Source organism: Protaetiibacter sp. SSC-01 (assembly GCF_014483895.1).
Taxonomy (GTDB): Bacteria; Actinomycetota; Actinomycetes; order Actinomycetales; family Microbacteriaceae; genus Homoserinibacter.
On sequence record NZ_CP059987.1, the window covers coordinates 452307 to 509977 of the forward strand.

The 57671-nt window shown below is 72.2% G+C and carries 48 protein-coding genes (1 of these 48 only partly in view); 34 read left to right on the forward strand and 14 right to left on the reverse strand.

Going from position 1 to position 57671, the window contains the following annotated elements; translation table 11 throughout:
• The first annotated feature begins 15 nt into the window (after nucleotides 1–15).
• The 7 genes from H4J02_RS02145 to H4J02_RS02175 all read left to right on the forward strand — a co-directional run bounded on the left by H4J02_RS02145 (nucleotide 16) and on the right by H4J02_RS02175 (nucleotide 9281).
• Nucleotides 16–2163, forward strand: a complete 2148-nt coding sequence (locus H4J02_RS02145; RefSeq protein ID WP_187675489.1) for a hypothetical protein — start codon at nucleotides 16–18, stop codon at nucleotides 2161–2163.
• 161 nt (nucleotides 2164–2324) lie between these two features.
• A complete protein-coding gene (locus H4J02_RS02150) occupies nucleotides 2325–3857 on the forward strand; it encodes a S1C family serine protease (RefSeq protein ID WP_187675490.1) in 1533 nt (510 codons plus the stop codon).
• Between the two features lie 112 nt (nucleotides 3858–3969).
• Nucleotides 3970–4731: a hypothetical protein gene (locus tag H4J02_RS02155; protein ID WP_187675491.1), complete on the forward strand. Its 762-nt coding sequence runs from the start codon at nucleotides 3970–3972 to the stop codon at nucleotides 4729–4731.
• Complete coding sequence (locus tag H4J02_RS02160) at nucleotides 4728–5231, forward strand: hypothetical protein (RefSeq protein WP_187675492.1); 504 nt, start codon at nucleotides 4728–4730, stop codon at nucleotides 5229–5231. Before H4J02_RS02155 ends, H4J02_RS02160 begins: the two co-directional genes overlap by 4 nt.
• A gap of 22 nt (nucleotides 5232–5253) precedes the next feature.
• The gene (locus H4J02_RS02165; protein ID WP_187675493.1) at nucleotides 5254–5784 is read left to right on the forward strand and encodes a hypothetical protein; all 531 of its coding nucleotides are present in this window, start codon (nucleotides 5254–5256) and stop codon (nucleotides 5782–5784) included.
• Nucleotides 5785–5893: 109 nt separating this feature from the next.
• Nucleotides 5894–8284 (forward strand): ATP-dependent helicase, encoded by a 2391-nt coding sequence (locus H4J02_RS02170; protein ID WP_187675494.1) that lies wholly within the window; start codon nucleotides 5894–5896, stop codon nucleotides 8282–8284.
• Between the two features lie 40 nt (nucleotides 8285–8324).
• Complete coding sequence (locus tag H4J02_RS02175) at nucleotides 8325–9281, forward strand: hypothetical protein (protein ID WP_187675495.1); 957 nt, start codon at nucleotides 8325–8327, stop codon at nucleotides 9279–9281.
• Here H4J02_RS02175 and H4J02_RS02180 read toward each other — a convergent pair.
• Nucleotides 9268–10536, reverse strand: coding sequence for an MFS transporter (locus tag H4J02_RS02180; protein WP_187675496.1), 1269 nt, complete (start codon nucleotides 10534–10536; stop codon nucleotides 9268–9270). The two genes, H4J02_RS02175 and H4J02_RS02180, sit on opposite strands and share 14 nt — an antisense overlap.
• A 141-nt stretch (nucleotides 10537–10677) precedes the next feature.
• Between H4J02_RS02180 and H4J02_RS02185 the strand changes: the two genes are divergently transcribed.
• Complete coding sequence (locus H4J02_RS02185) at nucleotides 10678–11919, forward strand: MFS transporter (protein ID WP_187675497.1); 1242 nt, start codon at nucleotides 10678–10680, stop codon at nucleotides 11917–11919.
• 29 nt (nucleotides 11920–11948) lie between these two features.
• A complete protein-coding gene (locus H4J02_RS02190; RefSeq protein WP_187675498.1) occupies nucleotides 11949–13328 on the forward strand; it encodes a GH1 family beta-glucosidase in 1380 nt (459 codons plus the stop codon).
• 51 nt (nucleotides 13329–13379) lie between these two features.
• Here H4J02_RS02190 and H4J02_RS02195 read toward each other — a convergent pair whose 3' ends face one another.
• Nucleotides 13380–14111: an oxygenase MpaB family protein gene (locus tag H4J02_RS02195; RefSeq protein WP_187675499.1), complete on the reverse strand. Its 732-nt coding sequence runs from the start codon at nucleotides 14109–14111 to the stop codon at nucleotides 13380–13382.
• A 128-nt stretch (nucleotides 14112–14239) separates the two neighbouring features.
• Between H4J02_RS02195 and sucC the strand changes: the two genes are divergently transcribed.
• The 4 genes from sucC to H4J02_RS02215 all read left to right on the forward strand — a co-directional run bounded on the left by sucC (nucleotide 14240) and on the right by H4J02_RS02215 (nucleotide 19483).
• Nucleotides 14240–15406 (forward strand): ADP-forming succinate--CoA ligase subunit beta, encoded by a 1167-nt coding sequence (gene sucC / locus H4J02_RS02200; protein ID WP_187675500.1) that lies wholly within the window; start codon nucleotides 14240–14242, stop codon nucleotides 15404–15406.
• Nucleotides 15407–15418: 12 nt separating this feature from the next.
• The gene (gene sucD / locus H4J02_RS02205; protein WP_187675501.1) at nucleotides 15419–16321 is read left to right on the forward strand and encodes a succinate--CoA ligase subunit alpha; all 903 of its coding nucleotides are present in this window, start codon (nucleotides 15419–15421) and stop codon (nucleotides 16319–16321) included.
• 183 nt (nucleotides 16322–16504) lie between these two features.
• Nucleotides 16505–17902, forward strand: coding sequence for a serine hydrolase (locus H4J02_RS02210; protein ID WP_187675502.1), 1398 nt, complete (start codon nucleotides 16505–16507; stop codon nucleotides 17900–17902).
• 21 nt (nucleotides 17903–17923) lie between these two features.
• Nucleotides 17924–19483, forward strand: a complete 1560-nt coding sequence (locus H4J02_RS02215) for an alpha/beta hydrolase (protein ID WP_187675503.1) — start codon at nucleotides 17924–17926, stop codon at nucleotides 19481–19483.
• Nucleotides 19484–19486: 3 nt separating this feature from the next.
• Here H4J02_RS02215 and H4J02_RS02220 read toward each other — a convergent pair whose 3' ends face one another.
• Nucleotides 19487–20257, reverse strand: coding sequence for an IclR family transcriptional regulator (locus tag H4J02_RS02220; protein WP_187675504.1), 771 nt, complete (start codon nucleotides 20255–20257; stop codon nucleotides 19487–19489).
• 162 nt (nucleotides 20258–20419) lie between these two features.
• Here H4J02_RS02220 and H4J02_RS02225 point away from each other — a divergent pair, with 162 nt between their 5' ends.
• The 7 genes from H4J02_RS02225 to purH are packed head-to-tail and all read left to right on the forward strand — an operon-like array spanning nucleotide 20420 to nucleotide 28839.
• Nucleotides 20420–21175 carry an MIP/aquaporin family protein gene (locus H4J02_RS02225; protein ID WP_187675505.1) on the forward strand — a complete coding sequence of 252 codons (756 nt, stop codon included), beginning with the start codon at nucleotides 20420–20422 and terminating at the stop codon, nucleotides 21173–21175.
• On the forward strand, nucleotides 21172–22167 hold the full coding sequence (gene dhaK / locus H4J02_RS02230) for a dihydroxyacetone kinase subunit DhaK (protein ID WP_187675506.1): 996 nt from the start codon (nucleotides 21172–21174) through the stop codon (nucleotides 22165–22167). Before H4J02_RS02225 ends, dhaK begins: the two co-directional genes overlap by 4 nt.
• 33 nt (nucleotides 22168–22200) lie before the next feature.
• The gene (gene dhaL, locus H4J02_RS02235) at nucleotides 22201–22842 is read left to right on the forward strand and encodes a dihydroxyacetone kinase subunit DhaL (protein ID WP_187675507.1); all 642 of its coding nucleotides are present in this window, start codon (nucleotides 22201–22203) and stop codon (nucleotides 22840–22842) included.
• A 2-nt stretch (nucleotides 22843–22844) separates the two neighbouring features.
• Complete coding sequence (gene ptsP / locus H4J02_RS02240; protein ID WP_187675508.1) at nucleotides 22845–25373, forward strand: phosphoenolpyruvate--protein phosphotransferase; 2529 nt, start codon at nucleotides 22845–22847, stop codon at nucleotides 25371–25373.
• A gap of 50 nt (nucleotides 25374–25423) precedes the next feature.
• On the forward strand, nucleotides 25424–26653 hold the full coding sequence (locus H4J02_RS02245; protein WP_187675509.1) for a DUF6350 family protein: 1230 nt from the start codon (nucleotides 25424–25426) through the stop codon (nucleotides 26651–26653).
• Nucleotides 26654–26662: 9 nt separating this feature from the next.
• Nucleotides 26663–27256, forward strand: a complete 594-nt coding sequence (gene purN / locus H4J02_RS02250; RefSeq protein ID WP_187675510.1) for a phosphoribosylglycinamide formyltransferase — start codon at nucleotides 26663–26665, stop codon at nucleotides 27254–27256.
• The gene (gene purH / locus H4J02_RS02255) at nucleotides 27253–28839 is read left to right on the forward strand and encodes a bifunctional phosphoribosylaminoimidazolecarboxamide formyltransferase/IMP cyclohydrolase (RefSeq protein ID WP_187675511.1); all 1587 of its coding nucleotides are present in this window, start codon (nucleotides 27253–27255) and stop codon (nucleotides 28837–28839) included. The genes purN and purH overlap by 4 nt, the downstream gene beginning before the upstream one ends.
• 292 nt (nucleotides 28840–29131) lie before the next feature.
• On the opposite strand, the gene H4J02_RS02260 is transcribed toward purH, so the two are convergent.
• Nucleotides 29132–30529, reverse strand: coding sequence for an NCS2 family permease (locus tag H4J02_RS02260; protein ID WP_187675512.1), 1398 nt, complete (start codon nucleotides 30527–30529; stop codon nucleotides 29132–29134).
• 368 nt (nucleotides 30530–30897) lie between these two features.
• Here H4J02_RS02260 and H4J02_RS02265 point away from each other — a divergent pair, with 368 nt between their 5' ends.
• The 4 genes from H4J02_RS02265 to H4J02_RS02280 all read left to right on the forward strand — a co-directional run bounded on the left by H4J02_RS02265 (nucleotide 30898) and on the right by H4J02_RS02280 (nucleotide 39579).
• Nucleotides 30898–32736 carry an ABC transporter ATP-binding protein gene (locus H4J02_RS02265; RefSeq protein ID WP_187675513.1) on the forward strand — a complete coding sequence of 613 codons (1839 nt, stop codon included), beginning with the start codon at nucleotides 30898–30900 and terminating at the stop codon, nucleotides 32734–32736.
• Nucleotides 32733–34541, forward strand: a complete 1809-nt coding sequence (locus H4J02_RS02270; protein WP_187675514.1) for an ABC transporter ATP-binding protein — start codon at nucleotides 32733–32735, stop codon at nucleotides 34539–34541. Before H4J02_RS02265 ends, H4J02_RS02270 begins: the two co-directional genes overlap by 4 nt.
• 67 nt (nucleotides 34542–34608) lie before the next feature.
• Nucleotides 34609–37413, forward strand: coding sequence for a BTAD domain-containing putative transcriptional regulator (locus H4J02_RS02275; protein WP_187675515.1), 2805 nt, complete (start codon nucleotides 34609–34611; stop codon nucleotides 37411–37413).
• Nucleotides 37414–37482: 69 nt separating this feature from the next.
• A complete protein-coding gene (locus H4J02_RS02280; RefSeq protein ID WP_187675516.1) occupies nucleotides 37483–39579 on the forward strand; it encodes a hypothetical protein in 2097 nt (698 codons plus the stop codon).
• Between the two features lie 78 nt (nucleotides 39580–39657).
• On the opposite strand, the gene H4J02_RS02285 is transcribed toward H4J02_RS02280, so the two are convergent.
• The 3 genes from H4J02_RS02285 to H4J02_RS02295 all read right to left on the reverse strand — a co-directional run bounded on the left by H4J02_RS02285 (nucleotide 39658) and on the right by H4J02_RS02295 (nucleotide 40991).
• Nucleotides 39658–40134 (reverse strand): hypothetical protein, encoded by a 477-nt coding sequence (locus tag H4J02_RS02285; protein ID WP_187675517.1) that lies wholly within the window; start codon nucleotides 40132–40134, stop codon nucleotides 39658–39660.
• Between the two features lie 61 nt (nucleotides 40135–40195).
• Nucleotides 40196–40525, reverse strand: a complete 330-nt coding sequence (locus H4J02_RS02290) for an MGMT family protein (RefSeq protein WP_187675518.1) — start codon at nucleotides 40523–40525, stop codon at nucleotides 40196–40198.
• Nucleotides 40526–40538: 13 nt separating this feature from the next.
• Nucleotides 40539–40991: a GNAT family N-acetyltransferase gene (locus tag H4J02_RS02295; protein ID WP_187675519.1), complete on the reverse strand. Its 453-nt coding sequence runs from the start codon at nucleotides 40989–40991 to the stop codon at nucleotides 40539–40541.
• 160 nt (nucleotides 40992–41151) lie between these two features.
• Between H4J02_RS02295 and H4J02_RS02300 the strand changes: the two genes are divergently transcribed.
• Nucleotides 41152–42315, forward strand: coding sequence for an NADP-dependent isocitrate dehydrogenase (locus H4J02_RS02300; protein ID WP_262406292.1), 1164 nt, complete (start codon nucleotides 41152–41154; stop codon nucleotides 42313–42315).
• Nucleotides 42316–42406: 91 nt separating this feature from the next.
• The gene (locus H4J02_RS02305; RefSeq protein ID WP_187675521.1) at nucleotides 42407–43387 is read left to right on the forward strand and encodes a malate dehydrogenase; all 981 of its coding nucleotides are present in this window, start codon (nucleotides 42407–42409) and stop codon (nucleotides 43385–43387) included.
• Between the two features lie 59 nt (nucleotides 43388–43446).
• Here the strand turns inward: H4J02_RS02305 and H4J02_RS02310 are convergent, their stop codons facing one another.
• From H4J02_RS02310 to H4J02_RS02330, 5 genes are all read right to left on the reverse strand, one after another.
• On the reverse strand, nucleotides 43447–44019 hold the full coding sequence (locus H4J02_RS02310; RefSeq protein WP_187675522.1) for a YdeI family protein: 573 nt from the start codon (nucleotides 44017–44019) through the stop codon (nucleotides 43447–43449).
• Nucleotides 44020–44130: 111 nt separating this feature from the next.
• Nucleotides 44131–44568, reverse strand: coding sequence for an Hsp20/alpha crystallin family protein (locus H4J02_RS02315; protein WP_187675523.1), 438 nt, complete (start codon nucleotides 44566–44568; stop codon nucleotides 44131–44133).
• 233 nt (nucleotides 44569–44801) lie between these two features.
• Complete coding sequence (locus tag H4J02_RS02320) at nucleotides 44802–46316, reverse strand: ferredoxin--NADP reductase (RefSeq protein WP_187675524.1); 1515 nt, start codon at nucleotides 46314–46316, stop codon at nucleotides 44802–44804.
• Complete coding sequence (locus H4J02_RS02325) at nucleotides 46313–47173, reverse strand: FAD:protein FMN transferase (protein ID WP_187675525.1); 861 nt, start codon at nucleotides 47171–47173, stop codon at nucleotides 46313–46315. Before H4J02_RS02325 ends, H4J02_RS02320 begins: the two co-directional genes overlap by 4 nt.
• Before the next feature lie 6 nt (nucleotides 47174–47179).
• Nucleotides 47180–47632, reverse strand: a complete 453-nt coding sequence (locus H4J02_RS02330) for a hypothetical protein (protein ID WP_187675526.1) — start codon at nucleotides 47630–47632, stop codon at nucleotides 47180–47182.
• A 148-nt stretch (nucleotides 47633–47780) separates the two neighbouring features.
• Between H4J02_RS02330 and H4J02_RS02335 the strand changes: the two genes are divergently transcribed.
• From H4J02_RS02335 to H4J02_RS02365, 7 genes are all read left to right on the forward strand, one after another.
• The gene (locus H4J02_RS02335) at nucleotides 47781–48932 is read left to right on the forward strand and encodes an ROK family transcriptional regulator (RefSeq protein ID WP_187675527.1); all 1152 of its coding nucleotides are present in this window, start codon (nucleotides 47781–47783) and stop codon (nucleotides 48930–48932) included.
• Between the two features lie 82 nt (nucleotides 48933–49014).
• Complete coding sequence (locus H4J02_RS02340; RefSeq protein WP_187675528.1) at nucleotides 49015–50307, forward strand: extracellular solute-binding protein; 1293 nt, start codon at nucleotides 49015–49017, stop codon at nucleotides 50305–50307.
• 156 nt (nucleotides 50308–50463) lie between these two features.
• Nucleotides 50464–51390 carry a carbohydrate ABC transporter permease gene (locus H4J02_RS02345; protein WP_187675529.1) on the forward strand — a complete coding sequence of 309 codons (927 nt, stop codon included), beginning with the start codon at nucleotides 50464–50466 and terminating at the stop codon, nucleotides 51388–51390.
• Nucleotides 51387–52229, forward strand: a complete 843-nt coding sequence (locus tag H4J02_RS02350; RefSeq protein ID WP_262406180.1) for a carbohydrate ABC transporter permease — start codon at nucleotides 51387–51389, stop codon at nucleotides 52227–52229. Before H4J02_RS02345 ends, H4J02_RS02350 begins: the two co-directional genes overlap by 4 nt.
• Nucleotides 52226–53641, forward strand: a complete 1416-nt coding sequence (nagZ, locus tag H4J02_RS02355; RefSeq protein ID WP_187675530.1) for a beta-N-acetylhexosaminidase — start codon at nucleotides 52226–52228, stop codon at nucleotides 53639–53641. The genes H4J02_RS02350 and nagZ overlap by 4 nt, the downstream gene beginning before the upstream one ends.
• On the forward strand, nucleotides 53638–54561 hold the full coding sequence (locus tag H4J02_RS02360; RefSeq protein WP_187675531.1) for an ROK family protein: 924 nt from the start codon (nucleotides 53638–53640) through the stop codon (nucleotides 54559–54561). Before nagZ ends, H4J02_RS02360 begins: the two co-directional genes overlap by 4 nt.
• Complete coding sequence (locus tag H4J02_RS02365) at nucleotides 54561–55346, forward strand: glucosamine-6-phosphate deaminase (protein WP_187675532.1); 786 nt, start codon at nucleotides 54561–54563, stop codon at nucleotides 55344–55346. Before H4J02_RS02360 ends, H4J02_RS02365 begins: the two co-directional genes overlap by 1 nt.
• A gap of 113 nt (nucleotides 55347–55459) precedes the next feature.
• On the opposite strand, the gene nagA is transcribed toward H4J02_RS02365, so the two are convergent.
• Together nagA and purU are read right to left on the reverse strand one after the other, a co-directional pair.
• Nucleotides 55460–56593, reverse strand: a complete 1134-nt coding sequence (nagA, locus tag H4J02_RS02370; protein ID WP_187675533.1) for an N-acetylglucosamine-6-phosphate deacetylase — start codon at nucleotides 56591–56593, stop codon at nucleotides 55460–55462.
• Between the two features lie 71 nt (nucleotides 56594–56664).
• Nucleotides 56665–57522, reverse strand: coding sequence for a formyltetrahydrofolate deformylase (gene purU / locus H4J02_RS02375; protein ID WP_187675534.1), 858 nt, complete (start codon nucleotides 57520–57522; stop codon nucleotides 56665–56667).
• Between the two features lie 45 nt (nucleotides 57523–57567).
• On the opposite strand from purU, the gene H4J02_RS02380 reads away from it, so the two are divergent.
• Nucleotides 57568–57671 carry the start of an MFS transporter gene (locus H4J02_RS02380; RefSeq protein WP_187675535.1) on the forward strand. 1084 nt of this gene lie beyond the right edge of the window, so the window shows 104 of its 1188 coding nt (coding positions 1–104); the start codon lies at nucleotides 57568–57570; the stop codon falls past the right edge of the window.

Here is a 57671-nt window from a genome sequence, read left to right on the forward strand (position 1 = left end):
AGGACCACCTCCACCATGACCACCACCCCCGTGCGCCGGCTCGCCGCCGGTGCGACCACCGCTCTGCTCGCGGCGGCACTCCTCGTGCCCGCCGCCGTCGCGGCCGCGGAGGAGGCGCCCCTCGAGGACCACACCACCACGGTCCTCGAGGAGGCGCCCGCCGCCGAGCCGACCCCCGCATCCGACCCCGCTCCCGTCGAGGAGCCCGCGCCCGTGGAGGAGGCCGCCCCCGTGGACGAGCCCGTCCCCGCCGAGGAGCCGGCCGTCGCGCCCGCCCCCGCCGCGGAGCCGGATGCCGCGCGCGCCCCCGAGACCGCCGCCGCATCCGCCGCCCTCGCCGCGCCGGCGCAGCTCTTCGCGCCCACGATCGGCGCAGGCGAGACCTGGACCACCACGGTCGACGTCGTGGACATGGTCTTCATGAACGTCTACGTGCTCTCGACCGAGGTCAGCGGCAGCCTGCGCACGCCCAACGGCAGCTCGATCGGGCTCTCCAGCTACCCCGCGGGATACTCGTTCACGTTCGGGAGCTCGACCGTGCCGCAGACGGGCACCGCGACCATCACGCTCCGCAACACCGCCAGCGCCGAGCGCACCATCCGCGTGGGCGTCTCGTACCGCAACTCGACGGTCGACAACAAGATGTTCACCTCGGGCAACGGCACGACGACCGTGCGCGGCTCGATCACCCCCACGAAGGACGGCACGGCGCGCACGGACGCGACGGCCCAGGCGCGCCTCGTGGCCGCCGACGGCTCCGAGCGCACGGCGACCATGACGCCCATCGTCTCGGGATCGCCCCAGCGCGTGGTCACTTTCGCGGACTCGGCGCCCGGCGCGTACCTGCTGTTCGCGACCGCGACGATCGACGGCGAGGAGTTCACGTCTGTCGCCGCGGTGCACGCTGCGGCGCCCGAGACCACGCCGCCGGCCGTTGAGTACACGACGACCCCCGCCGCCTCCAACGCGCGCGGCTGGTTCGCGCGTGCCGTGACAGTCGAGCTCCGCGCGAGCGACACGGGTGCCGGCGTGTGGCGCATGTTCACGAGCCTCGACGGCGCCGAGTTCGAGCCCACCTACGGCTCGTACTTCTCGACCACCCTCGGCGAGGGCGAGCACGAGCTGCGCTACTACGCGGAGGACCTGCAGAACAACCTCTCGGGCATCGTCACGCGCACCATCCGGATCGACACGACCGCTCCCGTGGTCGCGATCGACGGCGTCCCTGCAGAGGTCGAGGAGGACGAGGAGGTCGCGGTCTCGTGGCAGTGCACGGATGCGCTCTCCGGCATCCTCGAGTGCCGCGACCCCGAGAACGTCGTCGTCGACCCCGAGACCCCTGGCACGGGTGTGCTCGACACGTCGAGGCCCGGCGTCCACGAGGTGCGCGTCGTCGCCACCGACCGCGCCGGCAACATCTGGACCGAGACGCGCAGCTACCGCGTGCTCAGCTCCGACACGACGGCCCCCGAGCTCACCGTCACGGTGCCCGACGAGCCCGTGAGCGGATGGCACACGAGCCCCGTCGAGCTCGTCTTCGAGGCGTCCGACGGCGAGAGCGGCCTCTCCCAGATCCACTGGGAGTACGACACGGGATCCGGCGTCGTCATCGACTCGACGACCGAGGGCACCGGGCGGCTCCTGCTCGACCGCACGGGCACGTACTCCGTGCTCGTCTGGGCCGAGGACAACGCGGGCAACCGCGAGACCGCTCAGCGCGTCACCGTGCGCGTCGACGTGAGCGTGCCGACGATCGTCGTCACCTCGCCCGCCGACGAGCTCCCGGCGATCCTGCCGAACGGGCACTACGCCCAGAACGAGCGCGTGACCGTCGACTACGAGTGCGCAGACCGGGGCTCCGGCCTCGCGACCTGCAACGCGACGACCCCTGCGGGTGAGCTCCTGCCGACGGGCACCCCCGGCACGCACGAGCTGCGGATCGTCGCGACCGACGTGGCGGGCAACCGCACCGAGCGCGTCGTCACCTACACCGTCGACGCGGTGGCCGGATCCGGGAACCCCGGCTCCACGCCCGCCGCGTCCCGAGACCCCCGACTGGCACAGACCGGCGCCGAGACCGTGATCCCCGCGATCGCCCTCGTCGCAGTTCTCCTCGCGGCAGGAGCCACGCTCCTGACCACGCGGAGGCTCGGCGGCCGCTAGTCGGGTTGCGGCCGCCGCGCGTCCGGGCGGGATTCCGGGGGGTTCGCCGCCCGGACGCACCCGCGGCCACCAGCACCACCAGCACCACCACCGCAGTACCAGCACCACCCACCCCGGACCCCCGGACAAGAAAATCCGACACAGTAAGGAAGAACAGGACGATGTCCCGAACCACCACACGCGCCCTCGCGGGCGTCATCACGGCGGGCGGCCTCGCGGTCGCGCTCGCCGGCTGCAACCTCCTGCCCGGCCAGGGCGGCGACGCGAAGGGCGGCAAGGCCGTCGGCTTCGACCAGGTGCAGTCCGCGGTCATCCAGCTCGAGGCGCGCGGAACCTTCGTCGACCCCGAGTACGGCGGCTACGAGGCCGCGGGCCGCGGCTCCGGCTTCATCATCAACGAGGACGGCCTCGCGATCACCAACAACCACGTCGTCGTCGGCGCGGGCACGATCGACGTCTGGCGCGGAGGCGACAAGAGCGACACGCTCGACGCCCGCGTGCTCGGCGCATCCGAGTGCCTCGACATCGCCGTGGTGCAGCTCGAGAAGGACAGCTACCCCTTCCTCGACTGGCACAAGGGCGAGATCAAGACCGGCATCGACGTCTACGCCGCCGGCTTCCCCCTCGGCGACCCGACGTTCACCATGACCCGCGGCATCGTCTCGAAGGCCGACATCGAGGGCGACACCGCGTGGGCCTCGATCGACTCGATCATCGAGCACGACGCGCGCATCCGCCCCGGCAACTCGGGCGGCCCGCTCGTCGACTCCGACGGCAAGATCGTCGGCGTCAACTACGCCGGCGAGGACAAGTACGACTACAACTTCGCCATCCACCGCGACGAGGTGCAGGACGTCATCGAGCAGCTCGCCGCCGGCGAGTCGGTGCTGAGCCTCGGCATCAACGGCCAGGGCGTCTACGGCGAGGACGGCGGACTCGGCGTCTGGGTCGCGTCGGTCGCGGCCGGCTCGACCGCCGACAAGGCCGGCATCCTGCCCGGCGACCTCATCACCCGCCTCGGCGGCGTGAGCGTCGGCACCGACGGCACGATGCGCGAGTACTGCGACGTGCTGCGCACGCACGGGGAGAAGGCGACGCTCGACGTCGAGCTCTTCCGTCCGTCCGACTCGTCGTACTACCGCGGTCAGGTCAACTCGGAGCGCACCGTCTCCGCCGTCGCCAACGTCGGCGGCGGGGGCGGGGGCGGCGAGCCCTCGGGCGACTTCGTCGACGTGACCGACGACGCCGGCGCCGTCGCCGTCTCGGTGCCGGCCGAGTGGAGCGACGTCGACGGCTCGGGCTTCACCGACAACGCGGGCAACCAGTGGTACCGCGTGACGGCGAGCACGAGCGTGCAGCAGCTCAACAACAGCTGGAACGTCCCCGGCGTGAGCGTCGCGGCCACCCCGACCGCGGCCGATCCGGCCAACGTCGACGCGCTGCTCAACTCGACGCGCGAGAGCGTCGTCGGCGACGGCTGCGTCTCGCAGGGCGTCGAGAGCTACGCCGACGGCTACCACACCGGCAAGTACGAGTACTTCGTGAACTGCGGCTCGACGAAGGCCGACTATGTCGGCATCGCGGCGGTCGCGGACGACGGCAGCTACCTCATCTACGTGCTGATCCAGGCCCTCGACGACGACGACGCCGCGGCGATCGACCGCATCGTCAGCAGCTTCATCGCGGGTTTCTGAGTCTGCGGGCGGGCGCCCCGTCCCCCCTTTCGACGGCGCCCGCCCTCAGCCCCACCTACTCCCCCCGGATCTCCCACCTCCACCACCTCCACAACCGCAAGGGAGCACCACCATGACCGCATCATCCGCTCGCGACCGCCTCTGGCCGCTCTGGGGAGTCGCCGCCGGAGCCGCCGGCTTCGCCGCGACCGTGCTGTTCGACCACCGGCCCGAGAGCGAGCTCGAGGCCGCGGGGCGCGGCGAGGACTTCGTCGTCACCCCCGAGGTCATGACCGAGCTCACCCGCCTGCCCAACTACATCGGCTTCCTCGTCGGCTTCGCCGCGGTCGCCCTCCTCGTCGTCTTCGCTGCCGCGTGGCGCTCGCGCGTCGAGGCGCAGCATCCGCGCTCCATCGCCGCATCGGTCGTCTCGGGCGGGGTGCTCGTCACGGCGGCCGGCCTCGCCCTCGGCTACGGCTGGAAGGGCGCCCTCGCCAACTACGGCTTCGACGGCCCCGAGAAGGGGCTCTACGAGCACGACGGGCTCTTCGTGTACTTCATGCTCACCGACTTCGGCCCCTACATCCCGTGGCTCGGCGTGCTCGTCGCGTTCGCGGGGATGGCGTGGATGGCGTGGGTCGAGCGCCTGATCTCGCGCGTGCTCGGCGCCGTGCTCACGATCTACGTCGCCCTCATCGTCTACGCCTACGTCGCGATGGGCGTGCCCGGCATCGCGGGCCCCGCATCCGGCCTCGTGCTCATCGTCGCGGGCCTCTGGCTCTCGATCGGCCGCAGCCGCATCACCCTGCGGCCGCTCACCGTCGCCCCGCGCGCGGCGCGCGAAGCCGCGCCCGCCGAAGAGGAGCCGAGCTCCGCGCCGGCCGGCACGGCGTGAGGTCCGGACGCCTCGCGGCCGCCGCACTCTCCCTCGTCGCCGCGGCCGCGCTCACGGGCTGCGGCGACGAGGAGCCCATGCCCGTGCCGACCCCGACGCCGTCGGCCACCTCCGACACCGCGCAGCGCGAGGCGCCGCCCGAGGTCGACCCCCGCTGCGTCAAGGAGTACGGCGCCCGCGCCGGTTTCGTGTACGAGGGCGACATCCGCACCCGCCCCGACGGGTTCCCGACGGTCGCCGACTTCGCGGTGCTGTGCTTCATCGAGACCCTCTCGCCGTCCGAGCAGGCCGGTCACTACGCGACCACCTACTACACGCCCTACGACTGGGTGCTCGACTACTACGAGAAGTCGATCACGGGCGGCGCGCACGGCCGCGCGGACTCGACAGACGGCCTGCTGCTGACGGGCGTCGTCGGCGACGCCTCCTTCTACATCGTCGAGACCGGCACGAGCCGGTACGCCATCCACTGGGCGATCGACGGCGACTACCGAGAGTGACCACCCCGAGAGGAACCACCACATGACGAACCCCCAGACCCGGATGCGCGCCCGCATGACCCGCACGCTGCAGCTCGCCCTGCTCGGCGGCACGGTCGCGCTCGCCCTCGCCGCGTGCGCGCCCGCCACCACCGGCAACCCGCTCGTCGACGACCCGAACGGCCCCGCCGTCTCGGGCCCCGCCCAGGGCGGCGGTGGGAGCGGCAGCGCCGTGTGCCAGGCCGCATTCCCCGAGAGCGGGCTCGGCTACAGCAGCAATCCCTTCGAGGCCCCGACCGTGCCGGGCGACTGGAGCGCGCCCGCGGGCGTCGAGCTCTGCGTCGTCTACCAGTCGAGCGACACGACCGCGGTGCTGCAGTACACGACCGACCTCGAGCCGGATGCCGTGCTCGACGCCTGGGAGCCGCTCCTCGGCGGCTACGCGACCGAGCGCAGCGACGGGATCGCCGGCTGGCCGATCCTCAACGCCTACGCGGGAGACCTCGAGTTCGCCATTCAGACGGACGGCGAGTCGAACACGATCGTCGTCGCCTTCCAGGAGGGCGACGCCTGACCCGGAACGACGGGAAGCGTTCCGCGCGGGCGACCCGGTCCCTCCTGGCCGGGTTGCCCGCACCACTCCCAGGGCCGGGGTCGTCGGCGCCGCCTAGACTCGATGCGCCATGACCTTCCTCCTCGACGGATTCGACAGCGATCCGGGTGACTCGGGCCTGCCGTCCGCGGGTGCGCCCGCCGTCGACGAGGCCCTCCTCGCGGGCCTCAACCCCCAGCAGCGCGCGGCGGTGCTCTCGCGCAGCAAGGCCCTGCTCATCGTCGCGGGCGCCGGCTCGGGCAAGACGAGCGTGCTCACGCGCCGCATCGCGAGCCTGCTGCAGACGCGCGAGGCGTGGCCGAGCCAGATCCTCGCCATCACCTTCACCAACAAGGCGGCGGGCGAGATGCGCGAGCGCGTCGCGCAGCTCGTGGGCGGCGCCTCCGAGGGCATGTGGATCTCCACGTTCCACTCGGCGTGCGTGCGCATCCTTCGCCGCCAGGCAGAGGCGATGGGGCTCAAGTCGGCGTTCACGATCTACGACTCCGCCGACTCGCGCGCGATGCTCAAGCGCATCATCAAGGAGCTCGAGGTCGACACGCTCGGGCTCACGGTTCCGTCGGTCGCCGCCAAGATCTCGAAGCTCAAGAACGAGCTCGCCGACGTCGACAGCTACGCGCGCCAGGTCAACGCCTCCGACCCCGCGGACGCCGCGTTCCTCGAGGTGTTCCGCCGCTATACCGACGGCCTGCGCCGCGCGAACGCCCTCGACTTCGACGACCTCATCGCCGAGACCGTGCACCTCTTCCGCGCCTTCCCGGAGGTCGCCGCGCTCTACCAGCGCCGCTTCCGCCACATCCTCGTCGACGAGTACCAGGACACCAACCACGCGCAGTACGCCCTCATCCGCGAGCTCACGCGCCCCGTCGAACCGCAGCACGTGCCGCCGGACACCCGGATGCGGCTCGACGCCTCGGGCGGCATCCCCGGCGCCGCGCTCACGGTCGTGGGCGACTCCGATCAGTCGATCTACGCGTTCCGCGGCGCCGACATCCGCAACATCGTCGAGTTCGAGCGCGACTTCCCCGACGCCGAGGTCATCCTGCTCGAGCAGAACTACCGCTCGACGCAGAACATCCTCGACGCCGCCAACGCCGTCATCGCGGCCAACTTCGACCGCCAGGAGAAGAACCTCTTCACGACGGTCGGCGCGGGCGACAAGATCACGGGCTTCACGGGCTACACGGCCTACGACGAGGCGCAGTTCGTGGCAGACGAGATCCAGAAGCTGCACGAGGCCGGCGCCGCCTACAAGGACATGGCCGTGTTCTTCCGCGTCAACTCGCAGACGCGCGCGCTGGAGGACATCCTCATCCGGTCGGCCATCCCGTACCGCATCGCGGGCGGAACGAAGTTCTACGAGCGCGCCGAGATCAAGGATGCGATGGCCTACCTCGTGCAGGTCGCCAACCCCGCCGACGACCTGGCCCTCCGCCGCATCATGAACACCCCCAAGCGCGGCATCGGGCCGGCGACCGAGGCGGCGCTGCAGGCGCACGCCGACCGGCTCGGGGTGCCGTTGCGCGAGACGCTCCGCGACGCCGACCAGCTCGGCCTCGGGCCCAAGGTCACGAAGGCGATCATGGACCTCGGCGCGACCCTCGACGAGGTCGAGGCGATGGTGCCCACCTCGCCGCCCGCCGACATCCTCACCGAGCTGCTCGTGCGCACGGGCTACGTCGACGCCCTCCGTGCGACGCGCGACGCCCAGGACGAGGTGCGCGCCGAGAACGTCGAGGAGCTCCTGTCGTTCACGAAGGAGTTCGCGAAGCGCAACCCCGAGGGGCGCCTCATCGATTTCCTCACCGAGGTCGCGCTCGTCGCGGCGGCCGACGAGATCGACGACGCCTCCGGCACCGTCACCCTCATGACGCTGCACACGGCGAAGGGCCTCGAGTACGACACGGTGTTCCTCACGGGCATCGAGGAGGACCTGCTGCCGCACCGCATGTCGGCGGGCGAGCCCGGCGGCATCGCCGAGGAGCGGCGCCTCTTCTACGTGGGCATCACGCGCGCCCGCAAGCGGCTCTACCTCTCGCTCGCCATGACGCGCGCCCAGTTCGGCGACACGGCGGTCGCGATGCCGAGCCGCTTCCTGCAGGACATCCCCGGCCACCTCATCGACTGGCGGCAATCGCCCGGCATGGCTAACTCGCGCGGCGGCACCCGCTCGCGCGCGCTCAACGCCCCGCGGTCGCGCGAGCGCTTCAGCTACAGCACCTCGCTGCCGCCGGCCCCCAACCGCGAGAAGCGCGAGTGGACGAGCGCCGTCACCAACACGGTGCGCGACAACGGCGACCTGACGCTCGAGGCGGGCGACCGCATCCGGCACACCGACTTCGGCGAGGGCCGCGTCGTGGGCGTCACGGGCCAGGCCCCGAAGGCCGTCGCCGAGGTGCAGTTCGACACGGCCGGCCGCAAGCGGCTGCTCATCAAGATCGCGCCGATCGAGAAGCTGTAGGCCCTGCCGCACGTCGGCGCCCCGGCGTACCGTCGCCCGCATGGACGTCACCGACTGGCTGCTCGACTCCGACCCCGCCATCCGGCACCAGGTGCTGCGCGACCTCGTGGGGGCGCATCCGGATGCCGTGGCCGCCGAGCGTGCCCGCGTCGCGCACGAGGGCTGGGGCTCGTGGCTGCTCGAGCGGCAGGACGCCGACGGCTACTGGGACGGGGGCACCTACCGTCCGCGGTGGGCGCCCGAGGACCGGCCCTTCTTCTCCGCGTGGACGGCGACGCACTTCACGGTGACCCTCCTGCGCGACCTCGGCGTCGACCCCGCCGACCCCGTGGTGCGGGAGGCGATCGCGCGCGTCGCCCACGGCGTCGCGTGGGAGGAGGAGGACGGCGGCCTGCCCTACTTCGAGCTCTCCCTCGAGCCGTGCATCGTCGGCGTGCTGCTCTCCAACACGGTGTACTTCGGGTTCGACGCGTCGCGCACGCTCGACCGCGCCCTCGAGGCGCAGCTGGCCGACGGGGGATGGAACTGCGCGACCGACTCGCCCGTGTCGTCGTTCCACCCCACGATCTGCGTCGTCGAGGGTCTGCTCGCGTGGGAGGGCGCGGCGGCTGCCGACGACCCGCGGCGTCCCGTTGTGCTCGCGGCGCGCATCCGGGGCGAGGAGTACCTGCTCGAACGGCGGCTGCTGCGCCGCCGCTCGACGGGCGGCATCGCCGACCCGCGCTTCACGATGACCTCGTTCCCGACCCGCTGGCACTACGACGTGCTGCGGGCCCTCGAGCACTTCCGGCTCGCACGACCCGACGGCGACGAGCGGATGCGCGAGGCCGTCGAGCTCGTGCGCGGCAAGGCCGACGCCGACGGGCGATGGCCGCTCGAGAACGAGCACGACGGGTCCGTGTGGTTCGACATGGAACGGGAGGGCGAGCCGAGCCGCTGGATCACCCTGCGGGCGCTGCGCGTGCTGCGCTGGTGGGACGGCCTCACGCCTCGCTGATCGCGTCGCGCTCGCTCGGGGAGAGGTCGGATGCCGCGGCCCGCATCCGGCGCCTCGCGACCGTCACGACGGCGAGGAGCGCGAGCACGGCGACGAGCAGGATCGCGGCGTCGACCGCGAGCGCCCAGGTGACCCCGATCCAGGCCCCGAGCGCGCCGACGATGACGCCCGAGCCGACGCGCGAGCCCGCCGACGCCATCGAGTAGGCCCCGATGAAGCGGCCGCGGCGGGCGGCGGGTGCCGTGAGCTGCACGACCGCCTGCGAGGTCGAGCTCGACACGAGGCTCGCCATGCCGGCGAGCACGAGGGCCGCGAGGCTCAGCGGGAAGCTGCGCGACACCGAGAACACGAGCACCGCCGTCGCGAACACGGCCGAGGCGACGATCGCGAGCCGCGGTGTCACGCGCACGCGGCCGATCGCCTCGAGCCCGATGCCGCCGGCGACGGCGCCCGTCGCCATCGCGACGATGAGCAGGCCGTAGGCGACGCCCGACTCGTCGAGCCCCAGCACGGCGCCGAACTCCGGCAGCAGCGGCAGGATCGCCTGGCCGACGAGCAGACCGACGAGCACCTGCAGCACCGTGACGGCGAGGATCGACGGAAAGCGCGGCACGTCGCGCAGCACGCTCGCGACGTCCCGCAGCCGCAGCGGCTCGCGCACGCTGCCGTTGCGCGCATGCCCGTCGTAGGGCACGACCATGAGGTAGACGACGAACGGCACGTAGAGCAGCACGTTGATCGCCATCGCCCACGCCGGCCCGACCGTGAACAGCAGCGCGGCGCCGACGGCGGGGCCCCCGAGCATCCCGAGCTGCAGGCCCGTGGCCATGAGGCGTACGCCGCTCGGCAGGTCGTCCGGGCCGACGATGTCGTAGAGCATGAGCTGGTCGGCGGGTCCCCAGAAGGTGCCCGCAAGGCCGTGCAGCAGCAGGAGCACGACGCAGTGCCACTCTTCGAGGGTGCCCGTCGCGATGAGCACCGCCCAGCCGAGCGACGCGAGCATGAAGCACGCGGCGCCGAGCTGGATGAGGCGGCGGCAGTCGAAGCGGTCGGCGAGCGCGCCGAACGGGATCGCGAACAGCAGCTGGGGCAGCCAGTGGCTGATGACCGCGAAGCCCGCGAGTACGGGCGACTCGAAGAGCTGCCACATCACGAAGTAGGTGATGGCGTGCTCGACGTGGTCGGCGCCCATCATGAGCGAGCCACCTGCGAGGTAGCCCCTGTACCAGGGCGCGCGGAGGGCGGCGAATCTCACTCGCGGGAGCCTACGCCCGGTCGCCGACGCGGGTGCGACGCCCGTCCGGGGGTCTTGCCAAGCCGCCGCGGCATCCGCCACTCTGGGCTCGAACTTGGACGATCGTCCAAGTCGACCGAGCGACTCGACGACGAGGATGTCATGACCGCCACCATGCTCCGCCGCAGCTGGATCGTCGCGCTGCTGCTCGCGACCGGCGGCGTCTTCGCCGGCTGGTTCGGGCCCATCCAGATCCTGCTGCCGGCCCAGGCCGCGCGCCTCGCCGAAGGCGACGGCAAGGAGGCGCTGCTCGCGCTCGTGACGGCCGTCGGCGCCGTCGCGTCGATCCTCGCCAACCCGCTGTGGGGCCTCATCTCCGACCGGATGTCGCTCGAGCGTCCGCGACGCCGCCCCGTCGTGCTCATGGGCCTCGCGATCGGCGTCGTCGGCCTCGTCGTGCTGGCCCTCGCATCCGACCCCGTCGTGATGATCGTCGGCTGGGTGCTCGTGCAGGTCGGCCTCAACGGCCCCTTCGCGGCGCTGCTCGCCATGATCGCCGACCGCGTACCGGCCCAGCGGCGCGGCTTCGTGGGATCGATGTTCGGCGTCGCGCAAGTGCTGGGCGTCGTCACGGGCACCGCCGTCGCCGTCGCGCTCGACGAGTCCGCGATCGGCTACGTCGCGCTCGCCGTCGCCGTGCCGCTGCTGCTCGTCGCGATCCTGCTGCTGCCGGAGCCCGCGGCGCGGACCGAGGCCGACGCCCCGGATGCTGCGGGGGCGGACGCGGACGCCGTCGCCGCGGTGCGCCACGGCATCCGCGACGTGCTCGCCGCGCTGCGCCCGACCGCGGCGTTCGCGTGGGCGTGGGCCATCCGCCTGCTCGCGAACCTCGTCAACGCGCTCGTGCTCATCTACCTGTACTACTTCCTCGCCGACGCCGTCGGGGTCGACGACCCGGGCGCCTGGGTGCTCGTCGTGACGCTCATCAACGTCGTCGTGACCGTCACGGGCGCGAGCATCGGCGGCGCGTGGTCGGACCGCATCGGGCGGCGCAAGGTGTTCGTCGTCGCGGCGGCCGTGACGCTCGCCGCGGGCTGCGTCGTGTTCGCGCTGCTTCCCGTACTGTGGGCCGTGCTCGTCGCGGCGGTGCTCATCTCGGCGGGCTGGGCGCTCTTCGTGAGCGTCGACGTCGCGATCATCACCCAGGTGCTGCCGTCCGACCGCTCGACGGGCAGCATGCTCGGCGTCGCGAACGTCGCCAACGCGCTCCCGCAGGTGATCGCGCCCGCGATCGCCGCGCCGATCGTCACCGGCCTGGGCGGTTACCCCGTGATGTTCCTCATCACGGCGGTGATCTCGCTGCTCATGCTCGCGTGCCTGCCGCGGCTGCGCGGCGTCGCGTGACCCGCCATCCGCACCACCGAAGGAGACCGATGACCGCCCTCCCGATCCTCCCCGCCGGGTTCCGCTTCGGCGCCTCGACCGCCTCGTACCAGATCGAGGGCGCCGTCGACGAAGACGGCCGCGGGCCGTCGATCTGGGACACCTTCACGCGCGAGCCCGGGCGCATCCGGAACGGCGACACGGGCGACGTCGCGATCGACCACTACCACCGCGTCGAGGGCGACCTCGACCTGCTCGCCGAGCTCGGCATCCACGACTACCGCTTCTCGATCGCGTGGTCGCGCATCCTGCCGCAGGGCACAGGCGCGGTCGAGCCGCGCGGCCTCGCGTTCTACGACCGGCTCGTCGACGGGCTGCTCGCGCGCGGCATCCGTCCCGTGCCGACGCTCTACCACTGGGACCTGCCGCAGGCGCTCGAGGACCGCGGCGGATGGCTCTCCCGCGACACCGCGGAGGCCCTCGGCGACTACGTGGGCGTCGTCGTCGAGCGGCTCGGCGACCGCGTGCGCGACTGGATCACGCTCAACGAGATGAGCGTGCAGACGCTCTACGGCTACGCGCTCACCGACCACGCGCCCGGTCGCGGGCTCGGCTTCGGTGCGCTGCCCGCCGCGCACCACCAGCTGCTCGCGCACGGCCACGCAGTCGCGCGCCTGCGGGAGGCGGGCGCCGAGCGGGTCGGCGTCGCGCAGCAGCACTTCCCCGTCGTGCCGGCCTCGGAGTCGATGGACGACCTCGTCGCGGCGGGCACGTTCCAGGCCATCACGAACTGGCTCTTCGCGGACCCGATCCTCGCGGGGCGCTACCCCGAGGAGCTGCGGCCGCTCATCCCGCTCGACGACGCGCAGCTCGCCGCCGACCTCGAGCTCATCTCGGCGCCGCTCGACTTCTACGGCGTCAACTACTATGAGCCGATGCTCGTCGAGGCGCCGCGTGAGGGCACCGACTACGCGGGGGCGGCCGAGGTCGACCTGCCCGAGGGACTGCCGTTCGCGCTGCTGCCGTATCCGTCTGAGGAGCGCACCGACTTCGGCTGGGCGATCGCGCCCGGCCAGCTCACGGCGATCCTGCGCGAGCTGCGGGAGCGGTATCCGAACCTCCCGCCCGTCGTCATCACCGAGGGCGGTGCGTCGTTCCACGACGGCCCCGGACCCGACGGTGCCGTGCACGACGCACGCCGCATCGCGTACCTCGACGCGCACCTGCGGGCGGTCGCGGATGCCGTGGCGGCGGGCGTCGACGTGCGCGGCTACTACACGTGGTCGGCGTTCGACAACTTCGAGTGGGCGGCGGGGAACGACGAGCGCTTCGGCCTCGTCTACGTCGACTACGCGACCCAGGAGCGCATTCGCAAGGACTCCTTCGCCTGGTACCGCGACGTCATCACGGCCCAACCCTCCGATCGCTGACCGGTCGGTTTCTGGCCTCATCCGGGGGGCTTGAGGCGAGTTACCGACCGGTCAGGGGCTGTCGGCGAGCAGCAGGCGCGACGGCAGCCGACGGATGCGGCGGGGCGTCACGCGGGCGAGCACGCGGACGAGGGCGAGGGCCGCGCGCTCGCGGCGGAGCCGTCGCGGGAAGCCGTACGCGTCGCGGATGCGGTCGGGCAGCAGCGCCGCCGTCGCGAGCCGCCCGAGGGGGAGCGCCGCGCGCACCCACCACGGCACCGTGCCGCGCGCGGGGCGCAGGATCGCGGCCGCCACCTCGCGGGCGTCGGCGCCCACCTCGAGGGAGGGCAGCATCCGCTCCCAGTAGGCGGCGAACTCGGCGCGCGTCGCAGGCCACAGCGCCGCCGGCACCTGCAGGCTCGTGCCGAAGCGGCCCGAGGTCGCGTACACCTCGTCGGCGACCGCCTCGGGCAGCGGCGCGAACAGCGCGTCGTGCACCCGCATCCCCACCTCGTAGAGCGTCGCGGCCACCCACAGCTGCGGCTCGGCATCCGTCGTCCCCGGGATGCCGGCGTGCGCCCGGTCGACCTGGGCCGCCGCGCGCTCGGCGACCTCGGGCGTGCCGAGCCCGATCGCGTAGACGTAGCCGAGGGTGTGGCGCAGGCGCCGCATGGGGTCGCGCCGGAAGCCCGAGTAGCGCGCGACGGCGTGCCCGACGGCCGGATGCGCGAGCTGCAGCAGCAGCGCCGCGCCGCCTCCGAGCACGAGCGCGCCCTCGGCGAGGTAGTCGTCGGCGGTCGTCACCCGGTCAATCCTCACGGATTCAGAAGGTAGAGTGGCACTCGGCCCATTTATCTCGACATCGAACTATCTCGGCGTCGAGACAGTTCGGCCGCTCACTCCTCTCCCCGACACACTGGAAGAAGCGCAGCGTGGATCTCTACGAGTACCAGGCCCGCGACATGTTCGAAAAGTACGGGGTCCCCGTGCTCGCCGGCATCGTCGCCGACACCCCCGCCGAGGCACGTGCCGCGGCCGAGAAGCTCGGCGGCGTGACCGTCGTCAAGGCTCAGGTGAAGACCGGAGGCCGCGGCAAGGCCGGCGGCGTCAAGGTCGCCAAGACCCCCGAGGATGCGGAGGCCGCCGCCGAGGCGATCCTCGGCCTCGACATCAAGGGCCACGTCGTCAAGCGGCTCATGGTCGCCGCCGGCGCCGACATCAAGCAGGAGTACTACTTCTCCGTGCTGCTCGACCGGGCCAACCGCTCGTACCTGAGCCTCGCCTCGTACGAGGGCGGCATGGAGATCGAGCAGCTCGCCGAGGAGCGCCCGGATGCGCTCGCGCGCGTCGAGGTCGACCCGCTGACCGGCATCACGCTCGAGAAGGCGAAGGAGATCGCGGTCGCCGCGAAGTTCCCCGCCGAGCTCGTCGACAAGGTCGCCCCCGTGTTCGTGAAGCTCTACGAGGTCTACACCTCGGAGGACGCCACGCTCGTCGAGGTGAACCCTCTCGTGCTCACCGGCTCGGGCGACATCGTCGCGCTCGACGGCAAGGTCTCGCTCGACGACAACGCCAGCGAGGTGCGCCACCACGAGCACGAGGCGCTCGAGGACAAGGACGCCGCCGACCCGCTCGAGGCGAAGGCGAAGGCCGCGGGCCTCAACTACGTCAAGCTCGACGGCGAGGTCGGCATCATCGGCAACGGCGCGGGCCTCGTCATGTCGACGCTCGACGTCGTCGCCTACGCCGGCGAGAACCACGGCGGCGTGAAGCCCGCCAACTTCCTCGACATCGGAGGCGGCGCCTCGGCCGAGGTCATGGCCGCGGGCCTCGACGTCATCCTCGGCGACCCGCAGGTCAAGTCGGTGTTCGTGAACGTCTTCGGCGGCATCACCTCGTGCGTCGCGGTCGCGAACGGCATCGTGAAGGCCCTCGAGATCCTCGGCGACTCGGCCACCAAGCCGCTCGTCGTGCGCCTCGACGGCAACCAGGTCGAGGAGGGCCGCGCCATCCTCGCCGCCGCGAACCACCCGCTCGTGACGATCGCCACCGGCATGGACGAGGGCGCCGACAAGGCCGCCGAGCTGGCCGCGAAGTAAGGAACCAGGAACATGTCGATCTTCCTCAACAAGGACTCCAAGGTCATCGTCCAGGGCATCACCGGCGGCGAGGGCACCAAGCACACCGCCCTCATGCTCAAGGCGGGCACCCAGGTCGTCGGCGGCGTCAACGCGCGCAAGGCCGGCACGACCGTCTCGCACACGGACAAGGACGGCAACGCCGTCGAGCTCCCCGTCTTCGGCACCGTCGCGGAGGCCATCGAGAAGACGGGCGCGGACGTCTCGATCGCGTTCGTGCCGCCGGCCTTCACGAAGGACGCGATGATCGAGGCCATCGACGCCGAGATCCCCCTCCTCGTCGTCATCACCGAGGGCGTGCCCGTGCAGGACACCGCCGAGGCCTGGGCCTACGCGAAGTCGAAGGGCGAGAAGACCCGCATCATCGGGCCGAACTGCCCCGGCATCATCACGCCCGGCGAGGCGCTCGTGGGCATCACCCCCGCGAACATCACGGGCAAGGGACCGATCGGCCTCGTGTCGAAGTCCGGGACCCTGACCTACCAGATGATGTACGAGCTGCGTGACCTCGGCTTCTCGACCGCCATCGGCATCGGCGGCGACCCGATCATCGGCACGACGCACATCGACGCGCTCGCCGCGTTCGAGGCGGACCCCGAGACGCGTGCGATCGTCATGATCGGCGAGATCGGCGGCGACGCCGAGGAGCGCGCGGCCGAGTTCATCAAGGCGAACGTCACGAAGCCGGTCGTCGGCTACGTCGCGGGCTTCACGGCCCCCGAGGGCAAGACGATGGGCCACGCGGGCGCGATCGTGTCCGGCTCGGCCGGCACCGCGCAGGCGAAGAAGGAGGCCCTCGAGGCCGCCGGCGTCAAGGTCGGCAAGACCCCGTCGGAGACCGCCGCGCTGCTGCGCGAGGTGCTCGCGGGCGCCTGAGCCGCATCCGTTCCACGTACGCGCCCCGTCCGGTCCGCCGGGCGGGGCGCGTCGTCATCTCCGGGTTTCGTCGCGCGGCTGGAGCCGTGACCCGGCGGCGGGAGAAACAACCCCCGCCGCGATGTCGTGGCTCCAGCCGCGCCAAGGACTGACGGAGACGGGGAGCGCCAATAGAGTCGGGGGATGGGCACCGCTGACCTCCCCCACTCGACGCCGTCCGCCGAGGGGATCGACGCCACCGGGATCTCCGCACTGCTCGACGCCCTCGAGGGCGACCCCGACATCCGCCTGCACGGCCTCATCCTCATGCGCCACGGCGCGGTCGTGGCCGAGGGCTGGTGGGCGCCGTACGGCCCCGACCGCGTGCAGCTGCTGTACTCGCTCAGCAAGAGCTTCACGTCGACCGCCGCCGGGTTCGCGCGCGCCGAGGGCCTGCTCGAGCTCGACCGACCCGTCATCGAGTACTTCCCCGAGTACGACGCCGAGATCACCGACGAGCGCATGCGCCGCATGACGGTGCGCCACATCGCGTCGATGGCGAGCGGCCACGCGACCGAGACGATCGACCGCGCGCTCGAGGCGGGCCGCGGCGACATGGTGCTCGGCTTTCTGCGCACGCCCCTCGACGCCGAGCCGGGCACGATCTTCGCCTACAACCAGCCGTGCACCTACACCCTCGCGGCGATCATCCAGCGCGCCACGGGTGAGAGCCTCGTCGAGTACCTGCGCCCGCGCCTGCTCGACCCGCTCGGCATCGGCGACGTCTTCTGGATCGAGGCGCCGCCCGGCCGCAACCTCGGCTTCAGCGGCCTGCACGCGACGACGGATGCCGTGGCCCGCCTCGCGCAGCTCTACCTGCAGGGCGGCCGCTGGAACGACCGCCAGCTGCTCGACCCGCACTGGGTGCAGGAGGCCACACGGGTGCAGGTGCAGAACCCGGGCGACTGGGGTGCCGACTGGTCGCAGGGCTACGGCCTGCAGTTCTGGATGAACCGCCACGGCTACCGCGGCGACGGCGCCTTCGGCCAGTTCTGCGTCGTGCTGCCCGAGCAGGACGCCGTGCTCGCGATCACGGCCGAGACCGTGCAGATGCAGCGCGTGCTCGACCGCGTGTGGCTGCATCTGCTGCCCGCGTTCGACCGCCCGGGAGAGGCGGATGCGGATGCCGCGGTCGCCGAGCGCCTCGCCTCGCGCCGGATGCCGCTCCCGCCCGAGACCGCATCCGTCGCCCCCGAGGGCTGGACGGGCGGCGAGTTCGCGACGCCCGGCGCCGATGCGCTCATCACGGCCGTGAACGTGCGCCCGGACGGCGACGGCTGGATGCTCGGCCTCGTCGACGCGGCGGGCGAGCTCGCGCTCCCCGTGGGCGTCGGCGAGTGGGCGGCCTCGGAGCCCGACGGACAGCCGATCGCGGTCGCGGGCGGCTGGACAGCCGACGCGTTCGTCGCCGACGTGCTCTTCCTCGACACCCCGCACACGCTGCGGGTCACGTGCGCGGAGGGCGGCACGGCGAGCGTCCGCTGGCTCACGACCCCCCTGCACGCCGACGACGCCCGCGGCCAGCGTCGGCCCGTCGACTGACGCAGACCGTAGGCTGACGCCATGACGCTTCCTCGCCGTCTCGGCGCCCTCGCGGTCGTGCTCGCGGCCGCCCTCTCCCTCTCCGGCTGCGGCATCCTGCCCCTCTTCCCGGGCGGTGGCGGCGGCGGTGGCGACCGCCCCGGCCCCACGGGCGAGGATGTGCCGGCCGAGCTCGAGCGCTACTACACGCAGGAGCTCGACTGGTCGAACTGCGGCGGCGGCATCGACTGCACCGACGTCACGGTGCCGATCGACTGGAGCGAGCCAGACGGCGACACGACGACCGTCGCGATCGCGCGCCACAAGGCGTCGGGCACGCCGCTCGGCTCGCTGCTCATCAACCCCGGCGGCCCCGGCGGATCGGGCTTCGACTTCGTGCGCGACTCGGCGGCCTACGTCGTGAGCTCCGAGGTGCTCGGGACGTACGACGTCATCGGCTTCGACCCGCGCGGTGTCAACCAGTCGGCTGCGGTCGAGTGCTACACCGACGCGGCCGACCAGGACGAGTGGCTCTACGGCACCTACGACGCCGCCTACGGCTCGGAGGCCTGGTACGCCGAGCTCACCGAGCGCGCGAAGACCTGGGCGGCGGCGTGCGAGGAGCACGCCGACGGGCTGCTCGGCCACCTCGACGCCGCATCCGTCGCTCGCGACATGGACGTCATCCGGGCACTGCTCGGCGACGAGCAGCTGCACTACCTGGGCTACTCGTACGGCACCTACCTCGGCACGATCTACGCGCAGCTGTTCCCCGAGAAGGTCGGCCGCATGGTGCTCGATGGCGCCGTCGACCCGACGGTCGGCGACCTCGAGGCGCTCGCGATCCAGATGGCGGGCTTCGACTCGGCCCTGCGCGCCTACATGGAGTGGTGCCTGCCGCAGTCCGACTGCCCGTTCCGGGGCGACGCGGATGCGGCGCTCCGGTCGATCCGCCAGATGCTCGAGACGGTCGACGGCCGCGGCTTCCGCTCCTCCGACGGGCGCGTGCTCGACTCGGCGACGGTCGCGACGGGCATCATCTTCACGCTCTACTCGGAGGGCAACTGGCCCTACCTCTCGCAGCTCTTCACGACGCTGCGCCAGGGCGACGCCGACACGGCGTTCCTGCTCGCGGACTCGTACAACGGCCGCGAGTTCGACGGCACGTACTCCGACAACGGGGGCGACATCTACACGGCCGTCACGTGCGACGAGGGCGACCTCGCCTCCGACGGCGTCGACGTCTTCGCGGGCCTCGACCGCATCGACGAGGCCGCGCCGATCCTCGGTCGCTACGCCGCGTACGACGACTACGCCGTGCTCAAGGCCGTGTGCTCGAACTGGCCCGCCGAGGTTGCCGAGCTGCCGACGGAGTTCTCGGCCGAGGGCGCACCGCCCATCATGGTCATCGGCACGACGAACGACCCCGCGACCCCGTACGCGAACGCCCAGCACCTCGCGAAGCTGCTCTCGAGCGGCTTCCTCGTGACCTACGAGGGCGAGGGCCACACGATCTACGCGCAGGGCGTCGCGTGCGTCGACGACACGGTCGACGCGTACCTCATCTCGGGGAAGGTACCGTCGGCCGACCCGATGTGCTGAGGCTCAGGCGCCCTCGCGCGGGGCGACGCGCGGCGGCCAGCTCGTCGCGCCGAGCTCGCGCGAGATGTTGCGGGCGGTCTCGCGCAGGTCGTTGAGCACCCCGTCGGCGGGCGGCCACTCGGTCGAGGGCAGCACGACGGCGACCGCCGCGACGAGCTCGCCGGATGCGTCGCCGACGGGCGCCGCGACGGACGACTCGCCGAGCACGGCCTCGTCCTCCTCGGTCGCGAAGCCCCGCTCGACGATGCCCGCGAAGGCGAGCGTGAGCTGCGCGGGGTCGGTGACGGTGTCGCCCGTGAGGCTCTGCAGCTGCCGCGAGAGCACGACCGACTGGTACTCGTCGTCGAAGGCGAGCAGCACCTTGCCCATGGCGGATGCGTGGGCCGGGATGGTCATACCCGTCTCGAGCATCTGCTGGCTGCCGTCGGGGCGGCGGTTGTGGTGGATGACGAGCACCTCGTCGAAGAGCTCGACGCCGAGGCGCACGGCGAGGCCGGTGCGGCGGGAGAGCTCGCGCGTCCAGCGCATGGCGCGGGCACGCACGTCGAGGGTGTCGAGGTAGACGTTGCTGAGCTTCACGAGCGCGGGGCCGAGCATGTAGCGCTGGCCGTTGCGCTCCTTCGCGACGAGGCCGTGCTCCTGCAGCGACTTGACGATCCCGTGGACGGTCGAGGGCGGGAGGTCGAGGGCCGCGGCGAGCTCGGAGATGCCGAGGTGGCGCGCGCCTTGCAGCGATTGCAGCACCTTGGCCGCGCGGTCGATCGCCTGGATCACGGGTCTCCCTCCTCGGAGTCGTTCCATTATGGGGCCGCACGACGTTCGTCGATTCACTCTTGACACCGTGCTCACTCAGGACAATATTCGACATTGTCGAAAGTCGTTCCAGAAATCTGACGCGACATCGACCTCGTCCCCACCATGTCCAAAGGAGTGCATATGGATGAGAACCGCCTCTGGCAGAAACTCGCTGCCGAGTTCCTCGGCACGGCGTTCCTCGTGTTCGTCGGCGTCGGCTCCGTGCCCGCCCTCGCGATCGCGCGTGACGGCGAGCCGTTCACGGGCGCCGAGCTCGGCATCATCTCGCTCGCGTTCGGCACGATCGTCGTCGTCACGGTCTACGTCTTCGGCTACATCTCGGGCAACCACATCAACCCCGCGGTGACCCTGGGGCTCGCGGTGACGCGCAAGTTCCCGTGGAAGCTCGTGCCCGCGTACGTCGTCGCCCAGGTGCTGGGCGCCATCGCCGGCTCGTTCGCCATCGTCGGGGTGCTCGGCCAGGCGGCCGTGGACGCCGGCCTCGGCGTCGCCGCCTACAGCGCCGAGACGCCCATCCCGCAGGCGTTCTTCGCCGAGTTCATGGGCACCTTCCTGCTCGTGTTCGGAGTGTTCGGCGTCATCTACCGCCGGGCGTCGCTCGGATGGGCGGGGCTCGTGATCGGCTTCGTCGTGTTCGCCGCGATCATCCCGGTCGCGCCGACGACGGGCGCGTCGATCAACCCCGCGCGCACGACCGGCCCGATGATCGTGCAGGCGCTCATGGGCGGAGAGGTCGCGTGGGAGCAGTGGTGGGTCTACGTCGTCGCCGAGCTCCTCGCCGGCGCGCTCGCCGCCCTCGCATTCGGGCTCATCGCCCACACGCCCGTCGACCGGCGGGCGACCGAGAACGACACGCCTGAGGAGGTCGTCGCGTGAAGAAGCTCATCAACGCACCGGAGGACGTGCTCATCGAGTCGCTGCGCGGAGTGCAGGCGGCGCATCCGGAGCTCCGGGTCGACGTCGACACCCGCGTCATCTACCGCGGCACCCCGAAGGCCGACGGCAAGGTCGCGCTCATCTCGGGCGGCGGATCGGGCCACGAGCCGCTGCACGGAGGTTTCGTGGGCCTCGGGATGCTCGATGCGGCGTGCGCGGGCGAGGTGTTCACCTCGCCGACGCCCGACCAGATGCAGGCGGCGACCCTCGAGGTGAACCGCGGCGCGGGCGTGCTGCACATCGTGAAGAACTACACGGGCGACGTCATGAACTTCGAGATGGCCGCCGAGCTCGCCGCCGCCGACGGCGTCGAGGTCGCGACGGTCGTGACGGATGACGACGTGGCCGTGCAGGACTCCACGTGGACCGCGGGTCGCCGCGGGGTCGGGGTGACCGTGCTGCTCGAGAAGATCGTGGGCGCCGCCGCCGAGGAGGGCCGCGACCTCGCGGCCGTCAAGGCGGTCGCCGAGAAGGTCGACGCGGGCGGGCGCTCGATGGGCATGGCCCTCACGAGCTGCACCGTGCCCGCCGCGGGCAAGCCGACCTTCGACCTGCCCGACGACCAGATGGAGATCGGCATCGGCATCCACGGTGAGCCGGGACGCCACCGCGTGCCGCTCGCCCCCGCATCCGAGATCGCGGAGCAGCTCGTCGAGCCGATCCTCGCCGACCTCGACTTCACGGGCGCGCCCGCGATCGTCATGCTCAACGGCATGGGCGGCTCGCCGCTCATCGAGCTGTACCTCATGTACGGCGAGGTCGCGCGCATCCTCGAGGCGAAGGGCGTGCAGGTGGCTCGCAGCCTCGTCGGCAACTACATCACCTCGCTCGACATGGCCGGCTGCTCGGTCACGCTGCTGCGCGCCGACGACGAGCTGCTCGGGCTGTGGGATGCGCCCGTGAGCACGCCGGGGCTCCGCTGGGGCCTGTGACGACCGAGAGGTGAAGAGGAGGAGGATGACCGTATGAGCGACACCCTGACCATCGACGGACTCATCGAGTGGCTGCGGGCCTTCGACGCCGAGATCGCGGAGCAGCGGTCGTGGCTGACGGAGCTCGACTCGGCGATCGGCGACGCCGACCACGGCGCCAACATGGCGCGCGGCATGGACGCCGTCGTCGCGAAGCTCGACGCCGGGCACCCGGAGACCGTCGACGAGCTCTTCAAGTCGGTCGGGATGACCCTCGTCGGCTCGGTCGGCGGGGCGAGCGGTCCGCTCTACGGCACCTTCTTCCTGCGCATGGGCATGGCCGCGGGTGCCGTGCCGTCTCTCGACGGTGCGGCGCTCGCGGCGGCGCTGCGTGCCGGGCTCGACGGCATCGTCGCCCGCGGCAAGGCCGAGGCGGGCGACAAGACGATGTTCGACGCGCTCGCTCCGGGCCTCGATGCGCTCGACGCGGCCCTCGCATCCGGGTCCTCGCTCGCGGATGCCGCGCGCGCCGCAGCGGATGCCGCTCTCGCGGGGCGCGACGCGACCGAGCCCTTGGTCGCACGCAAGGGCCGCGCGAGCTACCTCGGCGAGCGGAGCGCGGGCCACCTCGACCCCGGCGCCGCGTCGAGCGCGATCCTGCTCGAGACCCTCGCGGGAACCGTCTCCAGGACCTGATCATGATCGGCATCGTCATCGTCTCGCACAGCGCGAAGCTGGCGGAGGCGGCGGATCAGCTCGCCCGCCAGATGGTCGGCGACGCGGCCCCGCCCGTGCGCCTCGCGGCGGGAGCCGGCACCGACCCCGACGGCTCGGCCGTGCTCGGAACGGATGCGACCGCCGTCGCCTCCGCGATCGACGAGCTCGCGGCCGAGGGCGTCGACGGCGTGCTCGTGCTCATGGATCTCGGTTCGGCCGTCATGAGCGCCGAGCTCGCCCTCGAGCTGCGCGCGAGCGACGTGCCCGTGCGGCTCGCGGCGGCTCCGTTCGTCGAGGGCCTGCTCGCGGCGACCGTCGCGGCCTCCGCCGGTGCGCCCCTCGACGCGGTCGCGCGGGAGGCGGCGGGCGCCCTCGGGGCGAAGACGGCGCACCTGGGTGAGGAGGGCGAGGCGGATGCTGCTCCCGCCGCCACCGAGACTCCCGCGGCCCCCGAGGCCGACGCCCTCACGCGCCGGTTCGTGCTGCGCAACCCGCTCGGGCTCCACGCCCGGCCCGCCTCTCTGCTCGCGGGCATCGCGGGGTCTGGCGACGCGCGGGTCACCGTGCGACGTCTGCCCGACGGCTCGCCCGTGTCGGCTGCGAGCATGACGGGCCTCCTGGCCCTCGGGGCCGCCGGGGGAGCGGAGGTGGAGTTCGCGGTGTCCGGGCCCGACGCCGAGAGCGTGCTCGCGCGCATCGCGCAGCTCGTCGACGACGGCTTCGGGGAGCTCGACGGGGCGGATGCCGCGCCGGCTGCCGGGGAGTGCGCGGGAGAGCCGAGTGCGCCTGCCGCGCCGGTCGAGCCCGCGGCATCCGCATTCGCCACCCCCGCGCCCGCCGCGCCCGCCGACGGCCTCCTCCACGGCCGCGGCGTGAGCGGCGGCCGTGCCGCGGCCCCCGTCGCGCGCCTCGCGGCGCCGCTCGCCGAGCCCAGGCCCGCCCCGCCGCTCCCGGAGGAGCAGCGCGAGGCCGAGGCCGCCCGCATCGCCCCCGCCGCCGAGCGCGTCGCCGAGGCGCTGCGCGAGCGGGCCGGGCGGGCCGCGGGAGAGGCATCCGCGATCCTCGAGGCGACGGCGCTCATCGCGCTCGACCCCGAGCTCGCGTCGATGGCCGAGTCGTCGGTGCGCGACCGCGGTCTCACGGCCGACGCCGCCATCTGGGAGGCCGCTGCGGGCTACGAGCAGGCGCTCGTCGCGCTCGGCGGGCGCATGGCGGAACGCGCGGCCGACCTGCGCGACGTGCGCGACCGCATCCGCTCCGAGCTCGCGGGCGTCGAGCTGCCGGGCGTGCCCGACCGCGACGAGCCGTTCGTGCTCGTCGCGCGCGACCTCGCCCCCGCCGACACCGTGACGCTCGCCGAGAGCGCGTGCGTCGCGCTCGTGACCGAGCTCGGCGGGCCCACCTCGCACACCGCGATCATCGCTCGCTCGCTCGGGCTGCCTGCCGTCGTCGGCGTCGCGGGAGCGCTCGGCCTCGACGAGGGCGCCGTCGTGCTCGTCGACGGCGACGCGGGCACGATCGACGCGCACCCGGATGCCGAGGCCGTCGCGCACGCCGCAGAACGCGCCGAGGCGCTCGCCTTCGACGGCCGCGGGGCGACCGCCGACGGGGTCACCGTGCCCCTGCTCGCGAACGTCGGCGGCCCGGACGACGCGAGCGCCGCTGCCGCGGCGAACGCCGGGGGCGTCGGCCTCTTCCGCACCGAGTTCTGCTTCCTCGACCGGCGCACCGCGCCGACCGTCGACGAGCAGGCGGAGGCCTACCGCGGGGTGCTCGCGCCCTTCGCGGGCCGCAAGGTCGTCGTGCGCACGCTCGACGCGGGCGCCGACAAGCCGCTCCCGTTCGCGAACGACGACGACGAGGAGAACCCCGCGCTCGGCGTGCGGGGTCTGCGAATCGCACGCCGGAACCCCGCGCTGCTCGACGACCAGCTCGCGGCGCTCGCCCGGGCCGCATCCGCATCCGACGCCGAGGTGCAGGTCATGGCGCCCATGGTCGCGACCGTCGAGGAGGCGCGCTTCTTCGCCGAGCGCTGCCGCGCCGCGGGGCTCGAGACGGTCGGCGTCATGATCGAGACGCCCTCGGCGGCTCTCCTGGCGCGCGAGCTCTTCGAGGTCGTCGACTTCGTGAGCCTCGGCACGAACGACCTCACGCAGTACACGATGGCCGCCGACCGCATGGTCGCCGACCTGGGCGAGCTGAGCGACGCGTGGCAGCCCGCCGTGCTGCGACTCATCGGCGCCGTCGGCACCGCGGGACGCGACGCGGGCAAGCCCGTCGGGGTGTGCGGCGAGGCGGGCGGCGACCCCGAGCTCGCCCCCGTGCTCGTCGGGCTCGGCGCGACGTCGCTCTCGATGACACCGCGTGCGCTCGGTGCCGTCGCGGCCCGGCTCGGGGCGTACACGCTCGACGACTGCCGACGCGCGGCGGCCGCGGCGCTCGACGCCGGAACGGCCGAGGAGGCCCGCGCGGCCGCCGCCCGCGAGCTCGCGGAGGCCGCGTCCCGCTGACGGCTGCGCGTCACCCCGGCGACCGGCCCGGGGTGACGTAGGGTCGGCACGTGACCCGCCGCCTCACCGTGCTGTTCTCGGCGTTCGAGGCCCTCCTGGTCGCCGCGATCGGCGTCGCGATCCCCCTCCTTCCCGCGACCCTCATGTGGGCGATCCAATTCGGCTTCGCCCCCGACTGGACCGGCTTCTGGCGCGCCTCCGTCGACGTGTGGCTCATCGGTCACGGCGTCGACGTGCGGTTCGCGCTCGACGAGACGACCGCGCTCACGATCGGCGCGCCCGCGGGCACGGTCGTCGTCGTCACGATCGCCGCCCTCGGCTTCGCGCTGCTCACCCTCGCCCTCGGCGTGCGGGCCGGCGCGCGCGTCGCCGAGACGGGGCACCGCCTGCTCGGCGAGCTCACGGCCTTCGTCGTCTTCGCGGGCGTCTCGCTGCTTCTCACCCTCTCGGCCGTGCACCCGGATGCGCGCCCCTCGCTCTGGCAGGGCACGCTCCTGCCCGCCACCGTGTTCGGCGTCGGGCTCGTGCTCGGCGTGCTCCGCGCGGATGCCGACCGCGGCGTCACGGCGCACGGCCGGATCGCGGCGATCACCGCGCGCTGGGACCCGCGCGCGCGCGGAGCCGTCGCGGCAGCGCTCAAGGCGGGGGCGGCATCCGTCATGCTCGTGCTCGTCGTGAGCTCGATCGCCGTGACGATCGTGCTCGTCGTCGGCTACGCGCAGGTCATCAGGCTCTACGAGTCGCTGCACACCGAGGTGCTCGGCGGCATCGTCGTCACCGCGGGGCAGTTCGCGTTCGTGCCGAACATCGTCGTGTGGGCCGCGTCGTGGTTCGCGGGGCCGGGGTTCGCGCTCGGCACGGGGTCGCTCGTGTCGCCGCTCGGCACGGCGGTCGGCCCGCTGCCCGCCGTGCCGATCCTCGGGGCGCTCCCCGGGGGCGACCTGGCCTTCGGGTTCGTCGGCCTGGCGGTGCCGATCGTCGCCGCGTTCCTCGCGGCCGTGGCCGTGCGGCCCGCGCTCCTGCGGGCGATCGGCGACGGATCTCGGCTCGCGTGGTCGGCGCTCGTCGCGATCGGCGGGGGCGTCGCGGGTGGGCTCCTGCTCGGGCTGCTCGCGGCGGCATCCGCGGGCTCCTTCGGCCCGGGCCGCTTCGCCGAGGTCGGGCCCGACGCGCTCGCGGTGGGCATCGCATCCGGCGTCGAGTTCGCGATCGGGATCGCCCTCGGCCTCGCCGCGGGCTCGGTGACCCTGCCGCGCCTCCGCCGCTCCCACCCCGAGTAGGCTGGCCCCGTGCTGCGGGTCGTCGTCCTCATCTCCGGGGGCGGGTCCAACCTCCGCGCCCTGCTCGAAGCCGCGCAGGACGCCGAGTTCCCCGCACGCGTCGTCGCCGTCGGCGCCGATCGTCAGGCCGACGGGCTCGGCCACGCGGAGGCCTTCGGCATCCCGGGCTTTGTCGTGCCGTTCACCTCCTTCGACTCGCGCGAGGCGTGGGGCGACGAGTTGCTCGCGGCGCTGCGCGAGTGGGAGCCCGACCTCGTCGTGCTCTCGGGGCTCATGCGTCTCCTGCCGCACCAGGTGGTCGCCGAGTACAGCCCCGCCATCATCAACACGCACCCCGCGTACCTCCCCGAGTTCCCGGGGGCGCACGGGGTGCGCGACGCGCTCGCCGCCGGGGTCGCCCAGACCGGCGCGAGCGTCATCGTGGTCGACGACGGCGTCGACACCGGACCGATCCTCGCCCAGCGCCGGGTGCCGATCGAGCCGGGCGACACCGAGACCACCCTCCACGAGCGCATCAAGCCCGTCGAGCGCGAGCTGCTCATCCAGACCGTGCTCGACATCGCCAACGGCGCCATCGACCTCAAGGAGTACGCGACACCATGAGCGGACCCGCCATCGACCCCTCCCTCTACCGCGAGCGCGACCGCGTCCAGATCCGCCGGGCGCTCGTCGCAGTGTCTGACAAGACGGGCCTCGTCGACCTCGCGCGCGCCCTCGCGGACGCCGACGTCGAGATCGTCTCCACGGGCGGCACCGCGAAGGCGATCGCCGACGCCGGCATCCCCGTCACCCAGATCGGCGACCTCACGGGCTTCCCCGAGCACCTCGACGGCCGCGTGCGCACCCTCCACCCCAAGGTGCACTCGGGCCTCCTCGCCGACCTGCGCCTCGAGAGCCACGAGGCGGAGCTCGCGAGCTTCGGCATCGCACCGTTCGAGCTCGTCGTCGTCAACCTCTACCCCTTCGCCGAGACGGTCGCGTCGGGTGCCGCGCCGGATGCCGTGGTCGAGCAGATCGACATCGGCGGACCCGCCATGGTGCGCGCCTCGGCGAAGAACCACGCCAACGTCGCCGTCGTCGTGTCGCCCGAGCGCTACGGCGACATCGTGCACGCGCTCGAGGTCGGCGGCACGACGCTCGCCGAGCGTCGTGAGCTCGCGCGCGAGGCGTTCCGCCACACCGCGAGCTACGACGTCGCCGTCGCGAGCTGGATCGGCAACGTCGTCGCGCCCGACGACGAGGGATCCGGCTTCCCCGGCTGGACGGGCGGCACCTGGTCGCGCGCCGACGTGCTGCGCTACGGCGAGAACTCGCACCAGAGCGCCGCCCTCTACCGCGCGCCGCAGGGCCGCGGCATCGCGCAGGCCCGGCAGCTGCAGGGCAAGGAGATGTCGTACAACAACTACGTCGACGCGGATGCCGCCCTGCGCGCCGCCTACGACCACGACGGTCCCGCGGTCGCCATCATCAAGCACGCCAACCCGTGCGGCATCGCGACGGCCGACTCGATCGCCGAGGCGCACGCCCTCGCGCACGCGTGCGACCCCGTGTCGGCGTACGGCGGCGTCATCGCCGCCAACCGCCCGCTCACGCGCGAGGCGGCCGAGTCGATCGCCCCCATCTTCACCGAGGTCGTCGTCGCGCCGGGCTTCGACGAGGGCGCCCTCGAGGTGCTCGCGGGCAAGAAGAACCTGCGCCTCCTCGAGCTGCCCGCGGACTACGCGCCCGCCCCCACCGAGCTGCGTCAGATCTCGGGCGGCCTCCTCCTGCAGCAGGCCGACCACCACTTCGCGTCCTCGTCGCAGTGGAAGCTCGCGGCGGGCGAGCCCGCCGATGCCGACACCCTCGCCGACCTCGAGTTCGCGTGGCGGGCCGTGCGGGCCGTCAAGTCGAACGCGATCCTGCTCGCCTCGGGCGGCGCATCCGTCGGCGTGGGCATGGGCCAGGTGAACCGCGTCGACTCGTGCAAGCTCGCCGTCGAGCGTGCGGGGGAGCGGGCCGCGGGCTCGGTCGCCGCATCCGACGCGTTCTTCCCCTTCGACGACGGCCCCCGCATCCTGCTCGAGGCGGGCGTGAAGGCCATCGTGCAGCCGGGCGGCTCGATCCGCGACGATGACGTCATCGCGGCGTGCCGCGAGCACGGCGTCACGCTGTACCTCACGGGCGAGCGCCACTTCTTCCACTGACGCTTACCGCCGGTTGAGTAGCGCCGCGCAGCGGCGCGTATCGAAACCCCACCGACGTCAGACGTCCGTCCGGTTTCGATACGCCGTGCGTCGCGCCGGAGGCGCGGCGCGCGGCACTCAACCAGCGGGAATGGTGCGGCACTCCACCAGCGGGAGCGGGTATGCGCGCCTCACCGCTGGTTGAGTAGCGCCGCAGGCGCGTGTCGAAACCAGCCCCGTGTGACTCGCGGGCTGGTTTCGACACGGCCGCTGCGCGGCCTACTCAACCAGCGGGTGCGCGGCTGGGCGCGCTCTACGCGAAGAGCGACTCGATCGGCCCGCGCGCGAAGTAGAGCACGAAGCCCGCGGCCACCACCCACAGGAGCGGGTGGATCGTCTTCGCCTTGCCGCTGAACGCGTTGACGACGACCCAGGCGACGAAGCCCGCGCCGATGCCGTTCGCGATCGAGTACGTGAGCGGCATGACCGTCGCGGTGAGGAACACCGGCAGCAGCACGCGGAAGTCGCCGAAGTCGATGTGGCGGATCTGCGACAGCATCATCGCGCCGACGAGCACGAGGGCCGCCGCCGCGACGGCGCCCGGCACGAGCGAGGTGATGGGCGTGATGAACATCGCGAGCAGGAACAGCACACCCGTGACGACGTTCGCGAAGCCCGTGCGGGCGCCCTCGCCGATGCCCGAGCCCGACTCGATGAACACGGTCGACGACGAGGAGGAGGTCGCGCCGCCGACGACGGCGCCGACGCCCTCGACGATGAGCGCCGACTTGATGCGCGGGAAGTCGCCCTTCGCATCCGCGAGGTCGGCCTCCTTCGCGAGACCCGTCATGGTGCCCATGGCGTCGAAGAAGTTCGAGAACACGAGCGTGAACACGAACATGATGAGCGCGACGACGCCGACCTTGCCGAGATCGAAGCCGAAGTCGATCGCCCCGATGAGGCTCAGGTCGGGGAGGCTCACGATGCCGGCCTGGAAGCCGAAGTCGAGGCCGAAGGGCCAGATGAGGTTGAGCACCGCCGCGAGCAGGGTGCCCGCGATGAGGGCGAACAGGATGGCGCCCTTCACCTTGAGGGCGATGAGGATGCCCCCGAGCAGCAGCGTCACGACGAACACGAGGGTCGCGAGGGAGGCGATCGAGCCGCCCTCGCCGAGGTCGACGGGCGGCGAGCCGACGCCTGTCGCGGTGACGAAGCCCGAGTTGACGAAGCCGATGAAGGCGATGAAGAGGCCGATGCCGACCGTGATCGCGAGCTTCAGCTGCACCGGCACGGCATCGAAGATGAGCTTCCGCAGGCCGGTCGCGGCGAGCAGCACGATGATGAGGCCGTTGATGACGACGAGCGCCATCGCCTCGGGCCACGACACCTGGCCGACGACCGTGAACGCGAGGAACGCGTTGATGCCGAGGCCCGCCGCGAAGGCGAACGGCAGGCGCGTGATGACGCCGAACAGGATCGTCATGACGCCCGCCGTGAGCGCCGTGCTCGCGGCGACGGCGGCCTGCGGGAGCGTGTCGCCGTTGACGTCGGGCGTGCTCAGGATGAGCGGGTTGAGGATGACGATGTAGGCCATCGTCACGAAGGTCACGAGACCGCCGCGGATCTCGGTGCCGATCGTGGAGCCGCGCTCGCTGATGCGGAAGAAGCGGTCGAGGGCGTTGGAGGGACGGGTGGACGTCGAGGTGCTCATGCTGCTCCGGGTGGTTCGAGTGGCGGAGCGTCGGGGCTCCGCGCCGAGTCTAGGGCTGCGCAGCATCTGCGCAGCGACGGCGCGCATGTGCTGTTGCGGTGGCTCGACCGGCGGGCATAGTCTGTAGGGCTGCTCGGGCATCCTCCGGGCGGAGCACGCTCGCACAACGAGGAGGAATCATGACGAACACCGGTATCACGCGCGCTGTCGCTGCCGCGAAGCCGGGCGTCGTCGTCCTCTTCCCGCGACGCCGTTAGCGGCACCGCCCGCCCGCCTCTTCCGACGGATCCGCGACATCCGGAATCCGTTCACCTCGTCTCGCGTTCCACCCTCCGTGCGTCGTCGCACGCGTCCCCTCGGGATCCTTCATGTCTGAGCTCCACACCACCACGCCGCCCAGCGCCGCACCCCAGCGCGGCACCATCCGCACGCTCGCGCGCATCTACCCCTTCGTGCGCCCGTTCCTCGCGCGCACGGTCGTCAGCCTCTTCGTCTACGTCGCGCTCGTGCTCGTGTCGCTCAGCGTGCCCGTCGTGCTGCAGTGGATCATCGACGGCCCGCTCGCCTCGGGCGACACCGCGCAGGTCTGGCCCGCCGCCGGGATCGTGCTCGGGCTCGGCGTGGCCGAGGGCCTGCTCATCATGCTGCGGCGCTTCCTCGTGCTGACGCCGTCGACGCACATCGAGGCGAACATGCGCAACGCGCTCTACGCGAAGCTGCAGGACTTGCCGGTCGCGTTCCACGACCGCTGGCAGTCGGGCCAGCTGCTGTCGCGCTCCATGGGCGACCTCGGCACGATCCGCCGCTGGCTCGCGTTCGGCGTCATCCTGCTCGTCGGCAACGTCGTCGTGATCCTCGTGGGCTTCGGCATCCTGTTCACCTGGTCGTGGCAGCTCGCGCTCGTGTTCATCCTCGCGTCGGTGCCCATGTGGGTGGTCGGGTTCCGCTTCGAGCACCGTTACTCGCTCGTCTCACGCCGCGCGCAGGACCAGCAGGGCGACCTCGCGACGACCGTCGAGGAGTCGGTGCACGGCATCCGCGTGCTCAAGGCGTTCGGCCGCGGTCGACACAGCCTCGACAACTTCCTGCGCCAGGCGGAGGAGCTGCGCGGCACGGAGCTCGAGAAGGCGCGCTCGATCGCCGGGCTGTGGCTGTGGCTGCTGCTCATCCCGGATGTCGCGTTCGCGCTCTCGCTGCTGGGCGGCGTCGTGCTCGCGGCGGGCGGGCAGCTGTCGGTCGGCGGTCTCATCGCGTTCTTCGCGGCCGCGGCGGTGCTGCGCTGGCCCATCGAGTCGATCGGATGGCTGCTGTCGATGACGTTCGAGACCCGTACGGCCGTCGAGCGCATCTTCGAGGTGCTCGACGAGCCGAACCCCATCCGCGACCCCGAGCTGCCGCAGACGATCGCCGAGCCTCGCGGGCGCCTCGTGTTCGAGAACGTGCACTTCCGCTACCAGGACTCGCCGGCATCCGTGCCCGACCTGCTCGACGACATCGTGCTCGAGCTCGAGCCGGGCGAGACGATGGCGCTCGTCGGCCTCACGGGATCGGGCAAGACGACGCTCACGGCGCTCGCGACGCGCCTGTACGACGTGACGGGCGGCCGCGTGCTGCTCGACGGCGTCGACATCCGCGACCTCACGCGCGAGGAGCTGCGCGCGCGCATCGCGATGGCGTTCGAGGAGGCGACGCTCTTCTCGGCGTCGGTGCGCGAGAACGTGCTGCTCGGCCGGCCCGAGCTCGACCTCGACTCGCCCGAGGCGGATGCCGTGCTCGCCGAGGCGCTCGACATCGCGCAGGCGGACTTCGTGGAGCGCCTGCCGATGGGCGCCGACACGACGATCGGCGAGGAGGGGCTGAGCCTCTCGGGCGGCCAGCGGCAGCGCATCGCGCTCGCCCGAGCGGTCGCGGCACGTCCGTCGGTGCTCGTGCTCGACGACCCGCTGTCGGCGCTCGACGTCGACACGGAGGCGCGCGTCGAGGCGGGGCTGCGGCGCGTGCTCGCCGAGACCACGGCGCTCGTCGTGGCGCACCGCCCGTCGACCGTCATGCTCGCCGACCGCGTCGCGCTGCTCGAGCACGGCCGCATCACGGATGTCGGCAGCCACTCGGAGCTGCTCGCGCGCAACGCCCACTACCGCCACGTGATCTCGTCGCTCGACGACGATCGCGATACCGAGCACGAAGAGCAGGAGGTCATCGTATGAGCCTCGAAGGTGTGGAGGGCGAGGACCGCCAGGACTACACGAAGGAGGAGAGCCGCGCCATGCGCGCGCGCTCCTCGCGCCTGCTCGGGTCGCTCCTGCGTCCCCTGCGCGGCCGCGTCGTCGCGGCGATGATCATCGTCGCGGTGAGCACGGCCCTGCAGACCGCAGGCCCCGCGCTCATCGCGTTCGGCATCGACGCGGGCCTCCCCGCGATCATCGAGCGCCAGGACGCGATGCCGCTCGCCGTCGTCGTGCTGCTGTACCTCGCGGCCGCGATCGTGGGCGCCGTGCTCATGTGGCACTACACGATGCTCGCGGCGCGCATCAGCCAGGCGTTCCTCTTCGATCTGCGCGGGCGCATCTACCGGCACGCGCAGCTGCTGAGCCTGGAGTTCCACGAGAGCTACACCTCGGGGCGCATCATCGCGCGCCAGACGAACGACCTCGACTCGATCCGCGAGCTGCTCGACTCCGGCATCCAGGGCCTCATCCGCGGTGTGCTCTACATGGTGTTCATCGCGATCACGCTCGTGTTCCTCGACCCGCTGTCGGCGCTCGTGATCGCGTGCTCGCTGCCGATCCTCGTGCTGCTCACGCGCTGGTTCCAGGTGACGTCGCAGCGGGCGTTCCGGGCGACGCGGGTGCACTCGGCGCGTCTCATCGTGAAGTTCGTCGAGACGATGACGGGCATCCGCGCGGTCAAGGCGTTCCGCGCCGAGAAGCGCAACGAGGCCGAGTTCGGCGAGCACGTCGAGAACTACCGCGCGGCCAACGCGAAGGCGATCGGCGTGTTCGGAATCTTCGATCCGAGCCTCGTCGTCATCGGCAACGTCGTGGTCGCGGCGGTGCTGCTCATCGGCGGGCTGCGGGTCGCGGATGGGTCACTCGCGGTGGGTGTGCTGCTCGCGGCGCTCATGTACACGCGGCGCTTCTTCGACCCGATGGAGGAGATGGCGCAGTTCTACAACTCGTACCAGTCGGCCGCGGCGGCGCTCGAGAAGATCTCGGGCGTGCTCGAGGAGAACCCGAGCGTGCCCGACCCGGCGAAGCCCGTGGACCTGTGGGAGGCGAAGGGCGCGCTCGACTTCGACGACGTGCGCTTCGCGTACCGCGAGGACCGTGTGATCCTGCCGGACTTCGAGCTGCACATCCCGGCGGGGCAGACGGTCGCGCTCGTCGGCTCGACGGGCGCCGGCAAGTCGACGCTCGCGAAGCTCGTCGCCCGCTTCTACGACCCGAGCGCGGGCACCGTGCGCCTCGACGGCGTCGACCTGCGGGAGCTGCATCCGAAGGACCTGCGCCGCGCGATCGTCATGGTCACGCAGGAGGCGTACCTGTTCTCGGGCACGGTCGCCGACAACATCGCGCTCGGCAAGCCCGGTGCCTCGCTCGACGAGATCCGTGCGGCCGCGCGTGCCGTCGGAGCGGACGCGTTCATCGAGGAGCTTCCCGACGGCTACGACACCGACGTGAACAAGCGCGGAGGCCGCGTCTCGGCGGGGCAGCGCCAGCTGCTGTCGTTCGCGCGCGCGTTCCTCGCCGACCCGGCGGTGCTCATCCTCGACGAGGCGACGGCGTCGCTCGACATCCCGAGCGAGCGGCTCGTGCAGGAGGGGCTCACGACCCTGCTCGCCGACCGCACGGCGATCGTCATCGCGCACCGCCTGTCGACCGTCGCGATCGCCGACCGCGTGCTCGTCATGGAGCACGGCCGAATCGTCGAAGACGGCACGCCGGCCCAGCTCATCGGCGGCACGGGGCGCTTCGCGACCCTGCACAAGGCGTGGCGCGACTCCCTCGTGTGAGCCGCGAATCGACTGAGGGAACCTCTCATCTCATGGGCGGGTGACGTAGCATTCACATCACCCGCCCATGACCGGTTCGTCTCCTGCCCACCCGCCGACCGATCGCGCGCGCTTGCGCGTCGATCTGCTCGGTCGCGTCGTCGTGCGCGTCGGCGACGACGAGGTCGAGCTCGGCGGTCGCCGTCCGCAAGCTCTCGTCGCGCGCCTCGCCCTCGAGCCCGGCGTGCGCGTGCCGCTCTCCGTGCTCGCCGAGGACCTCTGGGTCGACCCGCCGCCGAGCGTCGACGTCACGCTGCGGTCGATCGTCTCGCGCTTGCGTCGCGGAGCGCTCGGCCCGTTCCTCGAGGGCGGCCGGGGCGGCTACGCCCTCGACGTCGACCCGGATGCGGTCGACGTCGTCTCTCTGCGCCTCGCGTTGCGCGACGAGCGCGAGGGCGCGCGTCGCGTCGTGGTGCTCGAGCGCGTCGCGCAGGCGTTCACGGGTCGACCGCTCGCGGACCTCGGCGATGCGCCGTTCGCGGTGCGTGAGTCGGAGCGGCTCTCGCACGAGCACGTCGCGGCGGTCGAGGAGCTCGCCGCGCTGCGCATCGCGAACGGCGAGGCCGAGCTCGCCGTGCGGTCGCTCGCGGACCTCGTGCACCGGCATCCGCTCTCCGAGCGCCCCGTCGAGGTGCTCGCGCGCACGCTCGCGGAGCTCGGGCGCGACGGCGAGGCGCTCGGCGCGATCGACGACCTCGGTGCTCGGCTCGAGGAGGAGTTCGGCATCGACCTGCCGCCCGCCCTCGTCGCCCTGCGCACGTCGATCCTGCGTCGCGAGCTCGCGCCCGCATCGACCGCGGCCGAGCCCGAGCGGCTCGGCGTGCCCCTTCCCATCACGGGCTTCGTGGGGCGGCGGGCGGAGCTCGCGGCCGTCGTCGAGGCGCGCGCCCACTCGCGGCTCGTGACCATCGTGGGGCCAGGCGGTGTCGGCAAGACCCGCATCGCGATCGAGGCGATCCGCCGGGATCCGGGCGGCGACCGCCGCCAGGTCTTCGTCGACCTCGTGCCCTACCGCGCTCTGCCCGAGCTGCTCTCGGCGCTCGCGGAGCAGCTCGGCGCCTTGCGGCCCGACCTCGACGCGATCGCCCGCATGCTGCGCGACGGCCCGACGCTCCTCGTGCTCGACAACGCCGAGCACGTGCGCGACGACGCGGCCGCTCTCGCGATGGGCCTGCTCGCGCGCTGCGACGGGCTCGCGGTGCTCGTGACGAGCCGCGACCCGTTGCGCGTACCGGGCGAGCGCCGTGTCAAGGTCGAGCCCATGCTCGGTGACGAGCTCGCGGATGCCGTCGAGCTGCTCGCGGCGCGCGCGGCCGACATCGAGCCCGGCTTCCGTCTCGACTCCACGACCGAGCCGCTCGTGCGCGCTCTCGCCTCGTCGCTCGACGGCATCCCGCTCGCCCTCGAGCTCGCCGCCGCCCGCCTTCCGTCGCGATCGCTCGCGGAGCTCTCCGACGACATCCGCCGTCGCGGGATCGTCGGCGGCCCGTCGAGCACGGAACGCCATGCGAGCGTGACGGCGATGATCGAGTGGAGCACCGACCTGCTCTCGCCCGAGCAGGGGGAGCTGCTCGGGCAGCTCGGCGGCTTCGCGGGCGCGTTCTCGCGCGACGCCGCCGTCGCGATCTGCGACGTGCCGGGCGCCGAGGTCGACGAGCTGCTGCACGACCTCGTGGAGCGCTCGCTCGTGTCGACCTCGCGCGCCGTCGACGGCTCGACCTCCTACCGCCTGCTCATCGCCGTGCGTGAGATCGTGCGCGATCGCTACGTGGGCGACCGCGCGCTCTGGCGCGAGCGGCACCGCCGCTGGCACGCCGACCTCGTCGACGAGGCGCGGCCGCGGCTCTACACGAGCGAGGAGGGTGTCGCGACGGCCGTGCTCGAGCGGTCGGCGCACGATCTCGCGGCGGCCCTCGCGGATGCCGCCGCGGCGGGGGATCGGGAGTCGGCGCTGCGTATCGTGGGCGGCATGGCGCGCGTCTGGTATCGGCGCTCGGCGCTCGTCGACGGCGTCGCGCGCATCGAGGAGGCTCTCGCGATCCCCGGCGAGGCGCCCGCCATCCTCGAGGCGCGCGCCCACCTGGGGCTCGGCCTCATGCGGTTCTTCATGCGCGACCCGGGCGAGGCGTCGCGTGCGATCGACACCGCGATCGCGGCGGCCCGCGAGGCGGGCGACTCCTCGATCCTCGCGATCGCCCTCGGCTATCGCGCCTACTACGAGGCGTCGATCGGCTCGATCGATGCCGCACGCACGTCGATCGGCGAGGCGATGGGCGCGCACGGCGCGAGCCTCGCCGCGACCGCGACCGTCGCCATGATCGCGGCGGATCTGCAACGTTTCGGGGGCGCCCCCGCCGCCGCCCTGCAGGGACTCGAGCGCGCGCTCGAGCTCGCGCGGCGAGCGGGAGAGGAGTGGGTGCAGACCCTCACCACCCACCTCATCGCGAAGGTGCTCATCGGCGCGGGGCGCGCGCAGGAGGCGATCGACCTGCTCGCGCCCGTCATCCGCCGCACGTGGGAGACGGGCCGGCCCACCCACACGATCGCGGGCGTCTTCCTCGTCGCGGCGGCGTGCGCTTCGCTCGAGCGTCACGCGGAGGGCGCCCGCCTGCTCGCGGCGACCGACGCGAACGCGCGCCGCTACTCGTGGGATCCCGATGCGAACGATCCAGACGGCAATCGCGTGCATCGCGAGCGCTTGCGGTCGGCGCTTACGACGTCCCGATGGGAGGCGGCGCGCGCGTCCGGCGCGGCGCTCGGACTCGGCGACGCGGTGGCCGCGTGCGTCGAGCTCGCATCCGCGCCGGCGCGCATCCGAGGCGTCGCGCGCTGAACGTTGCAGGGACGTTGTCGCCCGTCGTCGACCCCCGTCAGGGGGTGAGTGCTGCTCGACGATTACGGGATGACTACCACGACCCCGCACGCGAAAGCGCGGTGGACGGCGGCGCTGCTCGCCACCACGACCGTCTTCGCCCTGACTCTCAGCGGCTGCACCGTCGCCGCTGTCGCCGCCGATCCCCTGGACGCGAACGCGGCCGCCGACGCACCCGCGCTCGAGCTCGCTCCCGCCGAGGAGGTGCAGGCGGCTTCGACGATCGACGTCGCCGAGGCGCCCACCGCGACCCCTGCGCTCGAGGAGCCCGCGGCCGAGCCCGCGCCCGAGCCCGCGCCCCAGGAGCGCCGCGAGGAGCAGCTCGTGCCGACGGCCGCGTCGACGAACGACCCGGACCCTCAGAACCCGCTCACGCTGACGTTCAGCCTTCCCGAGGCGAACGTGCATGGCTGGTACGTCGAGGACCTCGTCGCGAGCGTGCGCGTGACCTCGAGCATCAGCTCGAACCCCCTCGTCGAGTGGACGACGACCGGCGCGCAGAGCGGTTCCGGCCAGTCGCTCGGCTCGGCGAGCATCCCGATCACGTCGGGCGGCGAGACCGTTCTGACCGTCACCGCCGTCGACGAGGAGGGCAACTCCGTCGGCCCCGTCACGCGCCGTATCAAGCTCGACAAGACGAACCCCGTCAACACTCTCCTCTCGCCGACGCGACCCGTGTACCGCCTCGGCGACTCGGTCACCCTCCAGTACACGTGCGACGACCCCGAGTCGGGCGTGAACGCGTGCGGGGCGACCATCATCAACAACACGACCCGCCCGAACGGCTACGTCCAGGTGCTCGACCAGCTCGGCACCTTCGAGGCGCGTGCCCACGGGTCGAACGAGGCCGGCCTCTTCGCGGCCGACTCGCACACGTTCCGCGTCATCGACGACGAGTCGGCGGCGCCCACCGTCGCGATCGACGCGCCCGGCGCGAGCAACGGCTGGTGGCGCGGCCCCGCCACCGTGGTGCTCACCGCGGATGACGGCGACGGCGCGGGCGTGCGGCGCGTCGAGTACCGCACCTTCGACGACGGCGTGCCCGGTCCGTGGCTGGGGGTCGACGGCGAGGCCGCGACCTTCACGACCGCGGGCGAGGGAGACAACCGCTACCAGGTGCGCGCGATCGACTGGTTCGACAACGTGGGCACCGCCCAGACCGTCTCGTTCCCGACCGACGCGACCGCGCCGTCCGTCTCGGTGAACCTGCCCGAGGACGGCATCACCGTCGAGCCCGGCGCCGAGCTCGTGCTCGACTACAGCTGCACGGATGCCGCGAGCGGCATCGAGGCGTGCGAGGCGCCCGTCGCCGACGGCGAGGCTCTCGACACCGACGAGCTCGGCACCTTCGAGGTGGTCGTGCGCGCCGTCGACGCCGCGGGCAACGTGACGCGCGTCGTGCGCAGCTACACGGTCGCCGAGGCGGATGCCGCCGGTCCCGCGATCGACTTCTCGGCCCCGGCGGCCGAGGCCTCGGGCTGGTACTTCTCCGGCCCCTCCGTCACCGTCACGGCGACCGACGCGTCCGCGATCGAGATCATCGAGTGGGAGATCCTCACGGCGGACGGCTCGCTGTACACCGAGGGGTCCCGTAGCGGGGTCGACGAGCTCGTCGTCGCCGGCACGGACTTCCCCGACGGCGTGACGACCCTCCGCGTCCGAGCGGTCGACGCGCTCGGAAACGAGACGATCGCCGAGTTCACCGTGCGGGTCGATGTCGACGCTCCCGCCGTGCGGGTCGTCTCGCCCGCCGAGCTCGACGAGGTCGAGCAGGGCTCGGTCGTGTCGTTCGTCTTCGAGTGCGAAGACGACGTGTCGGGCGTCGAGACGTGCGAGAGCTCGGTCGGCGACGTGCTGCCCACCGGCACGCTCGGAGAGCAGCTCGTGACGATCACGGCGACGGATGTCGCCGGACAGAGCACGACCGTCGAGATCGCCTACACGGTCGTCCCCGCGGCCGACCCGGCTCCGGGCGGCGGCGCGACCGGCGGCGGCGCGACCGCGGCCCCCGTGCTCGCGTCCACCGGTGGCGACACCGTGTGGCTCACCCTGCTCGTCGCGCTCGGCCTTCTCGTGGTGGGCGGAGTCGCGGCCGGCTCGGTGTCGACAGCCCGCCGCGAGCGGTAGCGGACCCGGCTCCGAGCCTGCGGGCTCGCGCATCCTCACGGGTGCGCGGGCCCGCATCGACGTGCGCGTCGCGCGCGCTCAGCCCAGGGCGTTGACGATGATGACGAGCACGATCACGACGGCCGCCACGCCACCCGCCGCGACGCCCAGCATCGTGTAGAGCTTCTTGCGGTCGAGCGTCTCGCGGAAGCCGAGACCGCCGGCCTCACGCCGCACGAGACGACGGATGGGCTCGGCGCTCACGCGCAGGTCGACCTCGTCGCGCATGCTCTGCTTCGGTCCGCCGGGCGCGTTCTGAACGAAGTGCGGAGCGTCGTCGCCACCCCACTCGATGCGACGCGGGATCTCGACGATCGTGAACTTCGAGTCGATCTCGTCGGTCACGATCTGGAAGCTCGAGGTCTCGGCGAGGTTCGTCTGCGCGATGATCGGCCACCACTGCGGGTTCGCGAGGTCGAGGTCGATCGTGAAGCCCTTGGCGGTGCGCGAGAAGACGAAGGCCGTGCCGCGCATGTGCCTCTGCATCATCGCCATGAGGTCGTCGGTTCGGGTCATGGCAAGTGAGGCTACCTGCCGCGCGGCTCGTGCGAACGCGCCAGTTCGGGGGATGCCGCGGTCAGCCCGGTTCCACGTCGGGCCACCAGCGGGCGGCCGCGAGATCGACGCGGTACACGGCGCGATCTCGCGACCAGAGGAGGGGCGTGCCCTCGGCGCGGTAGTGCTGCAGCGCCTCGCGCTCGTGGTCGAGGGGCGGGTGGCCGCTCGCTCGGATGACGCGCCACCACGGCGCGTCGGCGCCGTAGTACGCCATCACCTGGCCGACGCCGCGTGCGGCCCGCGAGCCGATCGCGGCGGCCACGTCACCGTACGCCATCGCCCGCCCCTCGGGGATCCGGGCGACCACGTCGAGGACCGCGCCCACGAAGTCCTCGGGCGGGAGCCGCATCCGCTGCCCGCGGTCAGAGGGTGAGCGCGCCGAGCTTCTCGCCGTAGGGCGTCTCGCCCACGACCTCGAAGCCCACGGCCTTGAAGAACGCCTCGGGCCCGGCCTCGCCGGGAGCCCACACGACCGTGATGCGGTCGAAGCCGCGGCGACGCGCCTCGTCGGCGAGCGCCTGCACGGCGAAGCGGCCGACGCCCGAACCCTGCGCATCCGCCTCGACGTGGATGCGCCACAGCGCGGCCTTGAGGAAGTCCTCGGGGGCGTCGGGGTCGAAGGTGCCCATGACGTAGCCGACGAGCTGATCGCCGTCCATGACGACGCGGGGCCACGAGCCTGCGGGGTCGAGGTCCTGCTCGACGTGCACGTAGGTCTCCGGCGCGATGAACGCCTCCTGCCCCGGCTTGAGGGCGAGGTTGCGGGCCGCGACGATGGTCTGCGCCGTCAGCTCTTCCAGTCTCAGGTCGGCCATTCAGACAGGCTAACCCGCCCGGGCGTCGAGCGGCAGATATCTCGATGTCGAGATATCTGAGAAGAGAGGTAGGCTTGACGGCGGTTTGCACGCGAAAGGACAACACGTGGTCGAGAAGATCAAGGTCGAGGGAACGGTCGTCGAGCTCGACGGCGACGAGATGACGCGCATCATCTGGCAGTTCATCAAGGACCGCCTCATCCACCCCTACCTCGACGTCACGCTCGAGTACTACGACCTCGGCATCGAGAACCGCGACGCGACCGACGACCAGGTCACGATCGACGCGGCCCACGCCATCCAGAAGCACGGTGTGGGTGTCAAGTGCGCCACGATCACGCCCGACGAGGCGCGCGTCGAGGAGTTCGGCCTCAAGAAGATGTGGAAGTCGCCCAACGGCACCATCCGCAACATCCTCGGCGGCGTCATCTTCCGCGAGCCGATCATCATCTCCAACATCCCGCGCCTCGTGCCCGGCTGGAACAAGCCGATCATCATCGGCCGCCACGCCTTCGGCGACCAGTACCGCGCCACCGACTTCACGTTCCAGGGCAAGGGCACGCTGACCGTCGAGTTCACCCCGGAAGACGGCAGCGAGCCGCTCAAGTTCGAGGTGTTCCAGGCGCCCGGCAACGGCATCGCGCAGGTGCAGTACAACCTCGACGAGTCGATCCGCGACTTCGCGCGCGCCTCGCTCAACTACGGTCTCGCCCGCAACTACCCCGTGTACCTCTCGACGAAGAACACGATCCTCAAGGCGTACGACGGCCGCTTCAAGGACATCTTCCAGGAGATCTTCGACACCGAGTTCAAGGAGCAGTTCGACGCCGCGGGCCTCACCTACGAGCACCGCCTCATCGACGACATGGTCGCCTCGGCCATGAAGTGGGAGGGCGGCTACGTCTGGGCCTGCAAGAACTACGACGGCGACGTGCAGTCCGACACCGTGGCCCAGGGCTTCGGCTCGCTCGGCCTCATGACCTCCGTGCTCGCGACGCCCGACGGGAAGATCGTCGAGGCCGAGGCGGCGCACGGCACCGTCACGCGCCACTACCGTCAGCACCAGGCGGGCAAGCCCACCTCCACCAACCCGATCGCCTCGATCTTCGCGTGGACCCGTGGCCTCATGCACCGCGGCAAGCTCGACGGCAACCAGGCGCTCATCGACTTCGCCGAGACCCTCGAAGACGTCGTCATCAAGACCGTCGAGTCGGGCAAGATGACGAAGGATCTCGCGCTCCTCGTGGGCCCCGACCAGGACTGGCAGACGACCGAGGAGTTCCTCGCGACGCTCGACGAGAACCTCAAGGCGCGCCTGGGCTGACGCAGCCCGTCGGCCACCGGCTGCTGCGGCGTCGCCCCTGACGGGACGGAAGACCCGGTCGGTCGTGCCCCCTCGCGCGTAGCGTGGGGGCATGACCGCACCCACGGCCGTCACCGTCACGGGCGCCGCCGGGCAGATCGGCTACGCCCTGCTGTTCCGCATCGCGGCGGGTGACATGCTCGGCGACCGCCCCGTGCGCCTGCGCCTGCTCGAGATCCCGCAGGCGCTCGCCGCGGCCGAGGGCACGGCGATGGAACTCTCGGATGCCGCGTTCCCGCTGCTCGAGTCGGTCGACGTCTTCGACGACGCGGATGCCGCCTTCGACGGCGCTGACATCGCGCTGCTCGTGGGTGCCCGCCCTCGTGCGGCGGGCATGGAGCGCGGCGACCTGCTCGCCGCCAATGCGGGCATCTTCGGCCCGCAGGGACGTGCGATCAACGACCACGCCGCCGACGACATCCGGGTGCTCGCCGTGGGCAACCCCGCCAACACGAACGCCCTCATCGCCGCCGCGCACGCGCCCGACGTGCCCGGGGAGCGTTTCACCGCCATGACGCGCCTCGACCACAACCGCGGGCTCGCGCAGCTCGCCGCGAAGCTCGGCGTCGGGGTGGGGCGCCTCACGCGCATGACCATCTGGGGCAACCACTCCTCGACGCAGGTGCCCGATCCCACGCACGTGCTGCTCGACGGCGAGCCCGTCGGCTTCGACCCGGCCTGGGTCGCCGACGAGTTCGCGCCGACCGTCGCGGGGCGCGGGGCCGCGATCATCGCGGCGCGCGGATCCTCGTCGGCGGCGAGCGCCGCATCCGCCGCCATCGACCACGTGCGCGATTGGGTGCTCGGCACGGCCGACGGCGACTGGGTCTCGGTCGCCCTGCCGAGCCGTGGCGAGTACGGTGTGCCCGCGGGGCTCGTGAGCTCGGTGCCCGCCACGAGCGACGGCGGCGAGTGGCGCGTCGTCGACGACCTCGAGCAGTCGGATGCGGTGCGCGAGGCGCTCGCGGCCTCCGCCGCGGAGCTCGCGGCCGAGCGCGACGCCGTGCGCGCCCTCGGCCTCCTCCCCTCTTAGTTCCCGTTCCGCGTGTTTGTTCCCGAAGGAACGGGTGCGAACACGCGGAACGGGAACAATCAGTAGAGCTTCTCGCCGCGCTCGAGCATCTCGAGGAACTGGCGGGCGCGACGCTCGCGCGTCTCGGGCTTCACGGCCTGCTGGATGCGGAAGATGAACGCCCAGCGGTTCTGCGCGTTGAGGGCGGCGAAGTTCGCGGATGCCGTGGGGCTCGCATCGAGCAGCACCTGCAGCTCGGGTGGCACGGGCGCGTCCTTCTGGCGGTAGGCGGCATCCCAGCGACCGTCTGCCTTCGCGCGGTCGATCTCCGCCTGACCGGTGGGCCGCATCCGCCCCTCCGCGATCAGGCGCTCGACGTGCTCGCGGTTGATCTGCGACCACGGGCTGCGCGGGCGACGCGGCGTGTAGGCCTGCAGGCTGAAGTTCTCGTCGAACGCGCCCGCCTGTCCGTCGATCCAGCCGAAGCAGAGGGCGACGTCGAGAGCCTCCTGCCGCGTGATACCGGGAAGCGTCGACTTCGCCTTCACGATCTTCACGCGCACGCCGTCGGCGGGCGGGTCGTTCTCGAGGAACGCCTCCCACTCGCGCCAGTCGGTGAACGGCAGGATCGGCTTCTCGGCGAACGACGACATGCCGACACGATACGGGCCCCGGACGACGTGCGTCCGGGGCCCGATTGTTCCCGTTCCGCGTGATTGTTCCCGAAGGAACGGGTGCGAACACGCGGAACGGGAACTATGGCGTCAGGATTCGACGGCCGCGGCCTCCACCTGCGCGGGCGAGCCGGCGGCCTGCACCGCGATCTTGCGGGGCTTCGCGGCCTCGCTCACGGGGATCACGATGCTCAGCACGCCGTTCTCGTAGCTCGCCGAGATGCCCGCGGTGTCGACGCCCTGGCCGAGGTTGAGCTGGCGCAGGAACGTGCCGCTCGAGCGCTCGCGTGCGATCCACGTGACGCCCTCAGCGCTGCGCGCGGTGCGCTCGGCGCGGATCGTGAGCACCTGGCCGTCCACGTCGATGTCGACGCTGCCCGGGTCGATGCCCGGGAGGTCGGCGTTGAGCACGTAGTGGTCGCCGTCGCGGTAGAGGTCCATCGGCATGAACCGCGGACCCTGGCGGTTGTCGAGGAGCTGGCCGGCGACGCGGTCGAGCTCGCGGAACGGGTCGAAGAACATGGTCATCGGTACCTCCTGGATACGGATGTGAGTCGTGGTGACTCAACTTCTCTGTATCTGTTTTAGCACTCTCGGGGGGAGAGTGCCAAGAGGGTGCGGGGTGCCCTCCCGCTGGTTGAGTAGCGCCGAGAAGCGGCGCGTATCGAAACCCCACCGACGTCAGACGTCCGTCCGGTTTCGATACGCCGTGCGTCGCGCCTGAGGCGCGGCGCGCGGCACTCAACCAGCGGGAGAGCGACTCAGTAGCCGAGGAACACGTCGGTGCGGATGCGGCGCGCACCCGCGGCGCGGAGGGCGCGACGCAGCCGCGCCACGTCCGCGGGCGCACCCGAGAGGTACACGTGGCGCTCGGCCGCATCCGGGATCGCCCGCAGCACGGTGTCGGCGTCGAGCGCGCCCGCGCCGAGCCACGTCCAGCCGGCGGGCAGCTCGCCGGGGTCGTCGGGCGACAGCACGGCGACGCGGCATCCGGTGGCGGCGAGCTCGTCGCGGTAGGCGAGGTCGGATGCCGACCGCACCGCGTAGAGCAGCTCGGCGTCGCCCGCGCGCCCGGCCGCGGCGAGGGCGCCGAGGTGCGACACGAAGGGCGTCACGCCGATGCCCGCCGCGACGAAGGCGAGCTTCGCATCCGCGTGGCGCGGCAGCGTGAAGTCGCCCCACACTCCCGTCGCGCGGATGCGGGCCCCCGGCTCGAGCGCGACGAGCGCGCGCTTGAAGCTCGACGCCTGCTCCCGCACGCGCACCCCGACCGCGACCTCGGGGTCGCCCGGCGCCGACGCGACCGAGAACACGCGACGGATGCCGCCGAGGTCGGGCCGGTGGTGCGGGATCGTGAGCTCGAGGTACTGGCCGGGGGCGAACCGCACGTGCGCCGTGGGGCGGAAGCGGAACTCCCACGCGGTCGGCGTGAGCTGCCGCTTGGACGCGAGCTCGAGCGTCACGCCGCGCCGCTGACCGAGCAGGAACGCGAGCACACCGCCGATGACGAGCGCGAGCTCGGTCGTGTTGCGGAACGGCCCGATCGTGAACGGCACGCTCGTGAGCAGACCCGTGACGACGGCGTACAGGATGCGCTGCCACGCGCGCGGCGGCATCGTGAGCGGCTCGCTGAGCATGAACCCCGCGGCGAAGACGACGGGGGAGGAGAGGAAGGTGAACGCGAGCGCCGTCGGCACGTCGCTGCCGAACAGCAGGAAGCGCACGAGGAGCACGCCGCCCGCGACGGCGATGTAGACGAGCCCCATGCCGAGCCGGCGCGTGCGCCACAGGATGAGGAGCGCCCCGAGCGCGACGACGGGAAGCAGCGGGGGAGTCGCGACCCACCACGACGAGAACGCGAGCCCCGTCACGCCGACGACGACGGCCGCGAACGCCGCGGGGTTCACGAGGTGCCGCCCGCGCCACGCGATGACGTACTTCGAGAGCGCGGCGATCGCGGCGGCGAGCGCGAGAAAAAGGAGCCCCGCGGGATCGAGCGTCGGCTCGAGCACGAAGAGCAGCAGGAGCGCCGTGATGACCCCCGACTCGACGAGCGGTCGGCTGCGGAAGGCGAGCCCGAGCACCTGATTCGCGATCCAGGACGCGGCGAGCAGCACGGCGGCCGAGGCGAGGATCGCGAGCGGGTCGATCGAGATCGCGTCGGTGAGCGCGAGCACGAGGGCCACGAGCCCGACGACGGCGAGCACGACGACGACGAGCAGGTACATCGTGATGCGGCCGAGCACTCGGTCGATCCAGGCGGTCACACGGTTCATGCGAAGACCTCTCCGGGGAAGCCGCGGCTCGTCTCGAGCGTGCCGTCGGACAGCATCCTGACCCATTCGACGCCCCGGCGCTCGAGCCAGCCGGGGTCGACGTCGAAGAACAGCGCGGTCGCGGCACCGTCGGCCGTGAGGTCGTCGGATGCCACGGCCCACGTCGCGAGCACGTCGCGCGCGGGCAGCCCGGTGACCGCGTCGAGCACGTGGTGCGTGCCGTCGGCGAGGCGGCGGCGGTTGCCGGCGCTCGCGGAGAGTGCGCCGTCGTGCAGCTCGGCGACGCCCACGGCCTTCGTCGGGTCACCCGGATGCTCGAGCGCGACCCGCATGGGCACGTCGCGGATGCGCAGGTCGCCCGAGCCGTCGACGACCGATCGCGCGACGCCCGCCTCGGCGAGCAGCGCGCTCACGAGGTCGACGAGGTAGCCCTTGCCGGCGGCGCCGACGTCGAGGAGCACGGGGGCGACGGTGTCGAGGTGGGTGCCGTCCCACGCGAGCGCGTCTTCGAAGCGGGGCACGGCATCCGGAACCCCCGCGAGGCGCGGCCCGAAGCCCGCGGCGGCGAGCGCGCCGCCCACAAGGGGCGAGACCCGGCCGCCCGTCGCGGCGTGCAGCTCGGCGTAGAGGGCGAGGAGCGGGCCGGCGTCGTCGGGCAGCTGGTAGCGACCCGGCTGCCGGGCGATGCGCGTCACGAGCGAGTCGTCGCGGTAGCGCGACCAGTCGCGGTCGAAGCGCTCCACGCGCTCCCGGGCGGCGGCGCGCACGTCATCCGCCAGCGGCTCCTCGGTGTCGATCCGCCACGGGGTGCCGAGGGCGTCGAAGCGCCACGCGTGCGGCAGCGGGTCGGCGATCACCCGGGCCTACGCGCGCGCGTCGGCCTTGATGGCCACGACGGCCTTGTTGAAGCCGCCGCTCGTGAGCGACGACCCGGCGACCCGCGAGACGTCGAGGTCGTCGATGTCCTTGCCGACGACGACGTCGGCGATGCCGCTCGCGAACTTCTCCTGGAAGGAGCGCGCCTGCGGGTCCTCCGCCTCGGGCGTGACGGTCACCGCCGTCACGACGTCGCCCTCGAGCGTGAGGTCGACCTTGACCGATTCCTCACCCGCGGGGGAGATGTAGCTCGCCTCGGCGCTGTAGTCGCCGTCGGCGTAGCTCGCGTCGGCGCCCGAGCCGCCCGTGGTGCCGTCGCCGCCCGTGCCGCCGTCCGCGCCGGAGGGGGATGCCGCGCATCCGCTCAGGGCGAGGAGGCCGATTCCGGCCGCGCCGACGAGTCCGAACAGGGGGCGGATGGAGGGCGCCTGAGTCGTCATGCGGATCAGAATCGCAGCGGATGCTTGGGCGACGCTGGCAAAGACGATGAATTCGCATGGATTTAACGTCGTACCGCGTTCGTTACGTCTCGGTAAATCTCGCCGCGCGGGATTGCGCACCTTTTGTTCGTACGCTTTACTAACAAACATGTCGGCACCGGAAGCGCAGCGCAGCGCCAGCCCCCGCGCCCTCCGCCCCTCGGCGAAGGTGCTGCCGGAGCACGCGCGCAGCCACAATCGCTCCCTCGTGCTGCAGCACCTCTACCGCGGCGGCCTCCAGAGCCGCGCCGACCTCGCGCGCGAGACCGGCCTCACGCGCGTCACCGTCTCCGACCTCGTCGCCGAGCTCATCGCCGACGGCCTCGTCGTCGAGACCGGCCAGCGCGACGAGGGCCGCCCCGGCAAGCCCGCCATCCTGCTCGACATCAACCGCGACGGCCACCGCATCATCGGCATCGACCTCTCCGACACGGGCGTCTTCCGCGGGGCGTTGCTCGACATCGACGGCCGCGTCGTCACCCGCATGGAGGCCGCGACCGACGGCGCCGCCGGCGACGACGTCGCCGCGCTCGCCGTGCAGCTCGTGCGCGACCTCGTCGCCGCGAGCGACCGCCCGCTCCTCGGCATCGGCATCGGCTCGCCCGGCATCGTCGACCTCGGTGGCCGCGTGCTCTCCGCACCCAACCTCGAGTGGTCCGACCTCGCGCTGCAGAGCATCGTCGAGGACGCCATCGGCCTCCCGGTCATCGTCGCGAACGACGCCAACGCGGCGGCGCTCGCCGAGCACAGCTTCGGCGGCGCGCTCGGCGACCTCATGCTCATCCGGGTCGGCCGCGGTGTCGGCGCGGGCCTCATCCTCGGCGGCATGCCCGTCTTCGGCAGCCGCTTCGCCGCGGGCGAGCTCGGCCACGTCGTCGTCGGCACCGACGGCGGCGAGCTGTGCGTCTGCGGCAAGCACGGATGCCTCGAGACGTGGCTCTCGGTGCCGCGGCTCCGCGCCGGGCTCGACGCGGCATCCGACGCCGAGGCCCGCGACGACGTGCTGCGTCGTGCCGGCGAGCGCCTCGGCATCGCCCTCGCGCCGGTCGTCGGCGCCCTCAATCTCGACGAGGTCGTCATCAGCGGCCCCGTCGAACTCCTCGACGGCCCGCTCACCGAGGCGGCCATCGAGACCTTCCGCGCCCGAACGATGGCCGAGTTCCACGGCGATCTGACGGTGCGGATGTCCGACCTCGGCCAGGACATCGTCATGCGCGGCGCCGCCGCCATGGTCCTGTCGGGGAGACTCGGGGTCTCCTGAGCCCGAACCCATCGCACCACCCTTGCAACCAGCGGTGCCGCCACCCGGCGCATCCGCAATTCGAAGAAGAAGGAAAGCACGAATGAAGCGAAAGATCGCAAGCGTCGCCGCGGCGACAGCTGCGCTCGTCGTCCTCGCGGGCTGCGCGGCTCCGGCCGACACCTCGGACGACTCCCAGGGTCAGGACATCACGTTCTGGGTCATGGGAGGTGACACCCCGGACGCACTCCGCGACTACCTGAAGACCGAGTACAAGAAGGCGACCGGGGGCACCCTTACCATCGAGGAGCAGGGTTGGGGTGACGCTCTCGCGAAGCTCACGACGGCCCTGCCCGACGCCGAGAATACCCCGGATGTCACGGAGATCGGGAACACCTGGTCGCCCACCTTCACGACCGTCGGCGCGTTCAGCGACATCTCCGACCTGTACGACGAGCTCGGCGGCGACAAGCTGCTGAAGTCGTTCGTCGAGGTCGGCGAGGTCGACGGCAAGAACTACGCCCTGCCGTACTACTTCGGCTCGCGCTACGTGTTCTACCGCAAGGACCTCTACGCCGCCGCCGGCGTCGAGGTTCCCACGACCCTCCCGCAGCTGACCGAGGTCGCCACGAAGCTCCACAGCGACGGCACCTCGGGCTTCTACCTGGGCGGCGAGGACTGGCGCAACGGCATCTCGTGGATCTTCGCCTACGGCGGAGACCTCGCGAAGAAGGACGGCGACGCCTGGAAGTCGACGCTGTCCGACCCGAAGAGCATCGAGGGTCTGACCGCGCTGCAGGAGCTCTACACGAACGCGTCGAACGCGCCCGTGACCGAGGCCGACAGCACCCCGTGGGTGAACATCAACACCCAGCCGGATGCGGCGGCCCCCGAGGCCGCGACGATCATCGCCCCCGGTTGGGCGCACTGGTCGATCGGCGACCTGACGCCCGACCCCGAGGACGACACCAAGACGGTCGCCACGTGGAACGACGACGTGTTCGGCGCGTACGTGCTCCCCGGCGTCGACGGCGGCGTCGCCCCCGTCTTCGCGGGCGGCTCCAACATCGCGATCTCGGCGGCCTCGAAGAACCAGGCCGGCGCCCGCGAGCTCATGAAGATCATCTTCAGCGCCGAGTACCAGCAGATGCTCGGTGAGAACGGCCTCGGCCCGGCCAACTCGGACTACGTCTCCTCGCTCGGCGACGACCAGTTCGCGACGGCGCTCATCGAGTCGGCCCTCGGCTCGAAGCTCACCCCCGCGGCGCCCGGCTGGGCCGCCGTCGAGGGCTCGGGCCTGCTCGAGGAGTTCTTCGGCAAGGTCAACGCGGGCGGCGACGTCGCAGCGCTGGCGGCCGAGTACGACAAGAAGATCGACGAGCTCATCAACGGCTAGTCACCATGCCGGTCGGGCAGCGCACGCTGCGGCTGCCCGACCGGCACCACCCCGGCCATACCGGGGAACGCAGCGTCCTCACTCTTCGCCCCGCCGCATCCGGCCCGGGCTCGCAGCTCCCATCCCAACCCGAAGCCTTCGAAAGGAGGATCCCGCATGTCCGCACAGGCCCCCGGCGCCCGCATCCAACCTCGGCGCACCTCAGGCGTCCCGTATGTGCTGATCGTGCCCGCCGTCCTCGCGCTGCTGCTCGGCCTCGGCTACCCGCTCATCTGGCAGGTCGTCACGTCGTTCCAGAAGTACGGACTCGCCCAGCAGTTCGGCCAGCCGCCCGAGTGGGTCGGCTTCGACAACTTCGCGAACCTCGCGTGGAACGGCGAGTTCTGGGGCGTCGTCGGCCGCTCGCTGCTGTTCTGCGTCGTGACCGCCGCCGCGACCGTGATCATCGGCGTCGGCATGGCGCTGCTCATGAACGCGGTCGGACGCGTCGTGAAGCTCATCCTGCAGGTCTCGATGCTGCTCGCGTGGGCGATGCCCGTCGCCGCCGCCACGACCGTCTTCATCTGGCTCTTCGACCGCCGCCGCGGCGTCGTCAACTACCTGCTCGACATGATCCCCGGCGTCGACATGAACCGGTACGACTGGCTCGGCAACCCCGTCACCTTCTTCCTCGTGGCGAGCGTGCTCATCGTGTGGATGTCGGTGCCCTTCGTCGCCTTCGCGGTCTACGCGGGCCTCACCCAGATCTCCGAGGAGGTCATGGAGGCCGCGCAGATCGACGGCGCCAGCGCGTGGCAGCGCTTCGGCGGCATCATCCTGCCGATGATCAAGCCCGTGCTGTCGATCGTGCTGCTGCTGCAGCTCATCTGGGACCTGCGGGTCTTCGCCCAGATCACCCTGCTGAAGGATGCGGGCTCCAAGTCGGGCGAGTTCGACCTGCTCGGCACCTACATCTACAAGCTCGGCGTCGCGTCGAACGACTTCGGGGTCGCGAGCGCCGTCTCGATCGTCGTGCTCATCATCACCCTCGCGATCAGCTGGGTGTACGTGCGCGAGCTCATCAAGGAGGATGAGGCACAGTGACCGCCGCCAAGCTCGGGCGCATCGCCCTCAGCGTGCTCGCGATCGTGCTCGCGATCGTGTGGATCTTCCCCGTCTACTGGATGGCCAACTCGGCGTTCATCTCGACCGCGGTGCTGCAGCAGTTCACGCCGCACTTCTTCCCCGGCCAGTACTTCACGACCTCGAACTTCACGGGCGCCGTCGCCGACGGCTCGTTCTTCGGCGCGCTCGGAATGAGCCTCGCGATCACGCTCATCGTGGTCGTCGTGTGCCTCGTGTTCGCGTTCCTCGGCGCCGTCGCGATCAGCCGCTTCAAGTTCCGCGGTCGCAAGAGCTTCGTGCTCGCGCTCCTGCTCATCCAGATGCTGCCCGCAGAGGGCCTCTTCATCGCGCAGTACAAGATGGTGTCGTCGGTCGGCCTCCTCAACACCGTGCTCGGCGTGAGCGTCATCTACATCGCCGCCGTCATCCCCTTCACGGTGTGGATGCTGCGCGGCTTCGTCGCGGGCGTGCCGGCCGAGCTCGAGGAGGCGGCGATGGTCGACGGCCTCAGCCGCTTCCAGGCGTTCATGCGCATCACGTTCCCGCTGCTCGCGCCGGGACTTGTGGCATCCGGCGTCTACGCCTTCCTGCAGGCGTGGAACGAGATCACGGTCGCCGTCGTGCTGCTGCCCGCCGAGGCGGCGCAGACGCTGCCGCTCTGGCTGCGCGGCTTCGTGCAGGCGTCCGCGACGCGCGAGACCGACTGGGGCCAGGTGATGGCCGCGTCGACGATCGTCGCGATCCCCGTCATCATCTTCTTCCTCATCGTGCAGGGACGCATGACGAGCGGCATCGTGGGAGGTGCGGTCAAGGGATGACGACCTCCACCCGCGGCGCGGCCCTCCCCACCCTGCTCCCCGGCTTCGTCGGCACCGAACTGCCCGAGTGGCTCGCCGCGCGCCTGCGCGACGGCCTCGGCGGCGTGTGCCTCTTCGCCGAGAACATCGTGTCGGTCGAGCAGCTGCGCGCCCTCACGACCGCGATCCGCGAGGCCAACCCCCGCGCGCTCATCGCGATCGACGAGGAGGGCGGCGACGTCTCCCGCCTCCACGCCGCGACGGGATCGCCCTTCCCCGGCAACGCCGTGCTCGGGCGCGTCGATGACACGGCCCTCACGGCATCCGTCGGCGCGGCCGTCGCGGCCGAGCTGCGCGCCGCGGGCGTCAACCTCAACTTCGCGCCCGACGTCGACATCAACTCGAACCCCGACAACCCCGTGATCGGCGTGCGGAGCTTCGGCACCGACCCCGACCTCGTCGCGCGCCACGCGGCGGCGTGGGTCGAGGCGCACGAGGCCGCGGGCGTGGCCGTGAGCGCGAAGCACTTCCCGGGGCACGGCGACACGAACGCCGATTCGCACCTCGCGCTGCCCGTCGTCGACCTGCCGCTCGAGGTGCTGCGCGAGCGCGAGCTCGTGCCCTTCGTCGCCGCGATCGCGGCCGGCGCGCGCACGATCATGTCGAGCCACATCCTGCTGCCGCAGCTCGACGCGGCGCAGCCCGCGACGTTCTCGCCGCGCATCCTGCAGCAGCTGCTGCGCGACGAGCTCGGCTTCGACGGCGTCGTCGTCTCCGACGCGCTCGACATGGTGGGCGCCTCGGGCGAGATCGGCATCCCCGCCGCCGCCGTGCGCGCGCTCGCGGGCGGCTGCGACCTGCTCTGCATCGGCACCCGCAACACGGATGCGCAGCTCACCGAGATCGAGACGGCGATCGAGGCGGCCCTCGCCTCGGGCGAGCTCGACGAGGCGCGCCTCCAGGACGCGGTCGCGCGCGTCACGACGCTCGCCGAGTCGCTGCCCGCGGAGCTCGAGGAACAGCCCGAGCCGTACGCGCCCGACCCGGCCCGCATCGCATCCGCGTTCGACGTCGCCGACGGTGTGGCCCTGCCCGCCGAGGCGCGCATCGTGAGCCTCGAGACCACCGCGAACGTCGCCGTCGGCACCGTGCCGTGGGGCCTCGCGAGCGTCGGCCTCGCACCCGAGCCGCTGCGCGAGGGCGAGCCGCTGCCCGCATCCGAGGTGCCCTACCTCGTGGTCGGCAAAGACAACCACCGCCGCGCCTGGACGCGCGACATCATCGACGCCGCGCGGGCCGCCCAGCCCGGCACGGTCGTCATCGACATGGGCTGGCCCGCACCCGACCGGGCCTACGCCGACATCGCCACCTTCGGGGCGTCGCGCAGCGTCTCCGCCGCGCTCCGCGAGGTGCTGGACGGGAGAGAACTGTGAGGGTCGGGCTCGACATCGGAGGCACCAAGACGGATGCCGTGGCGGTCGCCGACGACGGCACCGTCGCGCACACCCTGCGGCTGCCGACGGGCTTCGGACCGGAGGCGGTCGTCGCGACGGCCGTCGAGGCCGTGCAGCGCGTCTCGGATGCGACCGGCACGCCCGTCGCGGACTTCGCGTCGATCGGCATCGGCATCCCCGGCGCCGTCGACCCGCGGGGTCGCGTGACGCACGCCGTCAACCTCGGCCTCGACGACCTCGGCCTGGGGGAGGAGCTGCACGCGCGGCTCGGACGCCCCGTGCGCATCGAGAACGACGTCAACGCCGCCGCCGTGGGAGCGTTCCATCTGCGCGGGCTCGGCTCCGGCCAGTCGATGGCCTACCTCAACCTCGGCACGGGGCTCGCCGCGGGCCTCGTGCTCGGCGGCGAGCTGTGGCGCGGCGTGAGCGGCGTCGCGGGCGAGATCGGGCACATCCCCGTCGACCCCTCGGGCCCGCTGTGCCCATGCGGTCAGCGCGGCTGCCTCGAGCTTTACGCCTCCGGTTCGGCCGTCGCGCGGCAGTGGCCGAGCGAGGACCCGCTGCCCGTCGCGGCCCTCTTCGCGGCCGCGGCATCCGGCGACCCCGACGCTGCGGCCGTGCGCGACCGTCTGCTGCAGGGCGTGGCCGAGGCCGCGCGCCTGCTCGTGCTGACGGTCGACGTCGACGACGTCGTGATCGGCGGCGGCATCAGCCGCCTCGGCGAGCCCCTGCTCGACGGCGTGCGGTCGGTGATCGCGCGCTGGGAGGCCGTATCGCCGTTCGTCGCCTCGCTCGGACTCGCCGGGCGTCTGAGGCTGCTGCCGCCCGACTTCCCCGCGGCGGCGGTCGGCGCCGCGCTCGTGGGCGACCCCGAGGCCGAGACCCTGGAGGTGGTGTGATGGCCGAGATCGTGATCCTCTCCGGCTCGCCCGAGGAGGCGAAGGCCGCAGCCGGCGAGCTGGCCGCCGATCTCATCGAGCGCGTCGTGCGCGCCAAGGCGGATGCCGTGCTCGGCCTCGCGACCGGCTCGACCCCGCTGCCCGTGTGGAGCGCGCTCGCGCAGCGCGAGCTCGACTGGTCTCGTGTGCGGGGCTTCGCCCTCGATGAGTACGTCGGCCTCCCCGCGGGGCACCCCGAGAGCTACCGCGCGGTCATCACGCGCGAAGTCGTCGACACCCTCGGCCTCGAGCCGTCGCTCGTCCACGTGCCTGGGGACGACGGCGGCCCGATCGAGACCGCGGGCGCACGCTACGAGGCCGCGATCGCCGCGGCCGGGGGTGTCGACATCCAGGTGCTCGGCATCGGGCGCACGGGCCACATCGGCTTCAACGAGCCGGGGTCGAGCTTCGCCTCGCGCACGCGCGTCAAGACCCTCACCGAGGCGACGCGCGTCGACAACGCGCGCTTCTTCGACTCGATCGACGACGTGCCGCGGCACTGCCTCACGCAGGGGCTCGGCACGATCCTCGACGCGCGCGAGCTCGTGCTGCTCGCCTTCGGCGAGGCGAAGGCGGATGCCGTGGCCGGGGCCGTCGAGGGGCCCGTGTCGGCGTCGCTGCCGGGCTCGGCGATCCAGCTGCACCCCGAGGTGACGGTCATCGTCGACGAGGCGGCGGCGTCGAAGCTGCGCTTCGCCGACTACTACCGCTACGCGTGGGACAACCGGCCCGACTGGGCGCGGTGATCGGTGATCAGCGGGCTGGTTTCGACACGGCCGCTTCGCGGCCTACTCAACCAGCGAGTCACCCGCTGGTTGAGTAGCGAGCGCAGCGAGCGTGTCGAAACCAGCCCCCCTGATCAGCTCAGCCGCCCGCCCGCGGCCCACACGCCCGTCACGCGGCCGTCCGCGTCGAGCGCCACGGCATCCGCCGCGTAGCCGGGCTCGAGGAGGCCGAGGCGGTCGCCGAAGCCGAGCGCGCGGGCGGGCACGGCGGTGACGGCTCCCACGGCGTCCGGCCAGGGGAGCCCCACGACGTCGACCGCGCGCCGCAGCGCGGCGTCGAGCGTGAGGGTCGAGCCCGCGATCGTCTGCGTGCCCGAGAGCAGCGCGAGGCCGTCCTGCACGGTCACGTTGAGCGTGCCGAGGCGGTAGTCGCCGTCTGCGCTCGCCGCCGCGGCCATCGAATCGGTGATGAGCGCGACGCGGCCCGGGGCCTCGTCGAGCAGCAGCGCGACGACGGCGTCGTGCACGTGGTGACCGTCGAGGATCACCTCGAGCGTCACGCGCTCGTCCGAGAGCGCCGCGAGCACGGGCCCCGGCTCGCGGTGGTGGATGCCGTTCATGGCGTTGAAGGCATGTGTCAGGATGCTCGCCCCGCGGTCGAAGGCGCGCGCGGCCGTCTCGAAGTCGGCCTCGGTGTGCCCGACTGCGACGCGCACGCCCGCGGCGACGAGCGCGTCGATCGCGGCATCCGCTCCGGGCAGCTCGGGCGCCATCGTGATCTGGCGCAGCGTGCCGTGGCCGGCCGCGATGAGCTGCTCGACGTCGACGAGATCGGGCTCGCGCAGGTAGTCCTCGTGGTGGGCGCCGCGGCGACCGGGCGCGAGGAATGGCCCCTCGAGGTGCGTGCCGAGCACGAGCGGGTCGGATGCGGCGAGCTCGGCCACCTCGGCGAGGTTCGAGCGCAGCGAGGCGAGCGGGTTCGCGACGAGCGACACGACCGACCGCGTGACGCCGTGCGCGCGGTGCGCCGCGAGAGCGGATGCGAGCTCCTCGCCGCCGTCGTCGTAGGCGTGGCCGCCGCCGCCGTGCCCGTGGATGTCGACGAAGCCCGGCACGAGACGCGCGCCAGCGAGATCGACGCGCTCAGCGGCATCCGGGGCCTCGCCCGTGCCGACAGCGGCGATCGCGTCGCCGTCGAACAGCACCCAGCCGCCGGGGGTCTCGCCGCGCTCGTCGGTCAGCAGCGCATCGTGGAGAAGCAGCGTCACGAGTCGAGCCTAGCCAGGTCGGGTCTCGAGACGCGTCCGCTGCGCGGGCGTTCCTCGACCACCTTCGATTGCTAGCGGAAGATGATCGTGCGCACGCCGTCGAGCAACACGCGGTCCTCGGCGAACCACTTGACGGCCTGCGTGAGCGTGCGGCTCTCCTCGTCCTGCCCGATCGCGACGAGCTCGGCGGGCGTGCGCGTGTGGTCGACGCGCACGACGTTCTGCTCGATGATGGGCCCTTCGTCGAGATCGCTCGTGACGAAGTGGGCCGTCGCGCCGATGAGCTTCACGCCGCGCGAGTGCGCCTGCTTGTAGGGGTTCGCGCCCTTGAAGCCCGGCAGGAAGGAGTGGTGGATGTTGATGACCCGGCCCGCGAGCGCCTCGCACAGCTCGGGCGACAGGATCTGCATGTAGCGCGCGAGCACGACGAGCTCGATGTCGTGCTGCTCGACGACCTCGAGCACGCGCTGCTCGAACGCCTTCTTCTCGTCGGGCGAGGTGACGGCGTGCGACTCGAATGGCACGTCGTAGAACGCGGCGAGCTCGCCGAGGTCGGGGTGGTTCGACATGACGAGCGGGATGTCGACGCCCAGCTGGCCGGCGCGCTGGCGGAACAGCAGGTCGTTGAGGCAGTGGCCCGCCTTCGACACGAGCACGAGGGTGCGAAGGGGGCGGCCGACAACGTCGAGCTGCCACGTCATCCCGTAGCGTTCCGTGACCGGCGTGAGCGCGGCCTCGAACGCCTCGCGGCTCGCCGCCGACTCCACCTGGAGGCGCATGAAGAAGGTGCCCGTGTCGTCGCTCGAGAACTGCTGCGACTCGGTGATGTTGCCCTCGGCCTCCACGATCGCGCCGCTGATGGCGTGCACGATGCCGGGTCGGTCCTCGCACACGAGGGTCAGGATCCAGTGGGTCGTCTCGGGCGTCACGAGACACCAGCGTAGGGCGTCGCCGCAGGGGCCTAGGCTCGTCTGGTGAGTTCGAGCACCAACGGTTTCCCCTTCTTCCGGCTCCTCGTGCTCACGGGGGCGATCTTCGCATCCGTCTCGAGCGAGTTCCTGCCCACGGGCCTGCTGCC

Bases quoted from the DNA above. Each gene is read 5' to 3' on its own strand.
- H4J02_RS02320 (WP_187675524.1), bottom strand. From the start codon at position 46,316: ATGAACCGTGTGACCGCCTGGATCGACCGAGTGCTCGGCCGCATCACG.
- H4J02_RS02190 (WP_187675498.1), top strand. From the start codon at position 11,949: ATGACCGCCCTCCCGATCCTCCCCGCCGGGTTCCGCTTCGGCGCCTCG.
- H4J02_RS02170 (WP_187675494.1), top strand. From the start codon at position 5,894: ATGACCTTCCTCCTCGACGGATTCGACAGCGATCCGGGTGACTCGGGC.
- H4J02_RS02280 (WP_187675516.1), top strand. From the start codon at position 37,483: ATGACTACCACGACCCCGCACGCGAAAGCGCGGTGGACGGCGGCGCTG.
- H4J02_RS02275 (WP_187675515.1), top strand. From the start codon at position 34,609: ATGACCGGTTCGTCTCCTGCCCACCCGCCGACCGATCGCGCGCGCTTG.
- ptsP (WP_187675508.1), top strand. From the start codon at position 22,845: ATGATCGGCATCGTCATCGTCTCGCACAGCGCGAAGCTGGCGGAGGCG.
- H4J02_RS02150 (WP_187675490.1), top strand. From the start codon at position 2,325: ATGTCCCGAACCACCACACGCGCCCTCGCGGGCGTCATCACGGCGGGC.
- H4J02_RS02270 (WP_187675514.1), top strand. From the start codon at position 32,733: ATGAGCCTCGAAGGTGTGGAGGGCGAGGACCGCCAGGACTACACGAAG.
- H4J02_RS02185 (WP_187675497.1), top strand. From the start codon at position 10,678: ATGACCGCCACCATGCTCCGCCGCAGCTGGATCGTCGCGCTGCTGCTC.
- H4J02_RS02265 (WP_187675513.1), top strand. From the start codon at position 30,898: ATGTCTGAGCTCCACACCACCACGCCGCCCAGCGCCGCACCCCAGCGC.
- H4J02_RS02290 (WP_187675518.1), bottom strand. From the start codon at position 40,525: ATGCGGCTCCCGCCCGAGGACTTCGTGGGCGCGGTCCTCGACGTGGTC.
- H4J02_RS02310 (WP_187675522.1), bottom strand. From the start codon at position 44,019: ATGTCGTCGTTCGCCGAGAAGCCGATCCTGCCGTTCACCGACTGGCGC.
- H4J02_RS02260 (WP_187675512.1), bottom strand. From the start codon at position 30,529: ATGAGCACCTCGACGTCCACCCGTCCCTCCAACGCCCTCGACCGCTTC.
- dhaL (WP_187675507.1), top strand. From the start codon at position 22,201: ATGAGCGACACCCTGACCATCGACGGACTCATCGAGTGGCTGCGGGCC.
- H4J02_RS02210 (WP_187675502.1), top strand. From the start codon at position 16,505: ATGGGCACCGCTGACCTCCCCCACTCGACGCCGTCCGCCGAGGGGATC.
- sucD (WP_187675501.1), top strand. From the start codon at position 15,419: ATGTCGATCTTCCTCAACAAGGACTCCAAGGTCATCGTCCAGGGCATC.
- H4J02_RS02345 (WP_187675529.1), top strand. From the start codon at position 50,464: ATGTCCGCACAGGCCCCCGGCGCCCGCATCCAACCTCGGCGCACCTCA.
- H4J02_RS02175 (WP_187675495.1), top strand. From the start codon at position 8,325: ATGGACGTCACCGACTGGCTGCTCGACTCCGACCCCGCCATCCGGCAC.
- H4J02_RS02145 (WP_187675489.1), top strand. From the start codon at position 16: ATGACCACCACCCCCGTGCGCCGGCTCGCCGCCGGTGCGACCACCGCT.
- H4J02_RS02315 (WP_187675523.1), bottom strand. From the start codon at position 44,568: ATGACCATGTTCTTCGACCCGTTCCGCGAGCTCGACCGCGTCGCCGGC.
- H4J02_RS02215 (WP_187675503.1), top strand. From the start codon at position 17,924: ATGACGCTTCCTCGCCGTCTCGGCGCCCTCGCGGTCGTGCTCGCGGCC.
- H4J02_RS02305 (WP_187675521.1), top strand. From the start codon at position 42,407: ATGACCGCACCCACGGCCGTCACCGTCACGGGCGCCGCCGGGCAGATC.
- H4J02_RS02295 (WP_187675519.1), bottom strand. From the start codon at position 40,991: ATGGCCGACCTGAGACTGGAAGAGCTGACGGCGCAGACCATCGTCGCG.
- H4J02_RS02340 (WP_187675528.1), top strand. From the start codon at position 49,015: ATGAAGCGAAAGATCGCAAGCGTCGCCGCGGCGACAGCTGCGCTCGTC.
- H4J02_RS02155 (WP_187675491.1), top strand. From the start codon at position 3,970: ATGACCGCATCATCCGCTCGCGACCGCCTCTGGCCGCTCTGGGGAGTC.
- H4J02_RS02330 (WP_187675526.1), bottom strand. From the start codon at position 47,632: ATGACGACTCAGGCGCCCTCCATCCGCCCCCTGTTCGGACTCGTCGGC.
- H4J02_RS02300 (WP_262406292.1), top strand. From the start codon at position 41,152: ATGACGCGCATCATCTGGCAGTTCATCAAGGACCGCCTCATCCACCCC.
- H4J02_RS02165 (WP_187675493.1), top strand. From the start codon at position 5,254: ATGACGAACCCCCAGACCCGGATGCGCGCCCGCATGACCCGCACGCTG.
- purH (WP_187675511.1), top strand. From the start codon at position 27,253: ATGAGCGGACCCGCCATCGACCCCTCCCTCTACCGCGAGCGCGACCGC.
- nagZ (WP_187675530.1), top strand. From the start codon at position 52,226: ATGACGACCTCCACCCGCGGCGCGGCCCTCCCCACCCTGCTCCCCGGC.
- H4J02_RS02285 (WP_187675517.1), bottom strand. From the start codon at position 40,134: ATGACCCGAACCGACGACCTCATGGCGATGATGCAGAGGCACATGCGC.
- H4J02_RS02365 (WP_187675532.1), top strand. From the start codon at position 54,561: ATGGCCGAGATCGTGATCCTCTCCGGCTCGCCCGAGGAGGCGAAGGCC.
- H4J02_RS02335 (WP_187675527.1), top strand. From the start codon at position 47,781: ATGTCGGCACCGGAAGCGCAGCGCAGCGCCAGCCCCCGCGCCCTCCGC.
- H4J02_RS02225 (WP_187675505.1), top strand. From the start codon at position 20,420: ATGGATGAGAACCGCCTCTGGCAGAAACTCGCTGCCGAGTTCCTCGGC.